We start from the raw sequence: 55,232 nt of genomic DNA, 5'->3' as shown, positions 1-55,232 counted from the left end.
AGATCGAACCCGGGCCAATGCCGACCTTGACGGCATCGACGCCGGCATCGATCAGCGCCCGGGTGCCTTCGGTGGTGGCGACATTGCCGCCGATCACCTGGGTGCGATTGGACACCTTCTTGATCGCCGTGATGGTGTCCAGCACGCGGCTGGAATGGCCGTGGGCGGTATCGACGATGATGACGTCGACGCCGGCATTGATCAGCTCCTGGGCGCGTTCCAGGCCATCCGAGCCGGTGGAGACAGCAGCGGCGCAGCGCAGCCGGCCCTGCTCGTCCTTGCAGGCGTTGGGATGCAGGCGGGCCTTTTCAATATCCTTCACCGTGATCAGGCCGACGCAGCGATAGGCCTCGTCCACCACCAGCAGCTTCTCGATGCGATGCTGGTGCAGCAACCGCTTGGCTTCGCCGATCGACACGCCCTCGCGCACGGTGATCAGCGGATGCTTGGTCATCAGCTCATGGACCGGCTGGGCCATGTCGGTGGCGAAACGGACGTCGCGGTTGGTCAGCACGCCGACCAGCTTGCCGCCCTGGGTCTCGGTGACCGGAATGCCGTGGATACCGTGGCGCTCCATCAGCGCCAGCGCATCGGCCAGGGTGGCATCGGGCCGCACGGTGAGCGGATTGACCACCATGCCGGATTCGAACTTCTTCACCGCGGCGACTTCGCGGGCCTGTTCCTCGATGGTCAGATTCTTGTGGATCACGCCGATGCCGCCGGCCTGCGCCATGGCGATGGCCATGCGGGCCTCGGTGACGGTATCCATCGCGGCCGAGATCAGCGGGATGCCCAGTTCGATACTGCGGGTCAGGCGCGTGCGGGTATCCACTTCGGTGGGCAGCACGCTGGAGGCGGCCGGCTCCAGCAATACGTCGTCGAAGGTATAGGCTTCACGGAATTGCATGGGATACTCCTTGGATCACGCGGGTCTGGTCTGGGGCTTTTTGTTGTTTTCGGCAGCCGCCTCGGCGGCGAAGTCACCACCGTTGCGGTCTTCTTTCATCAGGTCGGGATAGTAGGTCAGCATCGCGTCGCGCCATTCGGCGAATGGCAGGTCGGCAAAGCTGCCGCGATCGGCGACGTATTCCATGTGGCGGCGGTTGTCGGCGTCGAAAGGATGGAACACCGAGTCCGTTTCGCCATCGAATTCGAGCGGCAACACGCGGAATTTCTCGCAGAGCGCCAGGTTGAAGGCCGGCGTCGCCTTCACCCATCTGCCCTCGATATGGAGTTCCGTATAGCCGTGATAGTAGAAGATATCGGTGCCCATCTGGGCGCGCAGGCGCTCGGTGGCCAGGTGGTTCTTCACATCGGCCAGGCCCAGCCGCGCCGGAATGCCCTCGGCCCGCGCCACGGCCGCCAGCAGGATCGCCTTGTTGACGCAGAAGCCCTTACCACGCTCGATCACGCCGGAGGCGCGCATGCCATCCTGGCTGACTTCGACGGAATAGGGATCGTAGAGGAAGCGGTCGCGCACCGCGTAATAGAGCCGGATCGCCTTGGCCCTGGGGTCCGTCTCGTCGCCGGCCGCCGCACGGGCAAACGCGCGCACGGCCGCATGATCGCTATCGATGAAAGGGGTGGCGGCAAGGTATGCCGGGTCCACCGCGGGCTCGGAAAGGTCCGACGCGGCCATTGGCAAGGCGGCTCCTGAGGGAGTGAAGTGGGTCCTTGCCGCGGAGGATATAGCCCCTCTTCGCCGCCGGGTCCAGCCTCAAAAGCTCCCACATTTAAGCGGGTTTAGCCGCGAAAGCCGGTGGCGATCACGTAGGATTCGGCCGAATCCGCCCGGGAGGCCGGCGGTTTGACGTGCCGCACGGCGCGGAAATCCCGTTTCATGGTGTTCAGCAGCTCGTTTTCGGTGCCGCCACGCAGCACCTTGGCGACGAAGGCCCCGCCCGGGTTGAGCACCCGCAGGGCGAAATCCAGCGCCGCCTCGCACAAGGCCATGATGCGGATATGGTCGGTCTGGCGGTGGCCGGTGGCCGGCGCCGCCATGTCGGACAGCACCAGGTCGGCCTTGCCGCCCAGCGCGTCGATCACCTTCTGGTCCGCCCCCTCGGCCAGAAAATCCTGCTGCATCAGGGTGGCCCCCACGATGGGATCGACCGGGTTGATGTCGACACCGAGCACGAAGCCGCCGGCCTGATCGCCGGCCTTCACGCGCTTGACCGCCACCTGGGTCCAGCCGCCGGGCGCCGCCCCCAGATCGACCACGCGCATGCCCGGCTTGAGCAGTTTGTATTTCTCGTCCAGCTCGATCAGCTTGTAGGCGGCGCGGCTGCGCCAGCCCTCGGTCTTGGCCGCGGCCACATAGGGATCGTTGAGCTGGCGCTGCAGCCAGCGCGCCTGGCCGACGGTGCGCCCGCGCGCCGTCTTCACCTTCACCTTGGGGCCGGGTTTGCGCGGTGCGTTCATCGCGGCGTCCTGGTGGCACCGGAGCGCGACTGACGCATCAGCTCGACCAGCACGCCCTCGCGCACGCCGCGATCGGCAACCCGCAGACGCGGCGCCGGCCAGAAGCGATACAACGATTCCAGGATGGCGCAGCCGGCCACCACCAGATCGGCGCGCTCCTCGCCGATGCAGGGATGCAGCGCGCGTTCCGGCACGGTCTGCGCCGCCAGCTGGTGCGACTGCGCGATCACGGTGGGAAAATCGAGCCAGCAGCCATCGACATGGCGGCGTTCATAGCGCGGCAGGCCGAGCAACACGCCGGCCAGCGTGGTAACCGTGCCCGAAGTGCCCAGTACCTGCACCTCGCCGCTTTTCAGCTTCTCGCCCAGAGCATGTTTGGCCTCGAAGGGCTGCAGGGCGGCCGAAACTTCCTCGATCATGCGCTCATACGAGCCGCTCTCCCGGTCGCCGGCGCCGAACCGCTCGGTCAGGTTGACGACGCCGTAGGGCAGCGAAATCCAGTCGATCACCTCGGTGCGGCCACCACCGGGCAGCCTGGCCCAGAGGATTTCCGTCGAACCGCCGCCGATATCGAACACGATGGCTTCGCGATGCGGCGGCTCGAGCAAGGGCGCACAGCCAGTGAGCGCCAGGCGCGCCTCTTCCGCCGTCGAAATGATGTCGAGCTGGATACCGGTGGCGACTTTCACGTCATGCAGGAATTCGGCGCCGTTGCCGGCGCGCCGGCAGGCCTCGGTGGCGACCGCCCGGGCTACGGCCACGCCGCGGCGCGCCATTTTCTCGGAGCAGATTTTCAGCGCGTCGATGGTGCGGGCCATCGCCGCATCCGACAGGACGCCGGAGGTGGACAGCCCTTCGCCCAGCCGGACGATGCGGGAGAACGCCTCGATGACCCGGAAGCCGTCGCGGTGCGGCCGGGCAATCAGCAGGCGGCAATTGTTGGTGCCGAGGTCGAGCGCGGCAAAGACCGGCGCGACGCCCTGCGACGGCATCCCGGCAGCCATGCCCGGCCTCGCTTCAGGCGCATCAATTGTCACGCAACCAATCCTCGACGCACCCGATCCCGGGCGCGGCCCGGTCGATCGTGGAAATGATGTTCATGGCGCCAGTGTAGCCTGCTGCGGGCTTCCGGTTAAGGCTGCCGGCAGGTCTATCCGACCATGACCCAGCCCCGGGGCCGTGAGATCAGTTCTGGGCTTTGGGCGCCGCGCCGTTCTCGCCGCGCGGCAACGAGAAAACCTGCCCCGGATAGATCAGATCCGGGTCCCGGATCTGGCCCTGATTGGCGCGATAAATCTCGGTATAAAGCGGTCCCTCGCCATACAGGCGGCGGGCGATGCGCCACAGGCTGTTGCCAGGCTGGACCACCACGCTGGAGCCATCCTCGTTGAACTTGATGTCTTCCGGCCGGGCCCGGCTGAAGGGTAGTTCCAGGCGCGAGGCAACCTTGCCGCCGGTCTGTTCGACCTGATCGACGCGCAGCGAATAGATGCCGGGATCGACGGCCTTTTCAGGCTTCATGGTCCAGCGGCCGTTCTTGTCCGCGGTGGCGACGCCGATCGGTTCGTTGTTCAGGTAAATCTGCACCGTGGCGCCGGGCTGGGCCCGGCCGGACAGGATCAGGTTGCCGCTCTGGTCGTAATCGATGGCATCCAGCGCCAGGCCCTTGCGGGCCGGATCGAGCGGGCCATCGGGCCGCTGCAGCAGCCGGCTGGCGCCTTTCAACGGGGTCAGCACGGCAATCGCCTGCTCACCGCCCTCGCCCGGCTGGCATTCCGGCACCACGGCGACCACGCTCGCCTCGGCCTTGATGGGGTCCTGACCCTGCATCTGGGATTCGAGCACGAATTCCTGGTTGCCTTTTTCCAGCGGCAGGTCGGGCACCAGCACCCACTCGCCACGGCTGTCGGCTGTCACGCGGCCGAGCTCACGCTGGCCGGTCTTGACCACCACCACCGAGCCCGCCATGGCGCGGCCGGCGAAAACGGAGGTGCAGTTGCGGCTGATGCGCACCACGTCAAAACTGGGAGACACCCTGGCCACGCTGTCGGCCGGCGGCGCGGCGGGCGCGGCGGGCACCGGCGGCGGCGCCGGGATATTGGCCTGCGGGGTCATGCCGCGCTTGTTCGGGTCGGCACCGAAGAAAATCACCGCCAGGATGCCCAGGACAGCGACGCCGAGAAGGATGAAGAAGAAACGACTGCCCCGCACCGTATTATCCCGGCTAGCCAAATTGTGAACGACGGGTGAGATTAAAACCTCGCCTGTGGCATCGCAACTCCCCTAAGCTGGCCCCCTGTAATAAACCCTTCCGCCGTCTAGAACATCGCGCTCGGGGCCGACACATGACCTTTCCCCCTCCGCAACGGCAATGGCCGGCCTGGCTGGTTGCGTTGACCCTTGCCTGGCCCGCCGCCGCTTTCGGGCAGAACGCGGCCAATCCGGCTGTTTCCGCCGATCCGGTGCAACGTGGCGCCTATGTGTTCCGCGCCGGTGGCTGCTTCGAATGCCACACCGACACCAAGAACAAGGGCCAGCCCCTGGCCGGCGGACGAGGCCTGCCGACGCCATTCGGCACCTTCTTTTCCCCCAATATCACGCCGGACCCCGAAACCGGCATCGGGCGCTGGAGCGAAGCCGACTTCGTCAAGGCAATGCGCAAGGGCCTGTCGCCCGCGGGAGAAAACTACTTCCCGTCCTTCCCCTACACCGCTTTCGCCAAGATCACCGACGCGGACATGCAGGCGCTCTGGGCCTATCTGCGGGCACAACCGCCGGTCAGGCAGGCGAACAAGCCCCATGACGTGCCCTTCCCGTTCAATCTGCGGCTCGCCGTGTGGGGCTGGAAGCTCCTCTATTTCGACGGCAAGCCTTTCGTTGCCGACCCGGCAAAACCCGCGGCCTGGAACCGTGGCGCCTATCTGGTCAACGCGCTGGGCCACTGCGGCGAATGCCACACCCAACGTAACCTGCTGGGCGGCCTGAAATCCGACAGGATGTTCGCCGGCTCGACTGACGGCGCCGAAGGCAAATCGGTCCCCAACATCACGCCGCATCCCTCCGCCGGGATTAGCCGCTGGAGCGAGAAGGACATCGCCGATTTCATCGGCAGCGGCATGACGCCGGATGGCGATTTCACTGGCGGACTGATGGGCGACGTGGTGGCGGAAAGCACGAAGTACCTGACCGCCGGGGACCGTCTGGCGATAGCCGTCTATCTGAAATCGCTGCCGCCGATCGAGAGCCTGCCGCGCAAACCGCAATCGCAATAACAATAAAGTGGGCGCAATAAAAAACGGGCCGGCTTAAGCCGGCCCGTCCGCGTCAGTAAACGGGTCGGTCCGCTCAGCTCTTGGGCGTACGATAGGGCCGGTGGCAGGAACCGCAGGTGCCGCCCAGGGCGGCAAAGTCGGCCTTCACGGCATCCATGTTGCCGGCCTTGGCCGAAGCCTCCAGCTTCTCGGCCGCGGCCTTGCTGGCCGCCGCCATCTTCTCGAAATCAGCCCAGTTGGCCCAGATTTCGGGCTTGGCCCAGGTTTCCGCACCCTTGTCCGAGCCCTTCGGGAACAGACCCGGCGCCTTTGCAACCGAGGCCGCAATGGTCGCGGCCGGCGCAACGGCATTGGCCGCCGGACCATTTTCGTCGACCACCTTCTTGATCGCCGCCATGGCGGCGCCCTGCGCCTTCATGCCCTCCTGCCGGGCCTTGATGATATCGGCCTGAGCCACCGCCAGGCCGGCCGCCGCCGTCACCGCCACGCCCAGCGCTGCCGCCAGAACCGCCTTATGCCACCGTGTCATATGAGTTTCCCCTCGTTGAGACCCGTCTGCTGTGCCGGGCCGGAATCTTCTATACCCGGTCTGCGGCAGCCCGACGACAAGTCATTCAATCCTCACGAAGAATTCAACGAACGTTACCCCGGAGTAACGACGGTGCCCGGCAACGGCCAGAACTGGCGCTGGCGCAAACGGACAGAATCGGCTACCCATCCCCACCCACAGAAACCACCTCCCAGTTTGGACCCGCGATGACCGCCATCCGCTCCGTCTGCGTCTATTGCGGCTCGAGCCTCGGCGAGAGCCAGATCTATACCGCCCAGGCCCAGATCCTTGGTCGCCGCCTGGCCGAGAACGGCATCCGCCTGATCTATGGCGGTGGCCGCATCGGCCTGATGGGCGTGGTGGCCGAAGCGGCGCTGGCTGCCGGCGGCGAGGTGGTCGGCATCATTCCCAACCATCTGCATGATTGGGAAGTCGGACATACCGGCCTGACGGAACTGCATGTGGTCGACAGCATGCATACGCGCAAGCGCATGATGGTCGACATGTCGGACGCCTTCATCGCCATGCCCGGCGGGCTGGGTACGCTGGACGAATTCTTCGAGGTGGTGACCTGGCGACAGCTCAAGCTGCATGACAAGCCGGTGATCGTGCTGAATACGGGGGATTACTGGCATCCCCTGCTGGCGCTGGTGGAAGCGGTGATCGAGCGCGGTTTTGCCCGCCGCACCGCCACCACCCTGTTCACCGTGGTGGATGACGCCGAGGCGGTAGTGGCCGCCCTGCTGGCCGAGCCGGCACCGGAACGGCCTGCCACCACCAGCCGGATCTGAGCGCACTGCCGCCGAACCGCGGCAAATCCAGCCGGCCGCGCCGAATTTGATCTTTTCTCGCCCCGGCTAGAGTTTAAATCCACCCGCCTTCCGGGAGCCAAGGCCTTTGCCCGGCCGGCCTGCTTTGCTAGGGTCCGGCCACCTGACGAAACGCAACCGAGACCGTGGAGGGATCTGTCTAATGGCGAAAATCAAGGTGAAGAATCCGGTCGTCGAACTCGACGGCGACGAGATGACCCGGATCATCTGGAAGTTCATCAAGGAGAAGCTGATCCTCCCCTATCTCGATGTCGACCTGCTCTATTTCGATCTCGGCGTCGAATACCGCGACAAGACCAACGACCAGGTGACCATCGATTCCGCCAACGCCATCCTCAAGCACGGCGTCGGCGTGAAATGCGCCACCATCACGCCGGACGAAGCGCGCGTGAAGGAATTCAATCTGAAGGAAATGTGGAAGTCGCCGAACGGCACCATCCGCAACATCCTGGGCGGCACGATCTTCCGCGAGCCGATCATCTGTAAGAACGTGCCGCGCCTGGTGCCGCACTGGAACGAGCCCATCGTGGTCGGTCGCCATGCCTTCGGCGACCAGTATCGCGCCACCGACTTCCGCTTCCCCAGCAAGGGCGTGCTGACCATCAAGTTCGTCGGCGAGGACGGCAAGGTGATCGAGAAGGAAGTCTTCAAGGCCCCGAGCAGCGGCGTCGCCATGGCGATGTACAACCTCGATGACTCGATCCGCGACTTCGCCCGCGCCAGCATGAACTACTCGCTGGTGCGTGGCTGGCCGCTCTACCTGTCGACCAAGAACACCATCCTCAAGGCCTATGATGGCCGCTTCAAGGATCTGTTTGAAGAGGTGTTCAACACCGAATTCGCCGACAAGTTCAAGGCTGCCGGCATCACCTACGAACACCGCCTGATCGACGACATGGTGGCCTGCGCCATCAAGTGGTCGGGCAAGTTCGTCTGGGCCTGCAAGAACTACGACGGCGACGTGCAGTCCGACGTGGTGGCGCAGGGCTTCGGCTCACTGGGCCTGATGACCAGCGTGCTGATGACGCCGGATGGCAAGGTGGTGGAAGCCGAGGCTGCCCACGGCACGGTGACGCGCCACTATCGCGAACACCAGGCCGGCCGCGAGACCTCGACCAACCCGATCGCCTCGATCTTCGCCTGGACGCGCGGCCTGATGCATCGCGCCAAGCTGGACGACAACGCGGCGCTGGACAAGTTCGCGCATACGCTGGAGAAGGTCTGCATCGAGACGGTGGAAGCCGGCTTCATGACCAAGGACCTGGCGATCCTGATCTCGAAGGAGCAGCCCTGGCTGACCACTCAGAAGTTCCTCGACAAGATCGACGAGAACCTGAAGAAGGCGCTGGCCTAAGCCCGCGCTTTACCTGCAGCCTGCTTGCGGCGGGGGGCGGATCGCTCCCCGCCGTTTTTCTTTTCCTGCCGTCCGACAAACCCCGCGAGCAGATTGCGGGTGGCGATAATGCCCTCTCCGACCACATCGAAAAATGCCCGTACGCGTGCGGTTCGGCGCAGATCCTCATGGGTGACGATCCACAACTCCCGGTCCAAGGCTGGGATCGGCTGTGGCACGAGCCTGACCAAATCCGGCTCGGGATCGCCCAGATAGCAGGGCAGAACCGCCACGCCGATGCCGGTCCTGGCGGCGACAAGCTGATTCACCACGCTGTTCGTCCGGTAGATCGTGCTGCTGTCGGCGCCATGCTGCCCCAGCCAGTCGGCCGTATTGATGCCGGTGACGCCGCTTTCCCAGCCTATCATGGGCAGATTCTCGAACCGCAGGGCGCGGACGACCGGCAGAGTTTCAGCCAGACCTCGCGAGGCGTAAACCGACCAGGCGATATCGGCGAGCTTACGGCCGTAGAGATCGCCCTCCTTCGGCCGCATCACGCGCAGGGCGACGTCGGCTTCGCGACGCGACAGGCTTAGGATACGATTGTCGATCAGCAGTTCGATGCCGATGCCGGGATGGATAGCGTGGAAGCGGGCGATCTGTCCGGTCAACACCCGATAGGCCAGCGTTTCAGAAGCCGTCACGCGCAAACGGCCCGTCAGGCTATGGTCGCGGCCGGCGATCTCCCGGTCCAGCGCCGCAGCCTCGGTTTCGATTCGCTCCGCGGCCGCGACCATGCGCTCCCCAGCCGCCGTGGGCGCATACACCCCTGCGGGCAGGCGTTCGAACAGCCGCACACCCATGGCCGTTTCAAGCGCACCAAGCCGGCGGAAAGCCGTCGAATGATTGATCCCGAGCGCGACGGCTGCGCCGGTCAGGGTCGTTGCGCGGCCGATGGCCAATATCAGCCGAAGGTCGTTCCAGTCCTGCATGGCGCCAGCATAGCCGTTTGTTTTCTTGCAGTCATGCAAATCTAATTTCCAAAAATGCATATGGATTTGCAAAATGGAAGGCGGTACTTCGGCAGCGGAACCAACCTGCGGAGACCGCCCGATGATCGACCTCACCTCGCCCGCCAGCCGCGACTACGGCATTGCCCTGCTGCGCGTCAGCCTTGGCATCATGTTCCTGGCTCATGGCCTGCTCCTGAAAGTCTTCGTGTTTGGCCTGGCTGGCACGGCAGTCTTCTTCGAAGGCATCGGCCTACCCGGCTGGCTGGCCTATGTCACAGCTTTGGCGGAAACGGCCGGCGGCCTGATGCTGATCGCCGGCATCCTGACGCGCGTTGTGGCGCTCGCCCTTTCTCCCATCCTGATCGGTGCCTGGTATGTACATGCCGGAAACGGCTGGGTCTTTTCGGCATCGAATGGCGGCTGGGAATATCCGGCATATCTGCTGGTGCTCTGTCTGGCGCAGGCCCTCGTCGGCGGTGGCGCTTTCCGGTTCCGCAGCGTCCGCGCCTGATGAGGAGCCGATCATGACGCAACTGAAACTGGTCAGCCATGCGCTCTGCCCTTACGTACAGCGTGCGGCCATCGCCCTGACGGAAAAGCAGGTCACATTCGAGCGCATTGTGGTTGATCTGAGCAGCAAGCCTGAGTGGTTCAGGGCTATTTCACCACTGGGCAAGGTTCCGCTGCTGCTGGTGGACGATGCCGTGCTCTTTGAGTCTGCCGCGATCTGCGATTACCTCGACGAGACGATCGCGCCCCGCCTGCACCCCGCCGATCCGATCCGGCGGGCCCAGCACCGCGCCTGGATCGAATTCGCCTCTTCGGTGCTGAACGACATCTGGGGTTTTTATGTCGCCCCCGATGCCGATGGCTTCGAGCGGAAGACGGCGGATATCGGCGCCAAATTCCAGCGGCTGGAAGATGAACTGGCGCACCGGGAAGGGCTGTATTTCTCGGGTGCGGTTTTTTCCCTGGTCGATGCCGCATTCGGCCCAGTCTTCCGGTATTTCGACGTGTTCGAGCGGCACATCGATCCCGACGTCTTCGACGGAAAACCGAACCTGAAGGCTTGGCGACGGGCGCTTTCTGCGCGGGAAAGCATAAGAGAGGCCGTGTCGGCCGATTATCCGAAGCTGCTGGAAATCTTCCTGCGCAGCCGCGGCTCGCACTTGTCAGGCCTAATGAAAGCCTCAGCCTAGACGGCGGGGGGCAGATCGCCCTCCGCCGTTTTTCTTTGCGCGATGCGCTGTTCGGCCAGGCTGGAAATATGTTCGCGGATGGTCGGATGCACCTGCAGCAGGCGCTGGAAATCGGCCACTTCCAGGGTCAGCAGGCGGCAGGCACTGACCGCGATGACGGTGGCGGTGCGGTCAGTGCGATTGAGCAGGGCAATCTCGCCGAAATGCTGGCCCATACCGAGCAGGACCGGTTCGGGCAGGATTTCAACCTCCACTTCGCCGGCCATGATGAAGAACATGGCTTCGGCCCGGTCACCCCGGCGCACGATCACCGCGCCAGCCGGCACCACCTGCGGCTTGAGCAGGCTGGCGATCTCAGCAATCGAACTGGCATCGAGCTGACTGAAGATCGGCAAGGCGGCGACCGCGCGCCAGGTGACCATGAATTCGCGGCGCTTGAATTCCTCGGCAAAGCCCGAAGCGAGCAGACCGGCCGGAATGGCAAAGGTGGCTACGCCCAGCACGATGACAAAGCCGTTGAACAGCTTGCCCAGCGGCGTCACCGGAATCATGTCGCCATAACCGACCGAGCCGACGGTGACGATGCCCCACCACAATGCCTGCGGGATCGACCCGAACACCTCGGGCTGGGTTTCGTTTTCCAGCACGTACATGATGCAGGAGGCGATCACCAGCAACACGCCGACCGTCATCAGCGCCGCGCCCAAGGCCGACATTTCGCGCTTCAGAACACCGACAACCAGGCTTAACCCCGGCAGATAGCGCGCCAGCTTGAACAGGGTGAACATTTCCAGCGTCAGAAACAGGTCGCGCGGGAACGGTACGATCAGATTAATCCAGAATGGCAGGATCACCAGCAGGTCGATGACACCGAGAAACGAGGTCATGTAGCGGCGACGCATCGTCGTGGCGCTGATCCGGCCGCCATGGATGTAATCTGGCGCGATCCAGATGCGCAGCAGATATTCGGCGGTGAATAGGATGTCGGTGGCTTCGCGCACACGATCGAGCCAGAAGCCGCTGCGCGCATCCAGCCCCGGTATGGTCACCAGGACAATGGCGAGCGCGCAGGCGGCAATGCCCAACAGGATCAGGCTGGAAACCAGCCGGTGGCCGAGGCCTGAATCGGTCAGATCGTCGGCCAGCAGATCGAAACAGCGCCGGCGCCAGCCTTCACCGGAGGCGGCGGCAATCTGGCGCTTGTGGCGCCGTACTGTCACGCCGCCTTGCCGATCTCAGCCGCAATGGCATCGAGCGCCTTCTCGGCGCCCGCCGGGTCGGCGCCGCCGCCCTGGGCGAAATCAGGCCGTCCGCCGCCGCCTTGGCCACCGATCAGCGGCGTGGCGATCTTGACCAGATCGGCGGCATTCAGCTTGCCGGTCAGGTCGGCACTAACGCCAACCACCACGGCCACCTTGCCGTCGGCCACCGAGGTAAGCGCGACCACGCCGGAACCGATCTCTTTTTTCATCGCATCGACCATGCCGCGCAGATCCTTGGCCGGTACACCATCCAGCCGGCGAGCGGCGTACTTCACGCCATTGAGATCCTGCACCTGCGGGCCGCCGGCGCCACCACCAGTCGCCAGCTGCTTGCGCAGTTCCGACAACTCGCGTTCCAGTTTGCGCTTTTCCTCCAGCAGCGCGGTCAGGCGCTGCGGCACTTCCCGAGGCTGCGCCTTCAGCGCGTCGGCGGCGGCTTTCAGGGTTTCTTCCTGCTCGGCGAAGTAATGCCGCGCCGCCTCGCCGGTCAGCGCCTCGATGCGGCGCACGCCGGCCGCCACCGCGCCCTCGTTGACGATCTTGAACAGGCCAATATCGCCGGTGCGGCGCACATGAGTGCCGCCGCAGAGCTCAACCGAATAATCCTTTTCGCCATCGCGGCCCATGGCCAGCACGCGCACCTCGTCGCCATATTTCTCGCCAAACAATGCCATGGCGCCGGCGGCGATGGCCTCGTCAGGGGTCATCAGGCGGGTGGTGACGTCGCTGTTCTGGCGCACGAGCTGGTTCACCTCGGCCTCGACGGCCGTGGTTTCCTCAGGCGTAAGCGGCTTGGGATGGCTGATGTCGAAACGGAACCGGTCTGGCGAGACCAGCGAACCTTTCTGCGTGACATGATCGCCCAGGCGACGACGCAGGGCGGCATGCAGCAGATGCGTGGCCGAGTGGTTGGCGCGGATAGCGCTGCGGCGGGCATGATCAACCGTGAGCGTCGCCATGTCGCCGACTTTGAGCGTGCCTTCCACCACCTTGCCGACATGCACATGCAGCAGGCCGAGCTTCTTCTGGGTATCAGACACCTGCACCCTGGCGCCGGCGGCAGCAACGATGATGCCGGTATCGCCGACCTGGCCGCCGGATTCGGCATAAAACGGCGTCTGGTTCAGCACGACGGCAACCTCGGCGCCGGCCTTGGCTTCCGGCACCGGCTGGCCACCGACCACGATGGCATCGATGCGGCCCTCGGCGGCCTCGGTGTCGTAGCCGAGGAACTCGGTGGCGCCCTGCTCTTCCTTGATGTCGAACCACACCTTCTCGGTGGCCGCCTCGCCGGAACCGGCCCAGGCCTTGCGCGCCTCGGCGCGCTGCGCCGCCATGGCCTCCTGGAAACCATCGAGATTGACATTGATGCCGCGCAGACGCAGGGCATCCTGGGTCAGGTCGAGCGGGAAGCCGTATGTGTCGTAGAGCTTGAAGGCCACCTCACCCGGCAGCATGTCGCCCTTCGACATCCCCGTGGTGGCTTCATCCAGCAGCCTGAGGCCACGATCTAGCGTCTGCTTGAAGCGGGTTTCCTCCAGCTTCAGCGTCTCGCTGATCAGGCTTTCGGCGCGGCCGAGTTCGGGATAGGCGCGGCCCATCACCGAGACCAGCGCCGGTACCAGGCGATGCATCAGCGGCTCCTTGCAGCCCATCAACTGGGCATGGCGCATGGCGCGACGCATGATGCGGCGCAGCACATAACCGCGTCCTTCGTTCGACGGCAGCACGCCATCGGCGATCAGGAAGCAGGAGGAGCGCAGGTGATCGGCGATCACGCGGTGGCTCATCTTGTGCTCGCCATCGGCATCGGTATGCGCGAAATCCGCCGATGCCTCGATCAGCGTGCGCATGATGTCGATGTCGTAATTGTCATGCTTGCCCTGCATCACGGCGGTGATGCGCTCCAGCCCCATGCCGGTGTCGATCGACGGCTTGGGCAGCGCGATGCGCTGCTCCTTCGTCACCTGCTCGAACTGCATGAAGACGAGATTCCAGATCTCGATATAGCGGTCGCCATCGGCATCCGGGCTGCCCGGCGGGCCGCCGGCCACCTTGTCGCCGTGATCGTAGAAGATTTCCGAGCAGGGGCCGCAGGGGCCGGTATCGCCCATGGCCCAGAAATTATCCGAGGTGGCGATGCGCACGATGCGCTCGTCAGGCAGGCCTGCGACCTTTTTCCAGATGTCAAAGGCCTGGTCATCGTCGTGATAGACCGTGACCCAGAGCTTGTCCTTGGGCAGGCCGTATTCCCTGGTTATCAGGTTCCAGGCGAACGGAATCGCCTCGTCCTTGAAGTAATCGCCGAAGGAGAAATTACCGAGCATCTCGAAAAAGGTGTGATGCCGGGCGGTGTAGCCGACGTTATCCAGGTCGTTATGCTTGCCGCCGGCGCGCACGCATTTCTGCGAGGTGGCAGCGCGGGTGTAGGGACGCTTCTCCTGGCCGGTGAAGACATTCTTGAACTGCACCATGCCGGCATTGGTGAACATCAGGGTCGGGTCGTTGCGCGGCACCAGCGGCGACGAGTCCACCACCTGGTGCCCGGCCTTGGCGAAATAATCGAGAAAGGCCTGCCGGATATCGCTGGCGGAGGACATTGGCTTCACACCCCTGATCAGGGCCGGCGGCTGAGGGCCGGCCGGCGGAATTCTGCTGTCTGGGCCGGGCCGGCCGTTAAGGATTCTCCCCCGGCCGCCCGGCAAGAGGACTTAATTAACGCCCCGGGAAACCCCTGTCCAGCCAGCGGAAAGGCAGGCCGAAAGCGGTTAACTGCCCAGCTTTAGGGCAAAAAAAGACCCCGGCACCGAGCTCCGGTACCGGGGTTCCCATGGAGGAGAGAACTCATACGCCGCGAGATAGCGGCGCGAGGGGAAAAATCAATCTGCGTCTTCGGTTTCGGGAACATCCGCCCCGGCATCGATGGCAGCGGCGACAATGCCTGAATTGGCCTTGATCGCGGCTTCGATTTTCTGGGCAACCTCTGGATTTTCCTTAAGAAATACCTTGGCCTGCTCACGGCCCTGGCCAATCCGCTGGCTGTCGTAGGAGAACCAGGCACCCGACTTGTCGACCACATTGGCCTTCACGCCCAGGTCGATCAGCTCACCGGTCTTGGAGATGCCCTCGCCATACATGATGTCGAAATCGACCACCTTGAACGGGGGCGCGACCTTGTTCTTGACCACCTTGACGCGGGTCTGGTTGCCGACAACCTCGTCGCGGATCTTGATGGCGCCGATCCGGCGGATGTCGAGGCGGACCGAGGCGTAGAATTTCAGCGCGTTGCCGCCGGTGGTGGTTTCCGGATTACCAAACATGACGCCGATCTTCATGCGGATCTGGTTGATGAAGATCACCATGGTGTTCGACTTGGAGATCGAAGCGGTGAGCTTGCGCAGGGCCTGGCTCATCAGGCGGGCCTGCAGGCCGACATGGGTATCGCCCATCTCGCCTTCCAGCTCGGCCTGCGGCACCAGGGCGGCGACGGAGTCAATTACCAGCACGTCGATGGCGCCCGAGCGCACCAGGGTATCGGCGATCTCCAGCGCCTGTTCGCCGGTATCGGGCTGGGAAATCAGCAACTCGCCGACATTGACGCCGAGCTTGCGGGCATAGGACGGATCCAGCGCATGTTCGGCGTCGACGAAGGCGCAGGTGCCACCCTTCTTCTGGGCCTCGGCCACCACATGCAGCGCGATCGTGGTCTTGCCCGAGCTTTCCGGACCGTAGACTTCGATAATGCGGCCCCGCGGCAGGCCACCGATGCCAAGCGCGATATCGAGGCCGAGCGAACCGGTCGAGATCGATTCGATCTCGACATTCTGGCGCGCCCCCAGCTTCATCACGGAGCCCTTGCCGTAGGTGCGCTCGATCTGCGAGAGCGCAGCTTCCAGCGCCTTACTCTTGTCCATGTTCTCTTTTTCCACGACGCGAAGATTGGGGGACGACATGCGGGGCATCCTTTCATGGGGCCGGTGGATTTGCAACGATACGCGCTAATGACCCTATATGTTCTCATATCGTTGCCATTGTCCAGCGGAATCGGCAACGCCCCGTGCCGGCAGGGTTTTTTCAATAAATTCGCAGGATGTTCTGGTTCTATTTCAAACCGGTTCGCGGCCGTTCAGGCTGCCGGGCGATTCCCGCCGGGTGGCTCGGCATCCATCACTTCCTTCACCTTTCCGGCCAGCTGGCCCAGAGAAAATGGCTTGGGAAGGAAGTTTACATGGGGCGATTTCGCCAAATTCGAGCGTAAACTGTCTTCAGCATAACCAGAGATAAACAGGATTTTCAGGTCCGGCCGGCTCTGCCGCAGGGCCGCCGCCAGGCTGGGACCATCCAGATTGGGCATCACCACGTCGGAGATCAGCAGTTCCACCCGGTTGAGCTGCTCGGTCGGCAACGCCAACGCCTGCTCGCCCGAGGCCGCCTCGATCACGGTGTAGCCCTTGTTGCGCAGGGCACGGGCGGCGAAGGCGCGCACGGCATCCTCGTCCTCCACCAGCAGCACGAGGCCACGCCCGGTAAGATCGCGGGTATCGGGCCGAGCCTCGTTGCGGCTGGCCGCCAGTTCCTCGGGCTTGGGCCGGTAGCGCGGCAGGTAGATCCGGAAACAGGCGCCATCGCCCGGCTCGCTTTCGACGTGGATGAAGCCGCCAGTCTGCTTGATGATGCCATAGACGGTGGACAGGCCCAGACCGGTGCCGGCGCCGACCGCCTTGGTGGTGAAGAATGGATCGAAGATCTTGGCCATATGCTCCGGCGGAATGCCGTGGCCGGTATCGGTGACCTCGATCAGCACGTAATCGCCGGGCGGGATCGTCTCGGCACCCAGTTCGGCGGCACGGTCGACATGGTGGTTGAGCGTGCGGATCTTGAGTTCGCCGCCCTCGCTCATGGCATCGCGGGCATTGACCGCCAGATTTATGATGACCTGCTCAAGCTGGCCCTGGTCGACCTTGACCAGGCCGAGATCGCGGCCATGGGTCATGGTCAGCGTGATGGTCTCGCCGATCAGGCGGCCGATCAGGTTGCGCAGATCGGCCAGCACGTCGGTAACATCGAGCACCTTGGGCACCAGGGTCTGCTGGCGCGAGAAGGCCAGCAGCTGGCGCACCAGATTGGCTGCCCGGCTGGCATTCTGCTTGATCTGCATGATGTCGGCGAAGGACTGGTCACCGGGCTGGTGCCGCTGCAGCAGCAGGTCGCAGAAACCAATCATCGCGGTCAGCAGATTATTGAAGTCATGCGCGATGCCGCCGGCCAACTGGCCCACCGCCTGCATCTTCTGGCTCTGGTGAAACTGGGTCTGCAGGCTGCGCTGCTCGGTAGTGTCGACCAGATAAACCAGCTGCGCCGACTGGCCGTCGTCGCGCTCGGCCGACGAGGCGGCAAAAACCTCGACCACACGCTCACGCGGGCCGGCCAGGCGCACCTCCAGCGGCCGGCCGAAAATCTCGCCGCGCCGCAACGCCACAAGATGCCGCGTCAGCGCCAGAGCATCCTCCTCGCGCACCAGCGCGGCCAGCCGCTGGCCGAGCCAGTCATCACGCCCGCAGAGCTGCGCGAAGGCGGCATTCGCCTCGCGCACGGTGCCGGCCGCATCCAGCACCAGGATGCCGATGGGGGCCTGGTCGAAGAAGCGGCGGAATTCGGCTTCCACCGGACGCAACGTACCGCGCTGGCGCAATTCCAGCCCGAGGTCATGCACCACGGCGCTGTAGCGCAGCGGATGGCCCTCGGGATCAGCGATCGCGGTCTGGCTGACGCTGACAAGGCGCAGGCCGGCCTTCTCGTCGCTGCCCTTCTCGCCTCTGGCCGGCTTCAGCTTCGCCTCGCCGCCTTCCCAATCCGGCGTCATCGCCTCGCCGGCACGATCCTCGCTATGCTGCAGCACGTCGGCCAGAACCAGGTCGCCACCGACCAGCTGCTCGGGCTGCAGGCCAAGCCAGGCGGCAAAAGTGCGGTTGGCGAATAGAAAATGACCATCCGGCGCGACCGAATACAGTCCGACCGGCGCGTTATCGATAAAAGCCGCCAGCTCGTCGCGCTGCTGACGCACAGCAACCAGGGCCGCGGCACTGTCGGCGACCTCCTGGATGTCCCAAATCACCCAGTCGCGCCGGCCCGGCGCCAACATGCCGGTCACGCGCAACGGCAGGAAATCCTCACCCAGTTCGAGCGGAAAATCCTCCTGCACGGCGCGACCCAGCGGCAGCAGCGCACGCAGGCGTGACAGAGTTTCGGCATTGCCGATTTCGGCGCCCAGCAACTGCTCGGGCGCAATACTGCCTTCATGGCCCAGACGGGCCGCCAGCACGCGATAGGCGGTATTTGCGGCCAGCAGCGTCGGGCCGCGGGTAACGGCGCGGGCGAACGGGCTGGCTTCTGCCAGCAGCCAGGCCGCGCGGCGACGCGAGGAACCGATCAACGAGATGAAGGACAGTGGCATCGGCTACTCGACCGTCTCGACCTTGGGCTCATACTTGGTCGTCAGGCCATCCTTCAGCCGCATGACGTAGGAGATCACCTCGGCAACCGCACGATAATGGTCGATCGGGATCGGCTCATCGAGCTCGACCTTGTAGAGCGCGCGGGCCAGCGGCGGATTCTCGACAATCGGCACATCATGCTCGGTGGCGATTTCGCGGATGCGCCGCGCCAGCACGTCGACGCCCTTGGCCACTACGATCGGTGCCTCGGACTGGCCTTCCTCGTATTTGAGCGCAACGGCGTAATGGGTCGGGTTGGTGACCACCACGCTGGCTTGCGGCACGTTGGCCATCATGCGCTTACGCACGCGCTGCATGCGTAACTGACGCAGGCGCGCCTTGATGATCGGATCGCCTTCGGTCTCCTTATGCTCGTCCTTGACCTCCTGCCGGGTCATGCGGAGCTGTTTGATGTAATTGTAGCGCTGGTAGAGATAGTCGGCGACCGAGACCACCGCCATGATGCCGATCAGTGAGCCCAGCAGCTTGAACACGATGCTGATGCAGAAAGGCAGGATCACCGAAAGATCGAGATCGATCAGGGCTTCCAGCTTGTCGAGCTCAGGAATCAGGATGGCGAATAGGATGGCGCCGATAAGCCCCACCTTCATCAGGTTCTTGACGAACTCGACCGCGCCTGAAACCGAGAATATCCGCTTCAACCCGGCCATTGGCGACAGCTTCGAGATATCGGGCTTGAGCTTCTCGAACGTGACCTGAGGCTTGTTCTGCATGATGCTGGCCGCAAGGCTGAACACCACGAACAATCCCAGCACCGGAGCCATCACCAAGCCGACATCCATGGCCATGTTGACCGCCAGCTGAGTCAGATGGCTGGGATCAATCGGGATACGATGCGGTTGTTCGAAAAAAAACAGCGTCGCGCCGATCACGCGGCGCGACAGCATGTCGCCCATCACCCAGAGCGCAATCGTGGCCGCCAGGAAGATGAACCAGTGACCGATTTCCTGCGAGCGGGCGATATTGCCCTGCTTTGCCGCATCGGCCAGTCGTTTGCCGGAAGGGTCTTCTGTTTTGGAGTCTGGATCGGCATCTTCGGCCATATCCGCCTCCTAGCGCGGCGCGAGGAACTGCGCCATGTGTTCCTCGTAGCGCGTGGTGAACAATATGCCGATCGCGGCCAGCGAAAAACCGAGCACGAACAGCGACGTGGCGATCTGTGGCGCCTGCATGATGAAGAAAATCTGCAGCGTCGGCATCAGGCGATTGAGCAGGCCAAGCGCGACGTTGAAGATGATGCCGTAAACGATGAAGGGAGCCGCCATCTTGAGGCCGACGGCAAAGCTGGAGGCGACCATGTCCGTGGCGGCATTGGCGAAATCGCCGAAGGACGGCGCCAGCATCGGGGGAAACAGCGTGTAGCTGTCATAGGCGGCCTGCAGCGCCAGCAGATGCAGGTCGGTGGCAAAGACCAGGGCGATGCCCAGGAAAACCAGGGCGCTGCTGATCAGCACGCTCTGCGAGCCCTGGTTGGGATCGAAGAACATCGCCGCCGACAGACCGGCCTGAATGGCGATGATGGTGCCGGCAACATGCATCGCCGACATCACCAGGCGCGACATGATGCCAAGCGCCAGACCGAAGCCGATCTCGGTAACGATCAGGAAAGCCAGATGGAAGGGCTGGGCTGGCAATGGCGGCAGGCCGGCCCCCAGGATCGGCACCGACAACGCGGCGGTGAGCAGGGCAATGCTGAGACGGATACGCGGCGGTACCGAATTCTCGCCGACGGCCGGCAGCGACATCATCGCCGCGCCGAGGCGACAGAAGATCAGCAGGAATGCGTAGACATTGCCGGCAACAAAATCCTGCAGCACCGCCCGCCCCGCTATTGCAAGCCGGCTATGCGATGCGCGATCTGCTCCATGAAAGCGACCATGGTGCCGATCATGAACGGCATGGTGAGCACCAGCGTGCCAAAGATCGACAGGATCTTGGGTACGAAGGTCAGCGTCGGCTCCTGCAACTGGGTCAGGGCCTGGAACAGGGAAATGGCAATGCCGATCACCAGGCTGACGATCATGGCCGGACCGGCCACCTTGATCAGCACCCAAATGCCTTCGCGCATAACGTCTGTGACTTCGACGGCCGTCATCGATTCGCCCTCTGCCGCCGACCATACCGCATTGTCCGCCGCAACCCCAGAGGGGATGCGCGGTCAGATCGGCATACGAATGATTTCCTGGTAGGCGCTGATGACGCGGTCGCGCACCGCCACCACGGTATCGAGGGCGACTTCCGCATTGGTCACGGCCGTCACCACGTCGGTGACATCGGCTTTACCCACGACCGCCTTGGCCGAAGTGACTTCCGACTGCTTCGAGGCATCGACGGCCTGCTGCAACGCCTCGCCCAGCATGTCGCCGAAGCCCCCGCCGGGCTTGACCTTGCCGGCATCGCCGGTGGCCATGGAAGCGGCCAGCCCGGCAAGAGGATTGCCAATCCGAAGATCTGCCATGGTTCAGTCTCCTCTTGCCCGGATCAGTTGCGCAGCAGATCGACCGTGCGGCTGATCATCTGCTTGGCTGAATCGACCACGTTCAGATTGGCCTCGTAGGTGCGTTGGGCCTCGCGCATGTCGGCCATTTCGATCACCGTCTTGACGTTCGGCATCTTGACGTAGCCATCGGCATTGGCCGAGGGGTGGCCAGGATCGTATTTCAGCTCGAAATCGGACCGGTCAGTCTTGGGCGGCTGCGCCTTCACCAGATTGGCGCCGGTGGCGCGGTCGAGTTCGCTTTTGAAGCTGACCACCTTGCGACGGTACGGATCGCCGCCAGGGGTTTTCGCCATGGAATCGGCATTGGCGATGTTTTCCGCCAGCGTCTTGAGGCGCTCGCCCTGGGCGCGCATGCCCGAGGCCGATATCTTCATCGCATTTTTCAGTTCCATGCGCTGCCTCCGTTATCCAATTGCCGCATCACCGGGCGCCGCCGCCGCCAATCGCCTTGCGGAGCATGCTGACCTGCTTGCGGTAAAGATTGGTCATCAGGGAGTGGTCGGCCTGGTTCTCCGCCACGTTCATCATCTGCTGTTCCAGAGTCACTTCGTTGCCGTTCGGCGCGGTCTCATAGGTGCCTTTGCTGCGATCCGCCTTCCAGCCATCGCTGCCGCGACCGCCGAGGCCGCGGAAATGACCGGGCTGGGTGGCTGTCGCCGCCATGCCGATCTGGCTGCTGCGGACCAGTTCGCTGAAGCTTACCGGCTTGAGATCCTTGGGCTTATAACCCGGGGTATCGGCATTGGAGACGTTTTCCGCCAGCACACGCTGCCGCTCGCCCAGCCAGTCCATGCGCCGGGTGATCGCCTTCAGCAAGCTGATACGGTCGAGATCCATGCCAGATCCTCAGTCGGCGGTCACCCCGGAACGGGGGGCCGCGCGGGGGCCTTTTCCACTGGCTGGCAGACTGGCCCCCAGCCGTAAAGATTCGGTTAACCGGGAGGCGTGGTAGGATGCCGCAACCCCGCTCTCACCGGTGAAATTCCGTTTATGGCCCAGCCCCCCTCCAAACCACCCGCCAAGCCGCCGCCCCGCAGCAAGGCCGTCGCCCTGGGTTATGACGCCGCACATGACGAGGCCCCCAGGGTGGTGGCCACCGGTCAGGGCCTTATCGCCGACCAGATCGTGCGGATTGCCCTCGATCACGGCATCACGGTCCGGCAGGACGCCGATCTGGTCGAAATTCTGGCCAAACTCGATATCGATGCCCTGATCCCGGTCGAAGCCTTCGCCGCGGTGGCCGAGATTCTCAGCTATATCTACCGCAGCCAGGGCAAGCCGCTGCCATAGCGGCTGCAGGCCATATCAGCTTGACCCGACTCGGGGGCCGCCACCAAAGTAGCGCGCAATCAGGGAACCGGCATGGACAGCATCAATTTCACTCAGGTCGCGATCGCCTTCGGCGGTCTGCTGGTCCTGCTTGCCCTGTTCTATTACGGTGCCCGCGCGCTGTCTGGCACTGCCCGCTTTGGCAAATGGCGGCCCGGCCAGCGGATCGGCGTGGTCGACAGCACGCCGGTGGATGGCACCCGACGACTTGTGCTGATCCGGCGCGATGACACCGAACATCTGCTGCTATTAGGCAGCCATGGCGATGTAGTGATCGAGACCGGCATTCCGGTAACCAGGCCGGACGATGGCAGCCCTGCGCCAGAGAGCGGGATCGGCGGCTGGCCGACCCTGCGCGTGCCCGGCAAACAGGGGCGCGGCAATGCATAAGCGCTGGATTGCCAGGAGCGCCGTCTTCGGTGTGGCCGCCACCCTGGCCGGTTTTTTCCTGCTGATGCCCTCTTCGCTGCTGGCTCAGTCGGTGTCGATCGATCTGGGCCAGGGCGGTTCGCTGACCGGCCGGGTGATCCAACTCATCGCCCTCACCACGGTGCTGGCGCTGGCGCCATCCATCCTTGTCGTCATCACCAGTTTCGTGCGCATCGTCGTGGTGCTGTCGCTGCTGCGCAGCGCGCTGGGCACCCAGTCGACGCCGCCGAACACCGTGATGGTCAGCCTGGCGCTGTTCCTGACCTTTTTCATCATGCAGCCGGTGCTGGAGCGGGCCTATGCCGAAGGCATCCAGCCCCTGATGGAAGAGCAGATCGACGAACGCACCGCCTTCGACCGCTCGATTGCGCCGTTTCACGAATTCATGCGCAGCCAGGTGCGCGAGAAGGACCTGGCATTGTTCAGCGGCTTTGCCCGACTGCCGCCGCCGGAAACGCCGGAAGCGATCTCGTTGCGTGTTCTGGTGCCGGCTTTCATGATCAGCGAACTCAAACGCGCCTTCGAAATCGGCTTCCTGCTGTTCATCCCCTTCATCGTGGTCGACATGGTTGTGGCCTCGGTCCTCATGTCGATGGGCATGATGATGCTGCCGCCGGTGATGATTTCCCTGCCCTTCAAGCTGATCTTTTTTGTGCTGGTCGACGGCTGGAATCTGGTCTGCGCCGCACTGGTCGAAAGTTTCCTCGGCGCCCGCTAGGACGGCGCCGGAATTGCCCGCTCAGTTGATAGCGCTCAGGCCGCCCTTGGCGACGCGTTCGCGGTAGCGGCTCATGAAGGCTTCGTACTGGCCGATCTGGGCAATCGTAGCCGCCAATTCGCGTGGATCGCCGGCCGCACGGGTAACCGTGCTGGCCACCGCCGCAAAGGCCGGCGCATCAGGGGTATTGCGGAATTTATCCTCGTATTTGCCCCGCAGATCATTCAGCGCCGCCGCGTCGTTGCTCAGCGAATAGGCCACGCCAAGCTGCAGTACCTGCTTGCGTTCGTCGGGGCTCAAGGGCGCCGGATCGGCATGGCGGTTGCCCAGCGACAGGCTGACCACCCGGGCAAAAGCAATCCAGTCCTTGGCGCGCCAGTGCAGATCAGCCCGCAGATTGCGGGTTCCCGTACTCTGGTCCTGACCAAGCAGGTTGAGCGCCTCGGGGAAACGATCAAGATCCCCGAGGGCACGGGCCTCAAGCAGACGGCGTTCCTGCGCAACCGCCGGCGACAGATTCGGGGCCTGGGTATTTTGCAGCGATTTCAACGCGGCTTCGGGATTACGGTCGAGCAGATAAACCACCGCGAGGCGTGCTCCGGCCTTGGAGCGATCCTCACCGCGCAGGCGGTAGGTGATCTGGTGCTCAAGCAGCTCGGCGGCACGGTTAAGCAGATCGACCGAAACCAGTCGGTCAGCCAGCTTGCCGATGATCTCGTCACCCTCCGGCCCGACCGGCGTGAGTTCGCGATAATCATAATACAGCGCCAGCGCGGTCAGCGGCGGCAGGGCCTGAGCACCGCCATCGAGGAACAGCTTGGCGAATTCGTCGCTCATCTGCTTGGTCAGCAGCGGCACTTCCGGCGATTTCGGGAAATACTTCACCAACTGGCGGAACGTGGTGATCCCGCCGCGCAGATCGCCCGTGGAAAACTGTAATTCGCCGAGCCGCCGCAACAGATTGAATTCATATGGGCCGCCGCGCCAGGCAAACCGCAATTGATCCAACCGCTCGATCGTCTGCGGCGTATCGATGAGCTTGCGGCTGAACATCAGTTCGGTCTTGGCGAATTCAGCCAGCGCACGGGCGCGCCGGTCGCCACTGCCAGAAGCAAGGTCGAAAAAGCGGATCGCATCTTCCGGCTTGTTGGTCGCATCGGCCAGCAGGCCACGTACATAGTTGCCTTCGGCGGCCTGACCGCGGGTCAGCGTATCCCAGTCGAGAGCCTGTAATTCAGCTGTGGCGGCCGCAATATCGCCACCAGCCAGCCAGGCCCGCGCCATGGTCAGTCGCAGTGTCGCGCGCAGATCGGGCGGAAATTTTGCCACCGCAGCACCCGACAGCGAGAAGGCGCGGCGCGCGGCGGGCCAGTCGTCGCGCTCGGCCGCCAGCATGCCACGATAGGCAAGCACGTCAGGGTCGTCGTCGAAAACCTTGGAATCGAGATCGTTTGCAGCATCATTAAGCCGGCCCAGCCGCAGATACGCTATACCGCGCAACGCGCGATATAGCTTGTCGCGCTCAAGATCCGGTTGCTCCGCACGCGCTTTCGCAAGAACACCAAGTGCCTCGGGCTGCATATCGTTGGCCGAATAGAACTGCGCCAGAGCCAGCCGGTTCTGCTGGCGCTGCCCGGGCGGGCTCAAACCCAGCCGGCGCAGCAGGTTTTCCTCCCGCTCGGCGTAGCTTTCACCGTCGATCTTGCGCCACTCGCTGAACTGCAGAATGTCGCTGGCGCCGCTTTTCGGATCGGCACCACGCGGCGCCGACAGCGACAGGCCATTCGGCGTCGCGATCTCGACGCCGCGCGGGAAACGGCGGATATCGAGATTATCGGCATGCGGCTCAATGGCGAATCCCTGGAAGCTCGGCAATACGCTGAGTTCGATGAAATCGCGACGGCTGGACACGCCGCCATTGGCGCCCGCGAAGGGGATCACCGTCAGCGTGTCGCCCGTATCCGGATCGGGGACGACCAGTTGCGGCGACGGATCGTTGGCGGCAAAGAACAGCCGCGCCCCGCCATCGGCATCCAGCTGCCGGCGCACATCGATCTCCTGCGGTCGATTGCGCGGTGAGCCCGAATCGTCGGCCGGGGCACCGGGGGCCGTTTCCTTCGGAACCAGCTGTTCGGGCTGAATCGTGTTGATGCCGATCTGCCAGCCGGTATTGCGTCTGGTGAAATTCGCCGTCGTCCCGCTCGGAACCGCCAGCCGCAGCACGGTAACGCCTGGTATGGGAAGCTGCTCGACGCCATTGATCGCCCCACTCCAGTCACGCGTGGTGATGGGACGCAGATCAACGTGGGCCGCCCGGTCGAAAACCAGCCACAGATTGCCATTCCGCAGAAAGGCCGCGGCGGCAACCGGGCGCGTCCAGGGGAAATTGAGCAAGGGCCCGGTCCGGCTGGAATCCACGCCGGGCACCAGGGGCGCGCCGGTGATCGGTCCGGTCGGGGGCGCCGGCATGAATGTGCCAAGCGGCGCCGTCTGCACCACCGGAACAGGCGCGGCAGCGGGAATCCCGGCAGCCGGATTGCCGGCGGATGCCGGGGCTGCAGCCGATGGAGCGACAGGAGGCGGCGCGGCATTGGCCTGTGCCGCCGGAGCTGGGGTCTGGTTCTGAGCCGGAGTCTGGGCCGGGGTGGCTTGGCGTTCGGGCGCAGGTGCCGGGGTGGCCGGTGCCGCAGATGGCTTTGCCGCTGCCGAGGGGGGCGCCGCAGGTTTCGCGGCTGTCACCTTGGTATCTGGCGCCTTGGCCGCAGCAGGCTTCGGCTCGGCCGGTGCCGGTTCGGCAGCCTGGGTGATATCAACAACGATCTTGGCGCCATCGCGCCAGGATTTCAGGCCGGCACCCTCGGGGATGGTGAAACTGAGCACACCGCCACCGCCTTCAGCGCGCCAGGCCAGATTTTTCACATTGCGCGGTGGGAATTGCGGCAGGCGCCCCAGATCAACCGCCACCGGGCTGGCGAAACGGATGGTCGCCTGGCCTGCTTCGGCCGTTGCGCTGTAATCAATGCGCTGCGGCCAATCAAAAACCAGCCGGGTATATGTGGGATGCTCACCTGCGCGAAGGCGCACCGAAGCGCCACCCTGCTGTGCTGGTGAGGTTGCTGGTTGCGCCGGAGCGACTTGGGCCGGACTGGCGGGCTGTGGCGGCGCGGCAACCGGGCGGCCGATCGGCGGCGTATTGGTCTGTGGCGCGGTCTGGGCTAGAGTCACAGACGACAAAAGGCCGAGGGCGCCGACCATTGCAAGGCCGGCGACACCGCTGCGGGCCGGACTATGCCGGGTCGCCAGAGGTCGCCTGTCGTGCCTGTCTGCCATGCTCCCTGTCTGTATCGGTCCTAGCTCACCGGGGAATCGCACCCCGCGTTTCGCAATTATAGAAGCGTGGCAGGATAAGGCGATACTGTTAACAGATTGTTCTTTCGGCCAGATCGCCGCTCAGACGGCGCCGACCACGGCTGCCAGCCGGGCCTGCAGGGTGGCCGTATCGAAGGGCTTCAGGATAAACCCGTCCACCCCCAGCCGGCGCGCCTGCTCCACATTCTCCGGCCTGTTTTCCGCCGTGATCAGAATGAAGGGAATATCGGCAAAATCCGGATCGCGCCGCAGGGTCTCGAGAAAGGCCAGGCCATTCATGGGCGCCATGTTCCAGTCTGACAGGATCAGGCCATAGCGGCGACGGCGCAGCATGGTCAAGGCCGTGACCGGGTCGGCCACGGTATCGACATCGTGGAAGCCGATCCCCTGCAACTGCCTGGCGATGATCACCAGCATGGTACGATGGTCGTCGACCACCAGAATCGGCATGGATTTGTCGGCAGCCATACGGCCGGCTTAACGCAAAATGACGGAAGCGCCTAGCCGAACAGATTGAGCAAATAGCTCTGCGGGCTGCTGGTGCCGGCATCCTTGAAGGTCAGGTAACGGGTGACCACCTTCTCGATCTCGTTCTGGTCGCCCTTGAGCGATTTGACATCGACCCGCTTTTCCAGTGCCGTGATCTGGCTTTCGACTTCCTGATAGGCCAGTTCTTTCGGGATATTGTTGGCAACCGTGATGACTTCGCGCAGCACACTGTCGCCAAGCATCTGGACGGTCAGATCAACATTCTTGATCCGGCGGGTGAACTCGATCGCGGCACGCACGCCGGGCGCCTGCTCGTCGAGGTATTTCTCGTATTTGACCTGCTCGAACTTCTTGCCCAGCTCGATCGCCGTCGACCCCATCTTCAGCCTGGATTCCTTGAACAGGAAAATCCCCAGATCCTCGGTCATCTGCTTGAAACGCGGATCCTGGAAGCGGTTGGCCAGCGAATCCGGATCGGTCAGATCGCTCTCAAGTATTTTGCGGATTTTTCCCGGATACTGCGCTTCACTTTCCAGGTCGTAGGCAGACAGCACAAATTTCATTAGGCGGCTGTTGCTGAAGAAATCGTCCACCGATTTGATCTGCGAGGCGTTCTCGGTGAAATAGTCGATTTCAGCCTTGATATCGCGGCGCTCACGGAACCGCTGAAAATCCGGGCTGTCGAATTCATAGTAATTGACCGACTTGGTGTTCGTGGGCGCCGCCTGCTCCGGCATCAGGGTCTTGCTCTGCTTGCCCGAGTAGATGCTGGCATCCTTGGCGACCAGGCTAGAACCGAACAACAATTTCCCGTCATCGGCGGGATCCTTGGAATTCGCCGTCACCAGCGCCTTGCCGTTCATATCGATCAGCAGGTTGCGAATTTTCGCCAGACCAGGCTCCAGCGGGGTAACCAGGGTGGCGCCGTTGACCACCCGGCCATTGCTATCCAGCCCGATCGGGTTGCCGTCGACATCGACCAGCGTGCCGGTGGCGGCGAAATTGTATTTCTTGGCCAGTTCAATATCCTTCAGCGTGCCTTTACGGGCCACTGAATTCGGATCGTTCAGATCGCTGGTCAGAATGTCGCGCAGTTTCTGCGGATTGGTCTTGAACAGGTCTTCATAGCCATTGCCATAGGCCAGAACGCGCATGAAGCGATCATCATTGATCAACTCGCTGACCGTCGTCGCGGTCGCGGCACGGTTTTTGTAGTAGAGCGCATCATTCTGCACCCGGGCATTGTTTTCCTTGGCCTGGGCGTTACGCAGCCGGATCGCCGCATTGTTGAATTCGCGCGTGACGGCTTTCGCCTTTTCCGCATCGGCGTCAGGCGCGCTCTTATCCTCGTTTTCGGCAGCGAGCTTCTGCAGCTTGCGATACATCGCCATCGGCGACATTGTCGCCGCGCCGGTACCCGCGCCGCCGTAGAGTATGCTCAGATCAATCGACATCCTTGCGCGCCTCCTGCGGCAGTGATGATCGGCGCCGCCCCGGTTCTGGGACTCCGCGCTGAAATCTTCCGAAACAATACTACCACGGCAGCCAACAACGGCAAGACAGGGTTTCCCCTGTTGCTTCAAGTAGTTAACTTATAATTAACCGTGTTTTTTCAGCCGCCGGCGCCGGCCGGACGCTGCACCGGTGCGGCCGGAGCCGGCGCAGTGGGTGTCGCTGCGGTGGGCGCGGCGCTGCCGCCGGGCTGGATCTGGGCTGCGGCACCAGCCCGCACGCTCGGCGGAATCTGCTTCCGCGTGGCCAGACGTACCGTGATGTCCTGAGCGGTCGCCGGACTCATGTCGGCCATCACCGCGGCAAGCTTGGCTTCCTTCATCCGCTCAACAACGCCGAGCAGAATGTTGGGCTCCAGTTTCTCGAAGATGCGGGCGGCATCCTTCGGTTTCATGTTCTCATAGACCTTCACCAGGCCCTGCAGGTTCTGTTCTTCCTGCTTGTCGTATTGCTGGACGATCTGCTTGATGCTGGCTTCCAGTTTCTTGAGTTCAGCGATCCGCTCGTCGATGCGCTTCTCGGCCGCGCCAAGCAGGCTTTCACGCAGATCGATCTCGCGGGCGCGCTGTTCAAGCTGGTCGCGCCGCTGCGCCAGATTGGCCAGCAATTCGATTTCGGCGCGCGTGAATGTGGTCGGGTCCCGGTCGGCGAGCGACTGCACTGTCGAAGCGGGCGCAGCAGCACCGCCGGCTGGCGCCGAGGCCTGACCCGGAGCTTGCGGCGCGGCGGATTGCGCCGGCTGGTTCTGCGCGAGGCTCTGGGCAGGTTGCTGACCGGTTGACTGGGATGCAGGTGGAGTTGCGGGTTTCGGGGCAGCCTGCGGCGTCAGTTGGGTCGGCTGGCCAGCCGCCTGCTGCTGTGCGCCGGCCGGCGTCACAAACAATTCGGCCCTGCCCTGCCACAATGAGCCGATCTTCAATCCCAGCAGCAGGGCCACGGCAAGAATGGTCAGCGGCAGAATACGCACCCGCGCAGCAAGACGGGCCTTGCCGTTGCGCGGCGAGGCCGCTGGCGCCTTCACTGCCTGCTGACGCGCAGCTGTCATCGGGCCTGCCTCAGCGCCATCAGCAATTCACGCTCGGCTTCCGAACGCGGCTCGATCTTGAAATCCCGGCTGCCGCCCTGGGCAGAAGCCACCGGCCGCTTGACCGGAAATGGCGTGACCGGCTGCGGACGCTCCGGAGCACGGTCCGCAGGGCGTTCATGGCCGCGCTGCTGGACATGTTCCTGCCGCGCGGCGCGGTTCCCGCTGGCCTCGCCGGCCAGACGATCGGCCAGACGGTCGGCGGTTTCGATCATGAAGCCGAGCTCATCGCGCAGGATCCTGGCCTGTTTCATGCGGTCTTCATGCGCGGCATCGGCGCCAGCCGAGGCCGTTTTCAGTTCAGTCATTCCCTGACGCGCTTTGGTCAGCGCCTTGTCGAATTCACCGATCAGGCGACGCATCTCTTCCTGGTTGGCGCGCAGATTGCCCAGCCGGCGATTGAGCACCAGCGATATGGTGAAGGTGATCACCAGCAGAACGGCAACGACAATCTCGACAGCCAGGGTCAACGTCATCACACACCTCCCAGACTCTTCAGAGTCCGATCGATCTTGACCGCAATGTTATTGCCCATGCGACCCATCCGGCCTTCCACCATGGGAATGCCGCCGCAGCGCATCATGATCACCGATTCCGGCGTAGCGTTGAACATGATGGTCTTGCCTACTTCGAGGTTCATAACCTGACCGAGCGTCATCACCTGCTCGTCCAGCACCGCCTCGATCTCGACATCGGTGGACCACAGTTCGGTGGCAAGATGGTTTTCCCAGATCGAGTCACGGCCGAATTTCTCGCCCATGAACATCTGGAGCAGCAGCTCGCGAACCGGCTCCAGGGTCGCATAAGGCAGCATAAGCTCAAGGCGGCCGCCGCGATCCTCCATGTCGACACGCAGGCGGGCAAGGATTGCCGCGTTGGCCGGGCGCGCGATGGTGGCGAAACGCGGATTGGTCTCGATACGGTCGTAGGAGAAGTTGACCGGCGCCAGCGGTTCGAAGGCCGCACGCATGTCGTCGAGCACGACATTGACCATGCGCTCGACCAGGTTACGCTCGATCGTGGTGTAAGGGCGGCCCTCGATGCGCATCGCCGCGGTACCACGGCGACCGCCGAGCAGCACGTCGACGATGGAGTAGATCAGCGAGGAATCTACGGTCAGCAGACCGTAATTGTCCCATTCCACGGCACGAAACACGCTGAGGATGGCGGGCAGCGGGATCGAATTGAGATAATCGCCAAAACGGATCGAAGTGATGTTGTCGAGCGAGACTTCGACGTTGTCGGAGGTGAAATTGCGCAAGGACGTGGTCATCAGACGCACGAGGCGATCGAACACCACCTCGAGCATCGGCAGACGCTCATAGGAAACCAGCGCGCTGTTGATGATCGCGCGTATGCCGGCCTTGTCCGCATCCTCTTCGACGCTGGCGTCAAAACCGAGCAGGCTATCGATTTCGTCCTGATTCAGGATGCGCGTGGAGCCACCGGCATCATCGCCGGCGCCGGCCCATGCCGCATCGCCGTCTTCGGGATTATCCACCATGGCCGCCTCGCTTCGTCACTGGATCAACATCTCCTTGAACAGCACATCGTTGATCTTGATCGGGGCGACCGCCTGATTAACGCGGATCAGCAGCTCTTCCTTCAGCCGATACAAACCAGCCGAACCGACCAGATCATCCGGACGCAGTTCGCGCAGATAGATCTGGAAATTGTCCGTCACCCGCGGCAGCAGCTCGTTCAGCTTCGGCGTTGCCAGCGGGTCATTATGCTCCAGCGCCACCTTGAGCTTCAGATAGGATGCCTGGCGGCCGGTGGAATTCAGGTTCACCAGAATATCTGGCAAATCGTAGAAAACCGTCACTTTCGGCGCTTCAGGCTTGACCTCTGCTTCCTCGCTCTTGCCTGCGAAGAGGAAGAAATAGGCCGCACCACCACCGCCGAGGACGAGCAGCAGCACAACGGCAATGGCGATGATGACGATCGCCCGCTTGCCTTTCTTCTTCTTGCCTTCGAGCTCTTCGCCCTCTTGGCCTTCGGTCTCGTCACTCATGCAGGCGAATCCCTGGCCTCTGCCGGTCCACTTCAGGCTGCCATTGGTAAGGCCCCACAGTTAACACTTTGTCACCGCCCGGCAGAATTTGCCGAGTCACCCTTCCCCGGCCCCGGCCAAAATGCCCATATCGTCCAAATTAACCAATTTTTTTGCCAATTTTCTGGGAAAAATAAACTTGGCACGTAGCCTGCAGAAGAAGGGGCAGCAACAGCTAAACGCGAGTTTGGTGTCATGGAAAACGCATCCTATATCGGCCTCTCCCGCCTCTCGACCATGCGTCGCGAGATGGACGCACTGGCCAACAACCTGGCGAATATGAATACCAACGCCTACAAGGGCGAGCGGGTGCTGTTCGAAGAATACCTGAAAGGGCCAACCCAGGGTAAAAAGGTCAGCTTTGTCAACGACTTCGCAGTTCTGCGCGATAACCGTGTCGGCAAGCTGGAGCAGACCGGCAATACCTACGACCTGGCCATCGCCGGCAACGGCTTTCTGACGGTCGATACCCCGCAGGGCCGCCGGTATACGCGCGACGGCCATCTGCGCCTGGATACCGACCGCCGCCTGGTGACCTCCGGTGGCCACCCGGTGCTCGATAACCGCGGCCGCGACATCATCATTCCGCCGGATGCCCAGGATATCCCGGTGATCGCCACCGACGGCACCATCACCGTTGGCCAGCAGCAGCTCGGCAAGATTGATCTGGTCACCTTCGAGAGCGAGCAGGAACTGCGCAAGACCGCACAGGGCCTCTACGCCACCACCCAGGAACCGCAGGTCGCTCCGGCCAGCAGCACGCTGGTGCAAGGCATGCTGGAAGCCTCGAATGTCGAACCGATCATCGAGATGACGACCATGATGGAATTGCTGCGGCAGTATCAGGGCACGCAGAGCCTGATGGATGCCGAGCACGAGCGCCAGCGCACCGCGATCCAGCGGCTTGGCCGCAGCACCACGTAAGTTTTAGAGAGCAGGAGAACCAACCATGCGTTCGCTCAGCACCGGCGCCACCGGCATGATGGCCCAGCAGCTCAATGTCGAGGTGATCTCGAACAACATCGCCAATATGAGCACGACGGCATTCAAGCGCCAGCGTGCGGAATTCCAGGACCTGCTGTACCAGAACATGCGCCGCCCTGGCTCGTCCTCGTCCGATGCCAACACCATCGTGCCCTCGGGCATCCAGATCGGCGTCGGCGTGCGTACGGCGGGCGTCTACCGTATTCACGAACAGGGCAACCTGACCACGACCGGCAATACCTACGACCTGGCGATCAGCGGCAAGGGCTACTTCCAGATCACCCTGCCCTCAGGTGAAACCGCCTATACCCGCGCCGGTTCGTTCCAGGTCAACGCCCAGGGCCAGATCGTCACAGTCGACGGCTACCTGCTAAATCCGGCCATCACCGTGCCGCAGGGTTCGCTGTCGGTCAGCATCGATGCCACCGGCATCGTGGAGGCGCGGATCGCGGGCCAGGCCAATGCCCAGCAGCTCGGCCAAATCCAGCTCGCCACCTTCATCAACGAGGCGGGCCTGGAAGCGACCGGCGACAACCTGTTCCTGGAGACCGCGGCTTCCGGCCAGCCGACCGTCGGCAATCCGAATGCGGTGGGGTTCGGCACCCTGCGCCAGGGTTATGTCGAAACTTCGAACGTCAATCCGGTTCAGGAAATCACCAACCTGATCACGGCACAGCGCGCCTACGAAATGAATTCCAAGACGATCACGGCGTCTGACGAAATGCTGCAGACCGCTACCCGGCTGCGCTGACGCACTGATCCGACACACGGAGATACGCCATGGCCCCGCTTCGCTCTTTCCTTCTCGCCGGTCTCGCCACTGCCGCACTGGTCCTGCCGCTGGCCCTGTCGCAGGCGGCTGCCGCGCAGACACAGCTGGCATCGGTTGGCAGTGGCGCCGGCCGCATCATCGGCGAACGCGAAGTGGCCAAGCGAATTGCCGGCCTGGTGCAGCAGCGCAATGGTGGCCAGCCGGTGGAAATCCATTTCCACGGCATGGACAATATCATCGAGGTGCCGCCGGCCGGTCAGGCCGTCCTGCAGGTCGAGAGCTTCTCCTTCGACTCGCGCAGTGGTCGCTTCATTGCCGCCCTGACCACGCCCGGCCGTGGCGAGGCCGTCCGTTTCAGCGGCCGTGCCCAGCCGATCGAATCCCTGCCGGTGTTGAAAAACCGCATTGCCGCAGGCCAGACGATCACCAAGTCCGATGTCGAATGGATGCAGGTACCCGCCGGCCGCTACGGCGGCGGGTATATCGACCGCATCGAAGACCTGATCGGCCAGAGTCCGCGCCGCCCGCTGGCCGCCGGCCTGCCGCTGCGTAGCGCCGATATCGGCACGCCCGAAGTGATCACCAAGAACAGTCTGATCACCATGGTGGCCCAGGGTCCCGGCCTGACCATCACCACGACGGGCCGCGCCATCGAAGCCGGCAGCCTGGGTGACGTGATCCAGGTGATGAATTTGCAGAGCAAGAAAACCGTGCAGGCGACGGTGACTGGCTTGAACCAGGTTCAGGTCATCACTGCACCCAGCCTGGTTGTGTTGAACTGATGAAAGCCGAGCAGAGAAGGATGATTACCATGCTCCGCCTCAACCCCGCCCCGCTCACCGCCACCCTGCGCCTTGCCGCCATTGCCGGCCTGGCCGTTACCATGGGTGCCTGCGGCAATCTCAGCCGCCTGGCCGATGTCGGCTCGGCGCCGCCGCTCAGCAAGATCGACAATCCGACGGAACAGCGTGATTACCGCGCCGTCAGCCTGCCGATGCCGGCGCCCGAAGTGACGCCGCGGCATGCCAATTCGCTGTGGCGCCCGGGTGCGCGCCAGTTCTTCAAAGATCCGCGCGCCACCAAGGTGGGCGACATCCTGACCGTCAACATCAATATCCAGGAACGCGCCCAGCTGCAGAACAATACCACGACCTCGCGCGACAACAGCGAGACGCAGGGACTGCCCAATTTCCTCGGTATCGAAGCCGCCGGCGGCGCGCTGGAACGCATTTTCAATGGCGTCGACGCCAGCAATCTGGTCGGCATGAGCTCGACGTCAGGCGTGCAGGGCCAGGGCCAGATCAATCGCCAGGAGCAGATTACGCTCAGCGTCGCGGCACTGGTCACCCAGATCCTGCCGAACGGCAACATGGTGGTGCAGGGGCGTCAGGAAATCCGGGTGAACAGCGAGATACGCGAATTGCTGATCAAGGGCATCGTACGGCCGGAAGACATCACGGCTACCAATACCATCACTCATACCCAGATGGCCGAAGCGCGGATTTCCTATGGCGGTCGCGGCCAGCTCACCGACGTCCAGCAGGGTCGCTGGGGTCAGCAGATCTTCGACGTAGTCTTCCCGTTCTGATCGGGAGCATCCACCCCGCCCGCAATGCGGGCGCGCCAGAACGTGCGTCAGGACCGCAGGAAGCGGACCGCGGCAAAACGCCAGGGGTGTGGAAAACGCAAAAGGCCGGTCAGAAGACCGGCCTTTTCGTCATTCCAGCTGGCCGGAAGATGCTACATGTCGTCGCGATGGGTACGCTCACGACGCTCGTGCCGTTCCTGGGCCTCGATCGACAGCGTGGCGATCGGACGGGCCTCAAGGCGCTTGAGCGAGATCGGCTCGCCGGTCTCCTCGCAATAGCCATAGGAACCGTCCTCGATCCGTTTCAGCGCCGCATCGATCTTGGAGATCAGCTTGCGCTGGCGATCGCGGGTACGCAGTTCCAGAGCCCGATCGGTCTCGGTCGAGGCACGATCGGCAATATCCGGTTCCTGAGTTGTGTCCTCCTGCAGATGCTGCAGGGTTTGGTTGGATTCCCGCAGAATTTCTTCCTTCCAGGCCAGCAGCTTGCGGCGGAAGTATTCCTTCATGCGCGGGTTCATGAAGGACTCACTCTCGGTCGGCCGATAATTCGCCTTCAATTGGATACCCATGTAAGAGACCCTCCAGGCGCCGCGGCGACTCCGGGACCCCCGGCCGCGGCGCGCGGGAGTATATGAATCGACCCCGTCCGGAGCAAGGCCGTCGAACTGCCTGGAAGCCTTTGATTTTTTGAAAAAATTGCGAAACGTCCGAATACGGATTAACAGATTCAGAGCCCGAGCTTGGCTAATTCAACCTCGCAACGGAGTTCGATTTCGGCCACAAGCTCGGCCAGTTTGGGGTCTTCGATCCCCATTTTCTCGGTGCGCAGGGCCTGGGCCAAAGCCTGCAACCGAGACGCCGGCATCCGGCCTTCCAGCAGGCCATGGCGGATCTCATCAAGCTTTTCCAGCAATGTGGAGCCGCGCCGGAACGCACGCTGCCGATTCTGCCGTCCGGCCTGATCATCCACGGCCTGGATGGTCAGCATGGCATCCAGAGCCGCCATCGGCGCGGCCTGCGCCACCTGGCCGGCAGGCTTGTCGGCGCCTTTCAGCAGGCTGGCAAAGCTGGGGCCGCCGGCACTGCCGCCGCCGCTCGTACGCTTGGGAGCCCCCGGCGCAATACCGCCTGGGCCTTTGATTTTATCGATGCTCATGGGATTTGTGATCCGTCCTGTTTTGCATCGTGCCCGATAAGACTGACCGGGTAAAGCCGGCATTTTTTGCCGCATGCAAAGGTGAACTGGATATAAAATCATGCGTTTTCAACACATTAACCATTGGCACGTCCTTCGCATTACAAAGCACGAACAGCGGTCCTTGCGACCGCGAGAGTAAAGGAAGACGCGAAATGTCCAGCTTCGCCCGTGATCGCATCCAGACCCTGCTGCACCGCCTGGCCCGGACGGCCCTGGCTTGCAGTCTTCTGCTGGCGGCCGTCACAAGCGGCACCGCCCAGGGCGCCTCGCGTATCAAAGACATCGCCGATTTCGAGGGCATCCGCGACAACATGCTGGTCGGCTATGGCCTCGTGGTCGGTCTGGATGGCACCGGCGACAGCCTGACCAACGCCCCGTTCACCCGCCAGAGCCTGCAGGCGATGCTGGAACGGTTCGGCGTCAATATCCGCGATGCCGGCACTTTCCGCACCCAGAATCTTGCCGCCGTGATGGTGACGGCTTCGCTGCCGCCCTTCTCGCGTCATGGCAGCCGCATCGACGTGAATGTCTCGACCATGGGCGATGCCAAGAGCCTGCAGGGCGGCACCCTGCTGGTTACCCCCCTGCTCGGCGCCGACGGCGAGGTCTACGGTGTCGCCCAGGGCGCCATCGCGATCAGCGGTTTCAAGGCCCAGGGCGCCGCCGCCCAGGTCACCCGTGGCGTGCCGACCTCGGGTCGTATCGCCAACGGTGCCATCGTCGAGCGCGAAGTCGGCTTCGAACTTGCCTCGCTGCCGGTGCTGCGTCTGGCCCTGAAAAATCCGGATCTCACCACGGCGCGCCGGATCAGCCAGGCGGTTTCGACCCTGGCCGGTACCCCGACGGCACGCGCGCTGGACCCCAGCACCGTGCATATCGACATTCCTGAGCGTTACCGTCGCGACATCATCGGTTTCATGACCGAAGTCGAGCAGTTGCAGGTCGAGCCCGACCAGATGGCCCGCGTGGTGATTGATGAGCGCTCTGGTACCATTGTGATGGGCCCGAATGTGCGCATCGATACCGTCGCCATCGCCCAGGGCTCGCTTACCGTCCGCATCACGGAAACCCCACAGGTTTCGCAGCCGAGTCCCTTTGCACCTGGCCCAGCCAGTGTCGCCAGCATCGCCGGCACGTCGGCCAGCACCGGCACCGTGCAGGTTCCGCGTATCGGCCCGGATGGCCTGCCTGTGAAGGATGCGTCTGGCAATTTCGTGTTCGACACCATCACCCAGGCAGTGCCCGGCACCGGCACGCCCACCGTGGCCGGCCAGATCGGCGGCGGCGCGCAGACCGTGGTGGTGCCGCGCACCGACATCCAGGTCGATGAGCAGGCGGATCGCCGCCTCGGCATCCTCAAGCGCGGCGTCTCGCTGCAAGAACTGGTTGATGGCCTCAATGCCCTCGGCGTCGGTCCGCGCGACATGATCACCATCCTGCAGGCGATCAAGGCCGCAGGCGCGCTGCAGGCCGAAATACAGGTGATGTGATGTCGACCCTGGTCTCTTCGCCCGCCATCAACTCCTACGCCATCGAGCAGGCGCGCACCGATCGCCTGCGCAGCGACACGGGCGGCCGTGCAACCGGCGGCGCCCGCAAAGCAGCCGAGGACTTCGAGGCATTCTTCCTCACGCAGTTCTTTGAATTCATGTCCAAGGATCTCAAAACCGATGGTCCGATGGGTGGCGGTCAGGCCGAAGCGACCTGGCGCTCCTTCCTCAACGATCAATACGGCCGCGAGATGGCCAAAAGCCGCGGCATCGGTATTGCCGATATGGTCTACGATCAGATGCTGAAAATGCAGGAGGCGCAGTCATGAACAATCGCCAGCAGAATTCCGCCGGACGCCCGCAGCCGCTCAATGCGCGCACGGCTCAGCGTCTGGGTATCGATAACAGCCCGCGCCCTGCCGATAATTGCGGGCCCGGCGCCGTGCCGCCCACGGTTCCGGAGCTGAGCGATCTGGTGATCCAGCTGAAAGACATCATGCAGGAAGAAACTGCGATGCTGGAGCGGTATGCCTATGACAACCTGCCCCGCACCACCGAGCAGAAGCGGATCATTGCCGGCCTGCTGCGTGACAAGCAGAAGGTGCTACGCCAGCACCCCCATGCTCTGCACGATGCTCCGGAGGAAGAGCGCGAGACCCTGAGGCGCCTGCTGGGCGAGATGCAGGAAATCGGCAAACGCAACGAGATCGTGGTCCGCACGGCGCGCGATGCCAACAAGATGCTGCTGGATGCCGTGATCCGCGGCGCTACCAAACAGAGCCAGCTCGGCACCGGCTATGGCCGTACCGGCGCCATGACCGCCCTGACCACGAATTACGGCGCCCGGCAACCGGTATCGCTGTTCAGCAACGAAACCTGCTGAGGCCTGTTTCCGTTTCCCCCCGCCAGTACCCACCTGCCCCGCACGGCCTCGCCGCTGCGGGGCTTTTCTTTCTACCGGCCTAGACCGACCGCCTGCCATCGGGCAGCTCGTCATAGGGCGTGCGATGACCGATGCGATGATTGACCCGGAATACGTTCCCTTCCGGATCGGCCAGAACCGCCTGCCATGCATTGTAATAGGTCAGGTACGGCTCTTTCAGCACCGAGCCGCCAAGCCGCCGGCACCCGGCGACGGCACGATCGATGGCGGCTTCGCTGTCCAGTTCGATGGTGAAATAGCTTCCCAGCGGCAGGGGCTGGTCATCCGGCGGCCGGCGCGATTGCAACGCCAGCAGATCGTAGGCCTCGGGTGCATTGAAACCCAGTTCCGTGCCATTGGCATCCAGGCAACGGTAAATCGGCGAGCGATGCGCCTGGATTTCCGTAAACCCGAACAAAGCCGTATAGAAAGCTGCCTGGGCGACGATGTCGCGGGCAAACAGATTGACATAAGCCAGTCGCGCGGCGGCCATGATGATCAGCTCACCTTACGGTCGTAAGTTCGATTGAACATCTCCATCATATGCTCGCCCGCCTGGCAGGGCGAATAGCGCACCGGACGCTCGGGTCCATTGCAGCCGGGCAGACATTCGATCCGCGCATAATGGTCGGGCGTGTAGAAGAACGGCACCGAATAGCGGTCGCGTGCCTGGCTGTGGTGATTGAGTACCCGATGCATGTTCGAGCGATAGAAATCGTTGGTCCAGCGCTGCACCATATCGCCCAGATTGATCACGAAGGTGCCGGGAAGCGGTGGTGCTGCGATCCATTCGCCGGCCGCATTCTGCACCTCAAGACCACCGGCATCGTCCTGCAGCAGCACCGTGAGACCGCCCCAGTCGGTATGAGCGCCGGCCCCAAGCTGATTGAACCGGGCCCGCTCGGGCTGCGGCGGATAATGCAGCAACCGCATCACGGCATTCGGCCGTTCAAACATCGGGACGAAATGATCTCCCGGAAGATCGAGCGAGCGGGCCAACAGCATCAGCAGGCGGTCGCCCAGCGACCGCAGAGCGTCAAAATAGGCCAGCATCTGCCGGCGAAACCCGGCCCCGGAAAAACCTGCTGCCTCGCCTGGCCAGAGATTGCCGCCGTAACCGCGGATGCCGGCCCGGAGATAGGCGTCATCGTCGGGCAGATCGGCCGTGTAATAATATCCCTCTTTCAGGTCGGGCGGCGAGCCGGCATCCAATACCTGGCCGGCCAAGGGCTCATAGCCAACCAGGCTGCGTGAGCGTTTCATCTCCAGCCCGGCCTTGACGTCAGCCGGCAAGGCAAAAAAACGACGGGCCCAGAGAAACTGGCTGTCGATCAGGTCGGCCGGTACGCCGTGGTTGGAAATATAGAAAAAGCCGGTATCTCGACAGGCTTTGTGGATTTCCCAGGCGATGGCATCGATCGCTGCGACATCGCCGCCAGTGCTGCCCGATATATCAATGACGGGCAGTGCCCTGACGGTGGCAGGCGGCGTGTATATGAGCATGAAGCATTCCCCGCATTGACATGACGACCATCGCTACGGTCGCCTGCGGGGATATGCAGCAATGATGCCAGCCGAACGAGCCAGAATCACATGATGCCGCTGCTGAAGGCGGCATCAGTCCTGATCAAAAGCGCGGCAACGCGCCCAGATCGCGCCCAAGTCTCGCTCAGGCTACATCCTCGTCGTGGCTGCGGTTGATCGCCCAGAAATCGTAGAACACGGCGAAGGCGGCCAGCGCGAGGCCAAAGGCCTGCATGCCGGCATCCCTGGCGCCTGCGGCAAGAACAACTCCAAGCAGGCCAAGCACCGTCACCAGCGCGGCGATCACCCAGTATCCCATCACGTTCATGGCATTCGCGTTCATCACTTGCTCCTTTCACGTAATTCTGCATCAGCATCATCGAACAGTACGCGGCGGCCGGCTCCTTCGAGATCATCCATCTGGCCGGCTTTCAACGCCCAGAGGAATCCGAACATGCCGAGCAGGCCGAGGCCGAGCGCCGCCGGAATCAGAAACAGCAGGATAGTCATGCGTTCTCCTTCCGCCGCCCAAGATCAAGCCGCAGGGCATTGCCGACCACCAGGATGGAGGAACTCGACATCGCGATGGCGGCAATCAGCGGCGTGACCAGACCGGCAATCGCCAGCGGCACGGCAAACATATTATAGATCAGCGCCAGAACCAGATTCTGCTGCGCCAGATTGCGGCTGCGACGGGCAACACCAAGGAATTCCGGAACGGCAGCCAAGCGCTCGCCCTGGAAAACCGCATCAGCCGCATTCTGCGCGATATCGAGACCTGAAGACGGCGACAGCGAGGCATCTGCCTCGGCCAAAGCCACCGCATCGTTCAGTCCGTCGCCCACCATCAGCACATGACAGCCCCGTTGTTTCAGCGCGGCAATCGCCGCCGCCTTGCCACGCGGATCGATGCCGGCCTGCCATTCCGCGATGCCGAGCTGATCGGCGACGACGCCCACCGCCATGGCATGGTCGCCGGACAGGATCGCCAGCCGGAACCCGGCCCTGCGCAAACCATCAATCGTGGCGCCGGCATCGCTACGCAGTGTATCGCGGAAACGGAAGCGGCGCGCCGCATGGCCCGAACGAGTAAGCCACAATTCGGAATAGCCGTCGGCTGGCCGCGCATCGACACCGGCAAAACGCGCATGCCCGAGCCTGATTTCGCCATCCGGCGCCTGCAGCCGCAGCCCCTGGCCGGGCAGTTCCTCGACGCCATCGGCTGGAGCCACGTCAGCACAGGCCACCAGCAATGCCTTGCAGAGCGGATGGCGGCTTCGCGCCGCCAGCCCGGCAGCCAGGCGCAAGGCCTCGGTATCGCTGGCATCCTCTTCCAGCAGCCGCGGCTGGCCCAGGGTGAGCGTACCGGTCTTGTCGAAGACGATGGTGTCGATGGCGGCGGCCCGCTCCAGGGCGGTCGCCGATTTGAGCAGGATGCCGCGACGCATCAGGCGGCTGCTGGCCACCACCTGCACCACCGGCACGGCCAAAGCCAGGGCGCAGGGACAGGTGATGATCAGCACGGCAGCCGCAATCAGCATGGCGCTACGCCAATCGGCATCGCCGATGAAAATCCAACCGAAGAAACTCAACAGCGCCGTGGCATGCACCACAGGTGCATACCAACGGGCAACGCGCTCGGCGAGGCGCACATAACGATCCCGCCCCTGCTCGGCCGCCTCCATCAGGCGGGCGATTTCGCCCAGCAGGGTGGCGCTCCCCACGGCGGAAACCCGCAGGGTCAACGGCGCGTCCAGATTGATGGCGCCGGCGAAGACGCTGGCACCGGGCGCGGCAGGCTGCGGCAGGGTTTCACCGTTGATCAGGCTGGCATCCAGCGCCGACTGCCCTTCAATCACCACGCCATCCACAGGAATCCGCTCACCCGCTGCGACCAGAACGCGGTCGCCAACGGCCACCAAGTGCGCCGGCCGCTGGGCGATGCCCGCATCGGTCATCACCGCCACCGGCTTTGCCGTCCAGGCCACCAGCCGCTGCGCCGTGCGGCGGGCGAAGCCGCGCGCCCGCAGATCGAGATAACGGCCGACCAGCAGGAAAAACAGCAGCGTGACGGCAGCATCGAAATACGCATGCGGCCCCGAGCGCAGCATCTCGGCCAGACTGACCACCACGGCGAGAGCGACGCCGATGCTGATCGGCACGTCCATGTTGGTGCGACCCTGGCGCAGTACCGCAAAGGCCGAGCGATAAAACGGCCGGCCTGCATAGGCGATGGCCGGAATCGCAATCAGCGCTGAAATGGCATGGAACAGGTCACGGGTGGCTATGCCCATCTCGCCGACATGGCCGGACCAGACCGAGACCGAGAGCAGCATGATATTGGCGGCGGCGAAACCGGCCACGGCCATGGCCCGGAGCAGATCACGCTCTTCGGCGCTGCCAATCTTCTCTGCCGCGTCGGACGTCAGGGCCAGACAGCGATAGCCCAGACGGGTGACAATCGTCGCCAGATCATTGACCAGCGACGCTCTTCCCTTCCAGGTCAGCGTCAGCCGCCGGGTGGCCGCCGACAGGCGCGCCTGCTGCACGCCGGGCTGCGCCCGCAGAGCCTGCTCAATCAGCCAGAGGCAGGCTGCGCAATGCATGCCTTCAACAAGGAATTCGACCCGGCAGGCGCCATCGGGGCCAGCCTGGACAAATTCACACCAATCTGCAGCCTCGGCATCGGCCGGGGTCGGCGCCGCGACATCCCGCAACGCGTAATACCGTTCCAAGCCAAGCCCTTTGATCAGCGCATGGGCGCCGGCACAACCGCTACAGCAAAAAACCGGCTGCCCAGTCTCCGCCTTACCAACGACCGGTGCGCCGCAATGGGCACAAACCGCCTGGGCTACCGCGGTGGCAGGCGGCGGCTTGGTCGCTTCGGAAGACAGAGCGGCAAGCGCCATGCCTGACCTCAGCGGATCAGCAGGCGTTCAGCGGCAGAAAATTCCTGGCTGCCGCGGCGGGCTGTAAGATGCAGATCCCAGGCCCCCTGTTTCGGGAGTTGTACCTGACTGCGATAGCGACCGGCGCCGACGGCCTCGAAACTGATCCGTAGCGGCGGCAGGTTTTCGACCGGACGCTGCAACTCGCCATCCAGCGCCAGGCCGTCCAGAGGCGTCTTGCCTGCATCCACCCAGCGCATCTCAATCATCACCGCATCGGCAGCCGGCACCGCCGAGACCTCGTAGCGCCAGCCCAGCCTGGCCTGAGCCTCGAGTTGCGCCTTGGTCTGGTTGTACTCCAGTCCCTTCTTGTAGGGATGCTCGACCACCAGCCCGCTGAATGTGCTGCTGGCATAGACGATGAGCGTCGTATTGACGGCGATCACGACGGCAAAGCCGCCGACGAACAGCCAGGGAATCCAACGTCCCCGCGGTGAAGATGGTTTCTGTGCCATGGCAATAGCCATTATAGCGACTCCGTACGGCCTGAAAGCATCAATTCGGCGCGTTGAAGGTGGATTTGTAGCCGGTCAGGCGGCGCCCCTGCTCATCGACCACATTGAAGCGCAGGGTCGTCGAGGATTCCTTGATAACCTGACGTGGCGCTTTCACAAAGACGCGGTAATCGCCGACGTCATCTGGAGGTACGGTGACAGGCAGGCGGCTTGACGGGGCCTCACCCTCGCCCGCCAGAAACATAGTAGCCTGCGGAATGCCCTCGATGGTCAGGTACAGCGTACGCTCATCCCGGGTCTTGTTGAGCAACTTGATCGTATAGCCGTTGCGCAGCGAGCCGTCCGAAAGCGTGACATAAAGAGGCGCACGGTCATGCAGCACGTTCATCTCCCAGCTGGCGCGGGTGAGCAGCGCACCGGCCATGATGGCCGCTACCAGCACCAGCATGGCGGCATAGATAACGGTGCGACTGCGGATCAGCTTGAGGATGGTCGGCTGCTTCTGGGCCCGGCGCTCAAGGTTGGCGATCGAGACGAAGTCGATCAGCCGCTGGGGCCGGTCGACCTTGGTCATGATCTCGTCACAGGCATCAATGCACAGACCGCAGCCGATGCATTCGAGTTGCATGCCATCGCGGATATCGATGCCGGTAGGGCAGACATTCACGCAGGCCCGGCAATCGACGCAGTCACCACGCCCTTCCCAGCTCTCGCCGGCCTTGTGCTTGCCGCGAGCCTCGCCGCGCCAGCCCTGATAGGTAACTGCCAGGGTATGCTCGTCCTGCATCGCCGCCTGGAAGCGCGGCCACGGGCACATATAGGTGCAGACTTGTTCGCGCGCCCAGCCCGCCAACAGATAGGTGGTGCCCGTGAACAGGCCGAAAAAGAAATAGGTGCCGCCGGAAGCGTCGCCGGTAAAAATCTCGCGCGTCACGGTTGGGGCATCCTGGAAATACATGATCCAGGCGCCGCCGGTGGTGGCGGCGATCACCAGCCAGACTGCATGCTTGGCCGTCTTGCGCCAGGCCTTGTTGAAGCTGAAAGGCTGCTGGTCCAGCTTGATGCGGGCGTTGCGATCGCCCTCGATCCAGCGCTCGACCAGCATGAACAGATCGGTCCAGACCGTCTGCGGGCAGGTATATCCGCACCAGACGCGGCCGAACAGAGCGGTGGCCAGAAACAGCGCCACGGCACCGAGGATCAGCAGGCCGGTGAGGTAATAAACTTCCTGCGGCCAGATTTCGATCCAGAAGAAATAGCCGCGACGACCGGCCATATCGAGGAGCAGCGCCTGATCGGGAGCATTGGGACCCCGGTCCCAGCGAATCCAGGGCGCAATGTAATACGCCGCAAGGCAGGCGATCAGGATCGCCCATTTGATATTGCGGAACCGGCCGGAAACGGCGCGTGGATAAACTTTGACGTAATCGGAATAGAGTGAAGGGGCAAGCAACCCCAGCATCGCATCGGCGCGATTCTTAGTCTCGGGGGCCATCTGGTTCATGTCGGTCACTCGCACCCTCATGCGCTGCTGGTCTGAATCCCGGATCTCCTCCCCGATCCGTTTTTCCGGAACTTAGTGCGCTGTGTACAGATTTAATCTGTGGCGTTTGGGCGCAGCGGCAATACGCCGCTGCGCCCCGCCATCTCATTAAGCCTTATTCGCCACCGCCCAGGGCATGGACATAGAGCGCCAGCATCTTGATCGTTGCGTCGTCGAGGCGCCCGGCCCAGGCCGGCATCACGCCGCCGCGGGAATAGGCGATCGACTGCACCACGACCGCCTTGTCGCCGCCGTAGAGCCAGATCTTGTCGGTCAGGTTCGGCGCGCCGACTTCCCGCATGCCTTTGCCCTGTTCGCCGTGGCAGGAGGCGCATTGCTCGGCAAAGAGCTTGGCGCCGTCGGCATTCGGCTTGTCGAGCCCCGACAGCGACAGGACATGCTGCGCCACCGCCTGAATCTGCGGCATGGTCAGCAGACCATCGGCCAGGAAGCGCGGCATCTGCGATACCCGGGTGTCATCGTCATTGGTCGAGCGGACGCCATGCTGCAGGGTCATCTGGATATCCTCCAGCTTGCCACCCCACAGCCAGTCGTCGTCGGCCAGGCTGGGGTAGCCTTTGGCGCCGGTCCCGCCGGACTGATGGCAGGGCGCGCAATTCTCGGCAAACAACACGCGGCCGCCGGCCAGGGCAAAGCGGTTAAGGTCGGCATCGGCCTTCACCGCCTGGATATCCAGCTTGGCGATCTGGTCGCGATACTGCGCCTGTGCCCCACTGGCCTCTTCCAGCCGCTTGGCCACGGCGTCGCGCTGGGTATAGCCAAGCACGCCACCGAAATGACTGCGCAGATACGGTACCGAAGGATACAGCACCATCCATACCGCCGAGAACAGCACGCAGGCATAGAACACATACAACCACCATTTCGGCAGTGGATTGTTCAGTTCCTTGATGCCGTCCCATTCATGGCCGGTCGTTTCCGTGCCGGTGACTGAATCTTTTTCGATCTTGGTGGGCATCAGATCACTCCTTCTCGATGCCGTTGTGCGAGGCGCCGTCGCGCAGCGGGATTTGCCCGCGGGCTTCCCATTCCTTGCGCTTGGCGGGCCACATCACCCAGGCGATGATTGCGGCGAACAGCAGGAAAAACCACAGCGTCCACAGCGATTTCAGATGCGGATAGATGGCCTGCAGCATGACAGCCCCCTTACTGGCGGAGACTGCCGGGCTGCACCTTGTCGAATTCGACAAGGGTGCCAAGCATCTGCAAATAGGCGACCAGGGCATCCATTTCGGTGATCTTCTCCAGATTGCCGTCAAAATCCCCCAGCCGCGCCTTGGGATAGCGGCCGATCACGGCATCGGTATCGGCATCTGGCGTGGTCTGCGTCTCCAGGTCCACCTTGGCGTTCTGGATCATCGCGTCGCTGTAGGGTACGCCGGTGACACGCAGAGCCTTCAGGTGGTCGGCGATGTCGGCATATTGCAGCGGGCGGTCCGCCAGGAAGGCATACGGCGGCATGATTGACTCCGAAACCACCGCACGCGGATCCTTCAGATGCTCGACATGCCATTCGTTGGAATACTTGCCACCAACGCGAGCCAGATCCGGACCCGTACGCTTCGAGCCCCACTGGAATGGATGGTCGTACATGCTTTCCGCCGCCAAGCTGTAATGGCCATAACGCTCGACCTCATCACGCAGCGGGCGGATTTGCTGGCTGTGGCAGACATAGCAGCCTTCGCGGATATAGATGTTGCGGCCGGCCAGTTCGAGCGGTGAGTAAGGGCGCATGCCCTGAACGCGCTCGATGGTGGTTTCGATGGTGAAGAGCGGGACGATCTCGACCAGGCCGCCGATGGCGACCGTGATCAGGACCAGAACGACCATGAGGATCGAGTTCTTCTCGACGATTTCGTGACGATAGGCCATGTCCGGCTCTCCTTACTCTGCCGCCGCCGACTGGGCGGGTGCGCGGACGATCGGCGTTTCATCGCGGACATCGCCGCGCGCCGTGCGCCACAGGTTGTAGACCATGATCAGGGCGCCGGTCAGGAACAGCAGACCACCAGTGGCACGGATCACGTAGAAGGGATGCATCGCCTGCACGGTCTCGACGAAGGAATACTGCAGGAAGCCAAGATTATCGTAGGCGCGCCACATCAGGCCCTGCATGATGCCCGAGACCCACATCGCGCTGATGTAGAGCAGGATGCCGATGGTGGCGATCCAGAAGTGATACGACACCAGCCGGATGGAATAGAGACCTGCCCGCTTCCACAGCACCGGCACGAGGTAATACAGCGCGCCGAAGGTGATGAAGGCATTCCAGCCCAGCGCACCAGAATGCACGTGGCCGATGGTCCAATCAGTGTAGTGGCTGAGGCCGTTCACCTGCCGGATCGACATCACCGGCCCCTCGAAGGTCGACATGCCGTAGAAGGCCACGGCGGTGACCGAGAAACGCAGCGCCGGATCGGTGCGCAGCTTGTCCCAGGCGCCCGACAACGTCATCAGACCGTTGATCATGCCACCCCAGGACGGCATCCACAACATCACCGAGAAAACCATGCCGAGTGTCGCGGCCCAATCAGGCAGCGCGGTGTAATGCAGATGGTGCGGGCCGGCCCAGATATAGAGGAATATCAGGGACCAGAAGTGCACGATCGACAGACGGTAGGAATAGACCGGGCGGTTCGCCTGCTTGGGAATGAAATAATACATCATCGCCAGGAAGCCGGCGGTGAGGAAGAAACCCACCGCGTTATGGCCATACCACCACTGGGTCAGTGCATCCTGTACGCCTGAGAACAGGGCGTAGCTCTTGGCACCAAAGAACGACACCGGGATCGCCAGGTTGTTGACGATGTGCAGCATCGCGATGGTGACGATGAAGGCCACGAAGAACCAGTTGGCCACATAGATATGCGGCTCCTCACGCTTCATAAGCGTGCCAACGAAGGCCACGAGATAAACCACCCAAACCAGGGTAAGCCACAGATCAACGAACCATTCCGGTTCAGCGTATTCCTTGCTCTGGGTAATTCCGAAAATGTAACCCAGCGCCGCCAGCACGATGAAAAGCTGGTAACCGAAAAACAGGAACCAGGCGACCGCTGGGCCGCCGAACAGGCGGGCGCGGCAGGTACGCTGGACGATATACAGCGAGGTGCCGAGCAGCGCGTTGCCACCGAAGGCAAAAATCGCCGCCGAGGTGTGCAGCGGCCGCAGACGGCCGAAGGTGGTCCATTCCAGCCCCAGATTGAGCACGGGATAGGCCAACTGGAGAGCGATAAAGACACCGGCGGCAAAGGCCGCGACGCCCCAGAAGATCGTCGCGATCACAAAGGCCCGAACGGCATCTTCAACATAGGCCTCGGAGCGCGCTCCTGTGGCCAAAGTGGCGCCCGGCTGGGCTGCAGCTATAGCTGTCATGGATTCCTCACATTAACGGCTGGCGATTCGGGGTCCCCCCGCCAGCGTTGGGATACTTCACCGGGCCGGCTCGACCGGCATTGACTCATGTCAATATCAGCCCCTCCCCTCCGAGCAAAATCAAGGTTATACTGCGACGCGGTGACGCAGGCGGCAAATCCAATAAGCCGCCAGGAGGAAATTCATGATCAGCGTAAGCGAACCGATTCCCGCGAATCAGCCTCAGCCGGTGCGGCAGATACAGAATGACCGCCCCTGGCACTGGCTGGCTATGGGCTGGCGTGACATGACCCGCACCCCTCAGGTTAGCCTAGCTTATGGCGCCGGGCTGGTCATTGTCAGTTATCTGCTGGTACTGGGCCTGTGGCAGGCAGACTTGGGTTACCTGGTCCTGCCAATGGCGGGCGGGTTTTTCCTGATCGCGCCACTGATTGCGATCGGACTGTATGACACCAGTCGCAGATTGCAGCTGGGCGAGTCGGTAAATCTGGCCAGCGCCCTGACCAGCTGGCGGCGCCCCGTGCAGATCGCCAGTTTCGGCATTGTCCTGCTCTTGATCCATTTCGCCTGGACCCGCGTTGCCCTGCTGTGGTTTGCGCTGTATTTCCACGGCGAAACCCCGCCGCTTGATGCCGTGCCGTTCTACCTGATCGAGGCGCAGAATCTGCCCTTCCTGGTGATCGGAACCCTGATCGGTGGCGCATTCGCCATCAGCGTTTTCGCAGCTTCCGTGGTCTCACTCCCCCTGCTGCTAGACCGGGATATCGATGTAATTACGGCCATCATTATCAGCGTGCGGGCCGTGCTGCGGAATCCAAAAGCGATGGCCCTGTGGGCCGGCCTGATCGTGCTGTTCACCGCTGTTGGCCTGGCCACGTTCTTCATCGGCCTTGGGCTGCTGTTTCCGCTGGTGGCCCATGCCACCTGGCATGCTTATCGGGACCTAGTGGCCTAGCCGACGAACCAACGCCAGGCCATCAGGCTGGCCAGCAGGGCGTTGAACAGCAGAACGGGAACCAGCCACAGGCGCAGTTGCCGGCGCAGTTTCTGGCCGGCAGCAGCGCCAAGCACGCCGACCACCAGCAGGGCCGGCACAGTCCCGACGGCAAAAGCCGCCATTCCGAGAGCGCCCAGCTGCCAGTCGCCGCTGGCTCCGGCCATCAAAAGGGCCGTGTAAATCAAGCCGCAGGGCAGGAACCCCAGACCGAGGCCAAGAACATAGCCCGTCATGCCGGTCGGCCGGCTGAATAAGGGGGCAAACAGTTTCTGCCAGCCCGCTGACAGCGCCCCGCCACCTGCGAAAGCCAGCCTCGGCGCCCACTGGAACACCGCCATTACCAGAAAAACCACAGCCATCAGGGATAACGCGATGCCCGGCAGGCGGCTGAAGCTGGCCAGCCACTGCACGCCACCGCTCAAGCCCCCCGCCATTCCGCCCAGCAGGGCATAGGTAGTGCCACGGCCGAGATGATAGGGCAGCAGCGCAACGCCCTGCAGACGGGTCAGGCGGGTCATCGCGCTCAGATCGGTGGCGGCCAGCCGGCTGCCAACTTGGGCCAGGACAAACGGCCCACACATTCCCGCGCAATGGGTGAATCCGCCGATGATCCCCAACAGCAGCAGCCCGAGCGGCAGGCCAAATGCAAAGACCCCCGGCGCGGCATCGCCATGAACCAGGGCGGTGCAGGCAGACAGAAAAGCAGACCAATCAAACATGCGCGGACTATAACTCCGGAAGGCTGACAGGTGTTGATCCGGATCAATGCAACTGGTGACTCGCCCCCATAGCGTACCGGCATGGACGCGAACCGTAATATCCAGCAACTCCGGCCGGCACCGTCGCCAGCGATGCTGCAGATATTAATTGCACTGCATAATGATAGCGAGGCGATATCGCCTCTGGAAATGCTGGTTGGTCAGCGCCTGAACCTGACCGCCTTTTGCGCTGTGCTTAACGCTCTGCCGAATGTGGCGGCACCGATGGTGCGCGCGCTGGCTCCGGGAATTGCCGCTTTTCTGCGCCAGGATTACCCGACCATGCTGGCCGAGGAAGAAAACGGCCTGCTACCCGCCCTGCGTCGTCGTCTGCTGCTCGGCGACGATCTGGATCAGGTGATCGACCAACTGATTGACGAGCATCAACGGGATCGCCAGCAAGCCAGCAGCCTGGCGAGCCGTTGCGAGGAAGTTGCAACGGGGGTCGATGACGACGACCTTGTTGTGCTTTGTGCCGCCTTACGCTCGTTCGCCGAGCACCAGCGGCGCCATCTGGCTTGGGAAGATGCGACAATTTTACCTCTGGCGCAGGTCCGTCTGACGGCGGATGATCTGGCCCGGTGGCATAAGGCCATGTGCCGCCGCAACTAGATTTTAACTCGCGCCTATCGACCGATATGCGCTCAGCTTGATGACTGATACCAGTCTGAGGGATTTCCATGGGCAATGTTCACAGTTTGCCGCTGCCGGCCGCCCGGCAGGCCACGACTGCGAAAGCTGCCGATCCATGCGTGAACTGCACGGCCCGGAGCCTGACCATCTGCGCTCCGCTGAGCCCGCAGGAACAGGCTGAGGTCGCGGGTCTCTCCACCGGCATGGTGATCAAGCCGCGCCAGATGATTTTCCATGAAGGCGATGAGGCTACCCACGTCTTTAATATCACCAGCGGCAGCGTTGCCCTGTCGAAATCAATGGCCGATGGCCGTCGCCAGATCACCGGCTTCCTAGGCGCCGGCGATTTTCTTGGTTTCGGCGCTGGCACGGAATATTCCCTGAGTGCGGAAACTCTCACGGATGTTCACGCCTGCCGCTTCACGCGCCGGAATTTCCAGCAGTTGCTGGAACGAGTTCCCGTGCTTGAGCATCGGTTGCTGTCGCTTGCGGAAACCGAACTTGAAACCGCGCAGAACCAGATTCTGCTGCTCGGGCGCAAGACCGCCATGGAACGCATCGCTTCGTTTCTGCTGCTGCAGATGGAGCGCGCGGAAAACCGCGGCATGACCACCACACCACTGCTGCTGCCCATGACCCGCGCCGAGGTGGGCGACTATCTCGGCCTGACGATTGAAACGGTCAGTCGCTGTTTCACCAAGCTGCGCAAGGCCAATATCATCAGCCTGCTTAGCGCCGATCGCGTCTGCATCAATCTGCCGGAAAAGCTGGCCGAATTGGCTTCGCCCAGCAGCTAGACCTCAGAGCGCCGCTTTCGCGGCATCGAGATCGTTCCACACCATCTGGTCCGCCAGCAGACCACCGCGGATCGTGAAGCGGTCGATGAATCGCACGCCCGCGAAGACTGCGCCATCGGGCCACACCCCTTCCAACGTGCCATAACAATAAACCACGGCATGATCCATGCTGGGCACCGTGTCGAACCGCTCATAGACCTTGCCGACCCGCTGGTAGCGCGGCTTCGCCCATTCGATCAGGTCTTCCAGTTTGGTAAATCGCGCACCACCCGGAAACACCATGGCAAAGCTCGGCGCCAGCAGGGCTTTGGCAGCGGCAAGGTCGCGACGCTCCATGACGGCAAGGTAATCGCGCACAATCTGCTCAGGCGGCGGCGGTGGAGCTTTCGGCGATTTGCGTTGGTTGCCGCGCCGATAGTTGCTGGCCTTCACTTCCTCGATAACGGCCGTGATGCCATCGGGCACCGCATCCAGCACCGTGCGCGTCACCGCGCTGTAGCCTTCCAGCAGGCGGTCGCGCACCGCCTCGTCATACCCTTCGATCAGGGTCACGCGGATCACCGGCATGGTCAGACTCCCCGTTTGACAAGCGCCGCAGCCGTCCGGCCGGCCTTGGCGCCAAGCACCGCCGCCGCCAGCAGGCCATTGCCCGACAGATAACCGTCGCGGCCACGCCCCGAGATGCCGCAGGCAGCGCCTCCACCGGCCAGCAGATTTGGCAAAGGCCGACCATCCGCACGTAGTACGCGGGCATCGGCGTCGATGCTCAGACCGCCCTGGGTATGGAACAGCGCGCCAGTGACCTTCACGGCATAAAAGGGCGCCGTCAGGGCCGGCTTGGTCGTGAAGTCGCGGCCGAAACGATCGCTGCCCTGCCCCGCCGCCAAGGCCCGGGTTTCGTCCAGCGTCGCGGCCAGCGCGGCCGGCGGCAGGCCGCAAAGGTCGGCCAGCGCCGCGATGCTGTCTGCGGTTTTCACCGCGCCACCCTTCAGCGCGTCGCGGTAATCCTCGAAATCGAGACCCAGCCTGTGCAGGCGCTCATCGAAGATGTTCCAGGCCACGCCGCCCGGCTGGGCAATCACCCGCATGGCCTGTTCGGAATAGCCGTCATGCTCGCAGGAGAACCGCTCGCCGTTGGCATTGACCTGGAAGCCGCCTTCCATCATCAGGGCCCAGGTGATCAGGATGGCATGCGGCATCGCCAGCGAACCATGACCCTGATAGGCGCCCAGATTCCTCACGGCGGCGCCCAGTTGCTCGCCCCACAGCAGCGCGTCGCCGCGATTGCCGGTATGGCCGTAATACTGGGCACCCTTCAGTTCCGGGATGTGGCGCGCCAGCAGGTCGGCATTGCCGCCGAATCCCGAACAGGCCAGGATCAGCGTATCGCAGCCGATGCGCTCATGGCTGCCATCGGGCCGCTGCAGCTCCACGCCCCGCACGCAGCCATCGGCATCGGCGAACAGCGTCGTAACCGCAGCATCGCAGACGATATCGATGCCGGCGGCATTTGCCGCCGCCAGCAGGCCGGCAACCAGATCAGCGCCGCTGCGCGAGGCCGGCGCATGCATGCGCGGCTTGCTGTGGCCGGGATAGAGAAAACCCTCCACCAGGGTGAGCGGTACATGATGGGTTTGAACTAGCCAGTTCACCGTGGGGCCGGAGGCGGCGCAGATCGCCGCCACCATTGCCGGATCATTTTCGCCATGGGCCTTGGCCTGGATATCGGCGGCCATGATCTCGGGCGTGTCGTCGACACCGCGCGCCGCCTGCAAAGCCGTACCGGCGGCCGGAATCATGCCCGACGACATGGCCGTCGAGCCGCTGGGCGACGGATCGCGCTCCAGCACCAGGACATCCGCTCCGGCATCATGGGCGGCCAGCGCCGCCGTCAAGCCGCAGGCGCCACCCCCGATCACCAATACCGGAATCTCAAGCGGGAAATCGATGCCCGCGGTCGGCAGGACTCTGCTCATGCCGCATTGATCAGCGCCGTTGCCTCGGCGCAGGTCAGTTTCGGCGCGATGGTGCCGAGTGACGCGATGCTGGCCTCATGCGCCTCCTTCGAGAAGGCCGCGCAGCCATCGGTCAGCAGCATGGCATGGAAATCGCGCACATGAGCATCGCGCAACGTGCTGGCGACGCCACCATTGGTGACGATACCGCCGACCAGCAATGTGTCGATCCCGACCTTACGCAGAACGAATTCCAGTCGCGTCATATAGAAAGCGGAATAAGCCACCTTCTCCACCGTGAAATCGGCCGGCGCCAGTTCGTCGATCAGGCTATGGCCCCAGGTGCCGGGTTGGAAATCGCCCTTGGCCAAGAACGGGCGCAACTGTTTCAGATGCGGGCTGATCAGCGGCTCGCCAGCCCGGCCCGGCACCAGGGTAAACTGGGTCGAGACGATCCAGCCGCCCGCCGCCCGCATCGCGTCGGCCACCGATTTCATGTTGGCGATCAGCGCCGCCGCGCCTGGCAGGTTAGCCCCGCCACGGGCATAGGCGCCATCGGCATGCAGGAAATCGTTCTGCAGATCGACGATCAGCAAAGCGGTGCGTTTCAGATCCAGCCTGGCGCTCATGCGGACTTCCGCTTCACGATCAGGTTGCCGAACCCGTCCACCTCGCCCACCAGATCGGGTTCGATCAGGATCGTGGTATCAGGCTGCTCCAGGATGGCCGGACCGGAGATAATGGCACCGAGCGGCAGTTCCAGCCGGCGATAGATGCCGGCTTCGTGCCAGGCGCCATCGAGCCAGACCTGGCGCGTGGTGCGCTTGGCGGCTTCGACCGAGCCTCCCTTGGGCGGCGCCAGCAGGCCAAGGTCGAATTTCTTGCGCCGGCCGATGGCCGCCACGCGCAGGTTCAGCACGCGGATGCCGATCTTTTCCAGCACGCGGCCGAAGGCGGCGGCATAGGCGGCCTCGAAAGCAGCCTTGATGCCCTCGCGGGTCAGTATTGCCGGCGTGGTGAAATCACCGGGCAGCGGCACGGCCACGGTGTGCGTCTGGCCGAGATACGACATATCGAGCTCGACCGCGATGCTGCGGCCCTCGAAAGCAATACCAGCCTGATCAAGCAGCCGCGTGCCTTCTGCCGCTGCCTCACCGATGGCCGCATCGAGGATGGCCGGATCGGTGTCGTCCAGGGTCTTGTTCACCGTGCGCACAAAATCGTGGCGCATATCGGCGATCACGCAGCCCAGCGCGGATGTAACGCCGGGGAAGCGCGGCACCAGCGCCGAAGCCAGGCCAACTTCCTTGATCAGCGCACCGACATGCAGCGATCCGCCGCCGCCAAACTGTCTGGTGCACGTTTCGCCTTGCTGCGCGGCCCGATTGCCC

At 63.3% G+C, this 55,232-nt stretch carries 60 protein-coding genes (1 of these 60 running past the window's edge); 18 read left to right on the top strand and 42 right to left on the bottom strand.

Annotated features, from left to right (window positions below; genetic code table 11):
- The 5 genes from guaB to Q1J79_RS07575 all read right to left on the bottom strand — a co-directional run.
- Positions 1–907: the 5' portion of an IMP dehydrogenase gene (gene guaB, locus Q1J79_RS07595; protein WP_300298806.1), read on the bottom strand. The gene continues 557 nt to the left of window position 1, outside the view; 907 of the gene's 1,464 nt are visible here — the first part of the coding sequence; it begins with the start codon at positions 905–907; its stop codon lies off the left edge, out of view.
- Between the two features lie 15 nt (positions 908–922).
- Entirely contained in the window at positions 923–1,555 is a 633-nt protein-coding gene (locus Q1J79_RS07590) for a transglutaminase family protein (protein ID WP_300298803.1), read from the bottom strand.
- Positions 1,556–1,743: 188 nt separating this feature from the next.
- Complete coding sequence (locus Q1J79_RS07585; RefSeq protein ID WP_300298800.1) at positions 1,744–2,421, bottom strand: RlmE family RNA methyltransferase; 678 nt, start codon at positions 2,419–2,421, stop codon at positions 1,744–1,746.
- Positions 2,418–3,425 (bottom strand): Ppx/GppA phosphatase family protein, encoded by a 1,008-nt coding sequence (locus Q1J79_RS07580; protein ID WP_300298797.1) that lies wholly within the window; start codon positions 3,423–3,425, stop codon positions 2,418–2,420. Before Q1J79_RS07580 ends, Q1J79_RS07585 begins: the two co-directional genes overlap by 4 nt.
- Before the next feature lie 181 nt (positions 3,426–3,606).
- On the bottom strand, positions 3,607–4,632 hold the full coding sequence (locus Q1J79_RS07575; protein WP_300298794.1) for a LysM peptidoglycan-binding domain-containing protein: 1,026 nt from the start codon (positions 4,630–4,632) through the stop codon (positions 3,607–3,609).
- Between the two features lie 134 nt (positions 4,633–4,766).
- Between Q1J79_RS07575 and Q1J79_RS07570 the strand changes: the two genes are divergently transcribed.
- Positions 4,767–5,693 carry a cytochrome c gene (locus tag Q1J79_RS07570; RefSeq protein ID WP_300298791.1) on the top strand — a complete coding sequence of 309 codons (927 nt, stop codon included), beginning with the start codon at positions 4,767–4,769 and terminating at the stop codon, positions 5,691–5,693.
- Between the two features lie 73 nt (positions 5,694–5,766).
- On the opposite strand, the gene Q1J79_RS07565 is transcribed toward Q1J79_RS07570, so the two are convergent.
- The gene (locus Q1J79_RS07565; protein ID WP_300298787.1) at positions 5,767–6,222 is read right to left on the bottom strand and encodes a cytochrome c; all 456 of its coding nucleotides are present in this window, start codon (positions 6,220–6,222) and stop codon (positions 5,767–5,769) included.
- Positions 6,223–6,449: 227 nt separating this feature from the next.
- On the opposite strand from Q1J79_RS07565, the gene Q1J79_RS07560 reads away from it, so the two are divergent.
- Positions 6,450–7,034, top strand: a complete 585-nt coding sequence (locus tag Q1J79_RS07560; RefSeq protein ID WP_300298786.1) for a TIGR00730 family Rossman fold protein — start codon at positions 6,450–6,452, stop codon at positions 7,032–7,034.
- A 181-nt stretch (positions 7,035–7,215) separates the two neighbouring features.
- Positions 7,216–8,427, top strand: a complete 1,212-nt coding sequence (locus tag Q1J79_RS07555) for an NADP-dependent isocitrate dehydrogenase (protein WP_300298783.1) — start codon at positions 7,216–7,218, stop codon at positions 8,425–8,427.
- On the opposite strand, the gene Q1J79_RS07550 is transcribed toward Q1J79_RS07555, so the two are convergent.
- The gene (locus Q1J79_RS07550) at positions 8,424–9,533 is read right to left on the bottom strand and encodes a LysR family transcriptional regulator (RefSeq protein ID WP_300298780.1); all 1,110 of its coding nucleotides are present in this window, start codon (positions 9,531–9,533) and stop codon (positions 8,424–8,426) included. The two genes, Q1J79_RS07555 and Q1J79_RS07550, sit on opposite strands and share 4 nt — an antisense overlap.
- On the opposite strand from Q1J79_RS07550, the gene Q1J79_RS07545 reads away from it, so the two are divergent.
- Both Q1J79_RS07545 and Q1J79_RS07540 read left to right on the top strand, forming a co-directional pair.
- The gene (locus Q1J79_RS07545; protein WP_300298776.1) at positions 9,520–9,930 is read left to right on the top strand and encodes a DoxX family protein; all 411 of its coding nucleotides are present in this window, start codon (positions 9,520–9,522) and stop codon (positions 9,928–9,930) included. The two genes, Q1J79_RS07550 and Q1J79_RS07545, sit on opposite strands and share 14 nt — an antisense overlap.
- Positions 9,896–10,618, top strand: a complete 723-nt coding sequence (locus Q1J79_RS07540) for a glutathione S-transferase family protein (protein WP_300298773.1) — start codon at positions 9,896–9,898, stop codon at positions 10,616–10,618. The genes Q1J79_RS07545 and Q1J79_RS07540 overlap by 35 nt, the downstream gene beginning before the upstream one ends.
- Here the strand turns inward: Q1J79_RS07540 and Q1J79_RS07535 are convergent.
- The 10 genes from Q1J79_RS07535 to Q1J79_RS07490 all read right to left on the bottom strand — a co-directional run bounded on the left by Q1J79_RS07535 (position 10,615) and on the right by Q1J79_RS07490 (position 21,732).
- The gene (locus Q1J79_RS07535) at positions 10,615–11,838 is read right to left on the bottom strand and encodes a cyclic nucleotide-gated ion channel (protein ID WP_300298770.1); all 1,224 of its coding nucleotides are present in this window, start codon (positions 11,836–11,838) and stop codon (positions 10,615–10,617) included. The genes Q1J79_RS07540 and Q1J79_RS07535 overlap by 4 nt on opposite strands.
- A complete protein-coding gene (gene alaS / locus Q1J79_RS07530) occupies positions 11,835–14,480 on the bottom strand; it encodes an alanine--tRNA ligase (RefSeq protein WP_300298767.1) in 2,646 nt (881 codons plus the stop codon). Before alaS ends, Q1J79_RS07535 begins: the two co-directional genes overlap by 4 nt.
- A gap of 279 nt (positions 14,481–14,759) precedes the next feature.
- Positions 14,760–15,833: a recombinase RecA gene (gene recA / locus Q1J79_RS07525; RefSeq protein ID WP_300298764.1), complete on the bottom strand. Its 1,074-nt coding sequence runs from the start codon at positions 15,831–15,833 to the stop codon at positions 14,760–14,762.
- A gap of 173 nt (positions 15,834–16,006) precedes the next feature.
- Positions 16,007–18,334 carry an ATP-binding protein gene (locus Q1J79_RS07520; protein WP_300298761.1) on the bottom strand — a complete coding sequence of 776 codons (2,328 nt, stop codon included), beginning with the start codon at positions 18,332–18,334 and terminating at the stop codon, positions 16,007–16,009.
- A 3-nt stretch (positions 18,335–18,337) separates the two neighbouring features.
- On the bottom strand, positions 18,338–19,438 hold the full coding sequence (flhB, locus tag Q1J79_RS07515) for a flagellar biosynthesis protein FlhB (RefSeq protein ID WP_300298758.1): 1,101 nt from the start codon (positions 19,436–19,438) through the stop codon (positions 18,338–18,340).
- Between the two features lie 9 nt (positions 19,439–19,447).
- Positions 19,448–20,212, bottom strand: a complete 765-nt coding sequence (locus tag Q1J79_RS07510) for a flagellar biosynthetic protein FliR (RefSeq protein ID WP_300298756.1) — start codon at positions 20,210–20,212, stop codon at positions 19,448–19,450.
- A gap of 11 nt (positions 20,213–20,223) precedes the next feature.
- A complete protein-coding gene (fliQ, locus tag Q1J79_RS07505; RefSeq protein WP_300298753.1) occupies positions 20,224–20,490 on the bottom strand; it encodes a flagellar biosynthesis protein FliQ in 267 nt (88 codons plus the stop codon).
- 63 nt (positions 20,491–20,553) lie between these two features.
- Positions 20,554–20,853, bottom strand: coding sequence for a flagellar hook-basal body complex protein FliE (gene fliE / locus Q1J79_RS07500; protein ID WP_300298750.1), 300 nt, complete (start codon positions 20,851–20,853; stop codon positions 20,554–20,556).
- Positions 20,854–20,876: 23 nt separating this feature from the next.
- Entirely contained in the window at positions 20,877–21,287 is a 411-nt protein-coding gene (flgC, locus tag Q1J79_RS07495) for a flagellar basal body rod protein FlgC (RefSeq protein ID WP_300298747.1), read from the bottom strand.
- Positions 21,288–21,315: 28 nt separating this feature from the next.
- On the bottom strand, positions 21,316–21,732 hold the full coding sequence (locus Q1J79_RS07490) for a flagellar basal body protein (RefSeq protein ID WP_300298744.1): 417 nt from the start codon (positions 21,730–21,732) through the stop codon (positions 21,316–21,318).
- A 153-nt stretch (positions 21,733–21,885) separates the two neighbouring features.
- Here Q1J79_RS07490 and Q1J79_RS07485 point away from each other — a divergent pair, with 153 nt between their 5' ends.
- From Q1J79_RS07485 to fliP, 3 genes are all read left to right on the top strand, one after another.
- Positions 21,886–22,185: an EscU/YscU/HrcU family type III secretion system export apparatus switch protein gene (locus Q1J79_RS07485; protein ID WP_300298741.1), complete on the top strand. Its 300-nt coding sequence runs from the start codon at positions 21,886–21,888 to the stop codon at positions 22,183–22,185.
- Positions 22,186–22,257: 72 nt separating this feature from the next.
- Positions 22,258–22,614 (top strand): flagellar biosynthetic protein FliO, encoded by a 357-nt coding sequence (locus Q1J79_RS07480; protein WP_300298738.1) that lies wholly within the window; start codon positions 22,258–22,260, stop codon positions 22,612–22,614.
- The gene (gene fliP, locus Q1J79_RS07475) at positions 22,607–23,371 is read left to right on the top strand and encodes a flagellar type III secretion system pore protein FliP (protein WP_300298736.1); all 765 of its coding nucleotides are present in this window, start codon (positions 22,607–22,609) and stop codon (positions 23,369–23,371) included. The genes Q1J79_RS07480 and fliP overlap by 8 nt, the downstream gene beginning before the upstream one ends.
- 21 nt (positions 23,372–23,392) lie before the next feature.
- On the opposite strand, the gene Q1J79_RS07470 is transcribed toward fliP, so the two are convergent.
- The 7 genes from Q1J79_RS07470 to Q1J79_RS07440 all read right to left on the bottom strand — a co-directional run bounded on the left by Q1J79_RS07470 (position 23,393) and on the right by Q1J79_RS07440 (position 31,839).
- Positions 23,393–26,455 (bottom strand): hypothetical protein, encoded by a 3,063-nt coding sequence (locus Q1J79_RS07470; protein WP_300298733.1) that lies wholly within the window; start codon positions 26,453–26,455, stop codon positions 23,393–23,395.
- A 366-nt stretch (positions 26,456–26,821) separates the two neighbouring features.
- A complete protein-coding gene (locus Q1J79_RS07465; RefSeq protein ID WP_300298730.1) occupies positions 26,822–27,208 on the bottom strand; it encodes a response regulator in 387 nt (128 codons plus the stop codon).
- 32 nt (positions 27,209–27,240) lie between these two features.
- Positions 27,241–28,683: a DUF1217 domain-containing protein gene (locus Q1J79_RS07460; protein WP_300298727.1), complete on the bottom strand. Its 1,443-nt coding sequence runs from the start codon at positions 28,681–28,683 to the stop codon at positions 27,241–27,243.
- A 158-nt stretch (positions 28,684–28,841) separates the two neighbouring features.
- Entirely contained in the window at positions 28,842–29,786 is a 945-nt protein-coding gene (locus Q1J79_RS07455) for a hypothetical protein (protein WP_300298724.1), read from the bottom strand.
- Positions 29,783–30,301, bottom strand: coding sequence for a DUF6468 domain-containing protein (locus Q1J79_RS07450; RefSeq protein ID WP_300298721.1), 519 nt, complete (start codon positions 30,299–30,301; stop codon positions 29,783–29,785). The genes Q1J79_RS07455 and Q1J79_RS07450 overlap by 4 nt, the downstream gene beginning before the upstream one ends.
- Positions 30,301–31,329 (bottom strand): flagellar motor switch protein FliM, encoded by a 1,029-nt coding sequence (fliM, locus tag Q1J79_RS07445; protein ID WP_300298719.1) that lies wholly within the window; start codon positions 31,327–31,329, stop codon positions 30,301–30,303. Before fliM ends, Q1J79_RS07450 begins: the two co-directional genes overlap by 1 nt.
- A 15-nt stretch (positions 31,330–31,344) precedes the next feature.
- Complete coding sequence (locus Q1J79_RS07440; RefSeq protein ID WP_300298715.1) at positions 31,345–31,839, bottom strand: flagellar basal body-associated FliL family protein; 495 nt, start codon at positions 31,837–31,839, stop codon at positions 31,345–31,347.
- A 234-nt stretch (positions 31,840–32,073) separates the two neighbouring features.
- Here Q1J79_RS07440 and flgF point away from each other — a divergent pair, with 234 nt between their 5' ends.
- From flgF to flgH, 4 genes are read left to right on the top strand one after another with little or no spacing between them, the layout of a single operon-like run.
- The gene (gene flgF / locus Q1J79_RS07435) at positions 32,074–32,802 is read left to right on the top strand and encodes a flagellar basal-body rod protein FlgF (RefSeq protein ID WP_300298712.1); all 729 of its coding nucleotides are present in this window, start codon (positions 32,074–32,076) and stop codon (positions 32,800–32,802) included.
- Between the two features lie 25 nt (positions 32,803–32,827).
- Positions 32,828–33,613, top strand: a complete 786-nt coding sequence (flgG, locus tag Q1J79_RS07430) for a flagellar basal-body rod protein FlgG (RefSeq protein WP_300298709.1) — start codon at positions 32,828–32,830, stop codon at positions 33,611–33,613.
- Between the two features lie 29 nt (positions 33,614–33,642).
- Positions 33,643–34,416 (top strand): flagellar basal body P-ring formation chaperone FlgA, encoded by a 774-nt coding sequence (gene flgA, locus Q1J79_RS07425; RefSeq protein ID WP_300298706.1) that lies wholly within the window; start codon positions 33,643–33,645, stop codon positions 34,414–34,416.
- Positions 34,417–34,445: 29 nt separating this feature from the next.
- A complete protein-coding gene (flgH, locus tag Q1J79_RS07420; protein ID WP_300298704.1) occupies positions 34,446–35,222 on the top strand; it encodes a flagellar basal body L-ring protein FlgH in 777 nt (258 codons plus the stop codon).
- 152 nt (positions 35,223–35,374) lie between these two features.
- Here the strand turns inward: flgH and dksA are convergent, their stop codons facing one another.
- Both dksA and Q1J79_RS07410 read right to left on the bottom strand, forming a co-directional pair.
- Positions 35,375–35,794 carry an RNA polymerase-binding protein DksA gene (dksA, locus tag Q1J79_RS07415; protein ID WP_300298701.1) on the bottom strand — a complete coding sequence of 140 codons (420 nt, stop codon included), beginning with the start codon at positions 35,792–35,794 and terminating at the stop codon, positions 35,375–35,377.
- Between the two features lie 158 nt (positions 35,795–35,952).
- Positions 35,953–36,483 (bottom strand): flagellar assembly protein FliX, encoded by a 531-nt coding sequence (locus Q1J79_RS07410; RefSeq protein WP_300298698.1) that lies wholly within the window; start codon positions 36,481–36,483, stop codon positions 35,953–35,955.
- A gap of 92 nt (positions 36,484–36,575) precedes the next feature.
- On the opposite strand from Q1J79_RS07410, the gene Q1J79_RS07405 reads away from it, so the two are divergent.
- Genes Q1J79_RS07405 through Q1J79_RS07395 form a run of 3 tightly spaced genes read left to right on the top strand, consistent with a single transcriptional unit; the run spans position 36,576 to position 38,796 of the window.
- On the top strand, positions 36,576–37,913 hold the full coding sequence (locus Q1J79_RS07405; protein ID WP_300298695.1) for a flagellar basal body P-ring protein FlgI: 1,338 nt from the start codon (positions 36,576–36,578) through the stop codon (positions 37,911–37,913).
- Positions 37,913–38,242 (top strand): rod-binding protein, encoded by a 330-nt coding sequence (locus Q1J79_RS07400; protein WP_300298692.1) that lies wholly within the window; start codon positions 37,913–37,915, stop codon positions 38,240–38,242. Before Q1J79_RS07405 ends, Q1J79_RS07400 begins: the two co-directional genes overlap by 1 nt.
- Positions 38,239–38,796 carry a hypothetical protein gene (locus Q1J79_RS07395; RefSeq protein WP_300298689.1) on the top strand — a complete coding sequence of 186 codons (558 nt, stop codon included), beginning with the start codon at positions 38,239–38,241 and terminating at the stop codon, positions 38,794–38,796. Before Q1J79_RS07400 ends, Q1J79_RS07395 begins: the two co-directional genes overlap by 4 nt.
- A gap of 79 nt (positions 38,797–38,875) precedes the next feature.
- Here the strand turns inward: Q1J79_RS07395 and Q1J79_RS07390 are convergent, their stop codons facing one another.
- The 11 genes from Q1J79_RS07390 to ccoN all read right to left on the bottom strand — a co-directional run bounded on the left by Q1J79_RS07390 (position 38,876) and on the right by ccoN (position 48,701).
- On the bottom strand, positions 38,876–39,328 hold the full coding sequence (locus Q1J79_RS07390) for a VOC family protein (RefSeq protein ID WP_300298687.1): 453 nt from the start codon (positions 39,326–39,328) through the stop codon (positions 38,876–38,878).
- 5 nt (positions 39,329–39,333) lie between these two features.
- On the bottom strand, positions 39,334–40,338 hold the full coding sequence (locus tag Q1J79_RS07385) for a 2OG-Fe(II) oxygenase family protein (RefSeq protein WP_300298684.1): 1,005 nt from the start codon (positions 40,336–40,338) through the stop codon (positions 39,334–39,336).
- A gap of 166 nt (positions 40,339–40,504) precedes the next feature.
- On the bottom strand, positions 40,505–40,702 hold the full coding sequence (locus tag Q1J79_RS07380; RefSeq protein ID WP_300298681.1) for a hypothetical protein: 198 nt from the start codon (positions 40,700–40,702) through the stop codon (positions 40,505–40,507).
- The gene (ccoS, locus tag Q1J79_RS07375; RefSeq protein WP_300298678.1) at positions 40,702–40,869 is read right to left on the bottom strand and encodes a cbb3-type cytochrome oxidase assembly protein CcoS; all 168 of its coding nucleotides are present in this window, start codon (positions 40,867–40,869) and stop codon (positions 40,702–40,704) included. Before ccoS ends, Q1J79_RS07380 begins: the two co-directional genes overlap by 1 nt.
- Positions 40,866–43,268 carry a heavy metal translocating P-type ATPase metal-binding domain-containing protein gene (locus Q1J79_RS07370; RefSeq protein WP_300298675.1) on the bottom strand — a complete coding sequence of 801 codons (2,403 nt, stop codon included), beginning with the start codon at positions 43,266–43,268 and terminating at the stop codon, positions 40,866–40,868. Before Q1J79_RS07370 ends, ccoS begins: the two co-directional genes overlap by 4 nt.
- 8 nt (positions 43,269–43,276) lie before the next feature.
- Positions 43,277–43,762, bottom strand: coding sequence for a FixH family protein (locus Q1J79_RS07365; RefSeq protein ID WP_300298672.1), 486 nt, complete (start codon positions 43,760–43,762; stop codon positions 43,277–43,279).
- A 40-nt stretch (positions 43,763–43,802) separates the two neighbouring features.
- On the bottom strand, positions 43,803–45,266 hold the full coding sequence (gene ccoG, locus Q1J79_RS07360) for a cytochrome c oxidase accessory protein CcoG (RefSeq protein ID WP_300298822.1): 1,464 nt from the start codon (positions 45,264–45,266) through the stop codon (positions 43,803–43,805).
- A gap of 154 nt (positions 45,267–45,420) precedes the next feature.
- On the bottom strand, positions 45,421–46,284 hold the full coding sequence (gene ccoP, locus Q1J79_RS07355) for a cytochrome-c oxidase, cbb3-type subunit III (RefSeq protein ID WP_300298669.1): 864 nt from the start codon (positions 46,282–46,284) through the stop codon (positions 45,421–45,423).
- A 4-nt stretch (positions 46,285–46,288) separates the two neighbouring features.
- On the bottom strand, positions 46,289–46,462 hold the full coding sequence (locus Q1J79_RS07350) for a cbb3-type cytochrome c oxidase subunit 3 (protein WP_300298667.1): 174 nt from the start codon (positions 46,460–46,462) through the stop codon (positions 46,289–46,291).
- A gap of 10 nt (positions 46,463–46,472) precedes the next feature.
- A complete protein-coding gene (gene ccoO, locus Q1J79_RS07345) occupies positions 46,473–47,198 on the bottom strand; it encodes a cytochrome-c oxidase, cbb3-type subunit II (RefSeq protein ID WP_300298664.1) in 726 nt (241 codons plus the stop codon).
- 12 nt (positions 47,199–47,210) lie between these two features.
- Positions 47,211–48,701 carry a cytochrome-c oxidase, cbb3-type subunit I gene (gene ccoN, locus Q1J79_RS07340; RefSeq protein WP_300298661.1) on the bottom strand — a complete coding sequence of 497 codons (1,491 nt, stop codon included), beginning with the start codon at positions 48,699–48,701 and terminating at the stop codon, positions 47,211–47,213.
- 286 nt (positions 48,702–48,987) lie between these two features.
- Between ccoN and Q1J79_RS07335 the strand changes: the two genes are divergently transcribed.
- Positions 48,988–49,656 carry a DUF2189 domain-containing protein gene (locus Q1J79_RS07335; protein ID WP_300298658.1) on the top strand — a complete coding sequence of 223 codons (669 nt, stop codon included), beginning with the start codon at positions 48,988–48,990 and terminating at the stop codon, positions 49,654–49,656.
- Here Q1J79_RS07335 and Q1J79_RS07330 read toward each other — a convergent pair.
- Complete coding sequence (locus Q1J79_RS07330; RefSeq protein ID WP_300298656.1) at positions 49,653–50,417, bottom strand: sulfite exporter TauE/SafE family protein; 765 nt, start codon at positions 50,415–50,417, stop codon at positions 49,653–49,655. The genes Q1J79_RS07335 and Q1J79_RS07330 overlap by 4 nt on opposite strands.
- Before the next feature lie 81 nt (positions 50,418–50,498).
- Between Q1J79_RS07330 and Q1J79_RS07325 the strand changes: the two genes are divergently transcribed.
- Both Q1J79_RS07325 and Q1J79_RS07320 read left to right on the top strand, forming a co-directional pair.
- Positions 50,499–51,068 carry a hemerythrin domain-containing protein gene (locus Q1J79_RS07325; RefSeq protein ID WP_300298653.1) on the top strand — a complete coding sequence of 190 codons (570 nt, stop codon included), beginning with the start codon at positions 50,499–50,501 and terminating at the stop codon, positions 51,066–51,068.
- 227 nt (positions 51,069–51,295) lie between these two features.
- A complete protein-coding gene (locus tag Q1J79_RS07320) occupies positions 51,296–51,886 on the top strand; it encodes a cyclic nucleotide-binding domain-containing protein (RefSeq protein WP_300298650.1) in 591 nt (196 codons plus the stop codon).
- Positions 51,887–51,889: 3 nt separating this feature from the next.
- Here Q1J79_RS07320 and Q1J79_RS07315 read toward each other — a convergent pair whose 3' ends face one another.
- The 4 genes from Q1J79_RS07315 to Q1J79_RS07300 form a co-directional block, all read right to left on the bottom strand.
- Complete coding sequence (locus Q1J79_RS07315) at positions 51,890–52,453, bottom strand: DUF4440 domain-containing protein (protein ID WP_300298647.1); 564 nt, start codon at positions 52,451–52,453, stop codon at positions 51,890–51,892.
- A 2-nt stretch (positions 52,454–52,455) separates the two neighbouring features.
- Positions 52,456–53,862 (bottom strand): FAD-dependent oxidoreductase, encoded by a 1,407-nt coding sequence (locus Q1J79_RS07310; RefSeq protein WP_300298644.1) that lies wholly within the window; start codon positions 53,860–53,862, stop codon positions 52,456–52,458.
- Positions 53,859–54,470 (bottom strand): cysteine hydrolase, encoded by a 612-nt coding sequence (locus Q1J79_RS07305; protein ID WP_300298641.1) that lies wholly within the window; start codon positions 54,468–54,470, stop codon positions 53,859–53,861. The genes Q1J79_RS07310 and Q1J79_RS07305 overlap by 4 nt, the downstream gene beginning before the upstream one ends.
- Positions 54,467–55,232 (bottom strand): hydantoinase/oxoprolinase family protein (locus Q1J79_RS07300; protein WP_300298638.1); only part of this gene is annotated, 766 nt, incomplete at its 5' end. The genes Q1J79_RS07305 and Q1J79_RS07300, both read right to left, overlap by 4 nt.

Source organism: Ferrovibrio sp. (assembly GCF_029255545.1).
Classification (GTDB): domain Bacteria; phylum Pseudomonadota; class Alphaproteobacteria; order Ferrovibrionales; family Ferrovibrionaceae; genus Ferrovibrio.
The sequence above is the reverse complement of the archived record's forward strand: the minus strand, read 5'-3'. Positions and strand labels throughout refer to the sequence as shown.

Coding starts and splice junctions, on each gene's coding strand:
- Q1J79_RS07585 (WP_300298800.1), bottom strand. CDS start 2,421: ATGAACGCACCGCGCAAACCCGGCCCCAAGGTGAAGGTGAAGACGGCG.
- Q1J79_RS07580 (WP_300298797.1), bottom strand. CDS start 3,425: ATGGCTGCCGGGATGCCGTCGCAGGGCGTCGCGCCGGTCTTTGCCGCG.
- Q1J79_RS07570 (WP_300298791.1), top strand. CDS start 4,767: ATGACCTTTCCCCCTCCGCAACGGCAATGGCCGGCCTGGCTGGTTGCG.
- Q1J79_RS07565 (WP_300298787.1), bottom strand. CDS start 6,222: ATGACACGGTGGCATAAGGCGGTTCTGGCGGCAGCGCTGGGCGTGGCG.
- Q1J79_RS07560 (WP_300298786.1), top strand. CDS start 6,450: ATGACCGCCATCCGCTCCGTCTGCGTCTATTGCGGCTCGAGCCTCGGC.
- Q1J79_RS07555 (WP_300298783.1), top strand. CDS start 7,216: ATGGCGAAAATCAAGGTGAAGAATCCGGTCGTCGAACTCGACGGCGAC.
- Q1J79_RS07545 (WP_300298776.1), top strand. CDS start 9,520: ATGATCGACCTCACCTCGCCCGCCAGCCGCGACTACGGCATTGCCCTG.
- alaS (WP_300298767.1), bottom strand. CDS start 14,480: ATGTCCTCCGCCAGCGATATCCGGCAGGCCTTTCTCGATTATTTCGCC.
- recA (WP_300298764.1), bottom strand. CDS start 15,833: ATGTCGTCCCCCAATCTTCGCGTCGTGGAAAAAGAGAACATGGACAAG.
- Q1J79_RS07520 (WP_300298761.1), bottom strand. CDS start 18,334: ATGCCACTGTCCTTCATCTCGTTGATCGGTTCCTCGCGTCGCCGCGCG.
- flhB (WP_300298758.1), bottom strand. CDS start 19,438: ATGGCCGAAGATGCCGATCCAGACTCCAAAACAGAAGACCCTTCCGGC.
- fliQ (WP_300298753.1), bottom strand. CDS start 20,490: ATGACGGCCGTCGAAGTCACAGACGTTATGCGCGAAGGCATTTGGGTG.
- fliE (WP_300298750.1), bottom strand. CDS start 20,853: ATGGCAGATCTTCGGATTGGCAATCCTCTTGCCGGGCTGGCCGCTTCC.
- flgC (WP_300298747.1), bottom strand. CDS start 21,287: ATGGAACTGAAAAATGCGATGAAGATATCGGCCTCGGGCATGCGCGCC.
- Q1J79_RS07490 (WP_300298744.1), bottom strand. CDS start 21,732: ATGGATCTCGACCGTATCAGCTTGCTGAAGGCGATCACCCGGCGCATG.
- Q1J79_RS07485 (WP_300298741.1), top strand. CDS start 21,886: ATGGCCCAGCCCCCCTCCAAACCACCCGCCAAGCCGCCGCCCCGCAGC.
- Q1J79_RS07480 (WP_300298738.1), top strand. CDS start 22,258: ATGGACAGCATCAATTTCACTCAGGTCGCGATCGCCTTCGGCGGTCTG.
- fliP (WP_300298736.1), top strand. CDS start 22,607: ATGCATAAGCGCTGGATTGCCAGGAGCGCCGTCTTCGGTGTGGCCGCC.
- Q1J79_RS07465 (WP_300298730.1), bottom strand. CDS start 27,208: ATGGCTGCCGACAAATCCATGCCGATTCTGGTGGTCGACGACCATCGT.
- Q1J79_RS07460 (WP_300298727.1), bottom strand. CDS start 28,683: ATGTCGATTGATCTGAGCATACTCTACGGCGGCGCGGGTACCGGCGCG.
- Q1J79_RS07455 (WP_300298724.1), bottom strand. CDS start 29,786: ATGACAGCTGCGCGTCAGCAGGCAGTGAAGGCGCCAGCGGCCTCGCCG.
- Q1J79_RS07450 (WP_300298721.1), bottom strand. CDS start 30,301: ATGACGTTGACCCTGGCTGTCGAGATTGTCGTTGCCGTTCTGCTGGTG.
- fliM (WP_300298719.1), bottom strand. CDS start 31,329: ATGGTGGATAATCCCGAAGACGGCGATGCGGCATGGGCCGGCGCCGGC.
- Q1J79_RS07440 (WP_300298715.1), bottom strand. CDS start 31,839: ATGAGTGACGAGACCGAAGGCCAAGAGGGCGAAGAGCTCGAAGGCAAG.
- flgF (WP_300298712.1), top strand. CDS start 32,074: ATGGAAAACGCATCCTATATCGGCCTCTCCCGCCTCTCGACCATGCGT.
- flgG (WP_300298709.1), top strand. CDS start 32,828: ATGCGTTCGCTCAGCACCGGCGCCACCGGCATGATGGCCCAGCAGCTC.
- flgA (WP_300298706.1), top strand. CDS start 33,643: ATGGCCCCGCTTCGCTCTTTCCTTCTCGCCGGTCTCGCCACTGCCGCA.
- flgH (WP_300298704.1), top strand. CDS start 34,446: ATGCTCCGCCTCAACCCCGCCCCGCTCACCGCCACCCTGCGCCTTGCC.
- dksA (WP_300298701.1), bottom strand. CDS start 35,794: ATGGGTATCCAATTGAAGGCGAATTATCGGCCGACCGAGAGTGAGTCC.
- Q1J79_RS07410 (WP_300298698.1), bottom strand. CDS start 36,483: ATGATTTTATATCCAGTTCACCTTTGCATGCGGCAAAAAATGCCGGCT.
- Q1J79_RS07405 (WP_300298695.1), top strand. CDS start 36,576: ATGTCCAGCTTCGCCCGTGATCGCATCCAGACCCTGCTGCACCGCCTG.
- Q1J79_RS07400 (WP_300298692.1), top strand. CDS start 37,913: ATGTCGACCCTGGTCTCTTCGCCCGCCATCAACTCCTACGCCATCGAG.
- Q1J79_RS07395 (WP_300298689.1), top strand. CDS start 38,239: ATGAACAATCGCCAGCAGAATTCCGCCGGACGCCCGCAGCCGCTCAAT.
- Q1J79_RS07390 (WP_300298687.1), bottom strand. CDS start 39,328: ATGGCCGCCGCGCGACTGGCTTATGTCAATCTGTTTGCCCGCGACATC.
- Q1J79_RS07385 (WP_300298684.1), bottom strand. CDS start 40,338: ATGCTCATATACACGCCGCCTGCCACCGTCAGGGCACTGCCCGTCATT.
- Q1J79_RS07380 (WP_300298681.1), bottom strand. CDS start 40,702: ATGAACGCGAATGCCATGAACGTGATGGGATACTGGGTGATCGCCGCG.
- ccoS (WP_300298678.1), bottom strand. CDS start 40,869: ATGACTATCCTGCTGTTTCTGATTCCGGCGGCGCTCGGCCTCGGCCTG.
- Q1J79_RS07370 (WP_300298675.1), bottom strand. CDS start 43,268: ATGGCGCTTGCCGCTCTGTCTTCCGAAGCGACCAAGCCGCCGCCTGCC.
- Q1J79_RS07365 (WP_300298672.1), bottom strand. CDS start 43,762: ATGGCACAGAAACCATCTTCACCGCGGGGACGTTGGATTCCCTGGCTG.
- ccoG (WP_300298822.1), bottom strand. CDS start 45,266: ATGAACCAGATGGCCCCCGAGACTAAGAATCGCGCCGATGCGATGCTG.
- ccoP (WP_300298669.1), bottom strand. CDS start 46,284: ATGCCCACCAAGATCGAAAAAGATTCAGTCACCGGCACGGAAACGACC.
- Q1J79_RS07350 (WP_300298667.1), bottom strand. CDS start 46,462: ATGCTGCAGGCCATCTATCCGCATCTGAAATCGCTGTGGACGCTGTGG.
- ccoO (WP_300298664.1), bottom strand. CDS start 47,198: ATGGCCTATCGTCACGAAATCGTCGAGAAGAACTCGATCCTCATGGTC.
- ccoN (WP_300298661.1), bottom strand. CDS start 48,701: ATGACAGCTATAGCTGCAGCCCAGCCGGGCGCCACTTTGGCCACAGGA.
- Q1J79_RS07335 (WP_300298658.1), top strand. CDS start 48,988: ATGACCCGCACCCCTCAGGTTAGCCTAGCTTATGGCGCCGGGCTGGTC.
- Q1J79_RS07330 (WP_300298656.1), bottom strand. CDS start 50,417: ATGTTTGATTGGTCTGCTTTTCTGTCTGCCTGCACCGCCCTGGTTCAT.
- Q1J79_RS07325 (WP_300298653.1), top strand. CDS start 50,499: ATGGACGCGAACCGTAATATCCAGCAACTCCGGCCGGCACCGTCGCCA.
- Q1J79_RS07315 (WP_300298647.1), bottom strand. CDS start 52,453: ATGCCGGTGATCCGCGTGACCCTGATCGAAGGGTATGACGAGGCGGTG.
- Q1J79_RS07310 (WP_300298644.1), bottom strand. CDS start 53,862: ATGAGCAGAGTCCTGCCGACCGCGGGCATCGATTTCCCGCTTGAGATT.
- Q1J79_RS07305 (WP_300298641.1), bottom strand. CDS start 54,470: ATGAGCGCCAGGCTGGATCTGAAACGCACCGCTTTGCTGATCGTCGAT.